Below are 57,671 nucleotides of genomic sequence, written 5' to 3' on the forward strand. Positions count from 1 at the left end.
CCCACAGTGATCGCCATCAACTACCACCGCATCGGCGCGACCGACCCGCGCAACCCGTTCCATCGGCTGCACACCGTGCCCGCCGCCGTCTTCGCCCAGCAGGTGGACTGGATGCAGCAGCACGGGGCGATCGTCTCCCCTGACCAGGTCCGCGACGGCCACGGCCTGGCCGAGACCAACTTCGTCATCTGCTTCGATGACGTACCCGTCTCCGCGGAAGCCGGCATCGACCTGGTGCGCGGCCGCGGGCTGCCCGTCACCCTCTCCCCGTGCGGGCGGCTCGCCGAGGACGGCATCGGCGGCCGCGACAAGGTCTACGCCATCGAAACGTTCGCCGCACCCGAGACCGTCACCGCCCACGTGGCCGCCCACGCCCCTGCCCACCTGGCCGACGTGCCGTTCTACCACCTGACCAAACGGGCCGACCTGGACCCGGCTTGGGTGCGCCAGCACATCATCGACCCGCTCTACGAAACCGTCGAAGCCCGTGCCCGCCCCTACCTTGGCCAGCGCGGCTACCTCCCCTGGGAGCAGCTACGCCACCTGGACGGCGATCGCCTCGTCACCATCGCCAATCACAGCCTCACCCACGACAACCTCGCCGCCCTTACCCGGCCGGCCCTGCAGCAGGAAATCGACCGTTCGCACGAGCTGTTCACCTCCCGCATGGGCCGACCGGCACGCTACTTCACCGTCCCGTTCGGCCGCTTCACCCAGCACCTGGCCGTGGACCTCCTCCACGTCCTGGCCGACATCGGTTACGCGGGCATCCTCTGGGTGGGGACCGGCGGCCTGCACCTGACCGGCCGCTACCGCCACCAGCTGCTGCACCTGCCCCGCCTGCACGCCGCCACCACCATCGACGCCTTCGCCGATCAGGTCCGGCACGCGATCGGCACCAGCACCCAGGCACTGATCTGGCAGACACCGGCCACCACCCACCGCCGGGCCGTCCAGCTGACCTCCAGCAGCGACCCGCGCCCCACCCTCGTGGCCGAAATGGTGCTGCGGCAAGGCAAGGACTACGCCAGCGACCCAGCCTTCTACCGCCACCAGTTCACCGACAACCCCTACCGGCATCAGCGGCCCGACTTCTCCACGATCGAATGCGACGGCCGCATCGAGGCGATCGCCTACCACTTCCACACCCTCTTCGCCTTCGGTTCCGCCCTCGTGCCCGGCGTCTACCTGTCCGGCTGGCGCAAACTCCCGCACGCCCACCCAGCCGCCGCCGGCCATCTGCTGAACACCCTGCTCGCCCGCGAAGCCATCGTCGGCGTCTACCGGCCCAACCCGGACATCCACGCCGCCTTCACCGGCTGGCAGCGCGCCCGCGTGCACCAGCTCACCCTGCTCGTCCCCGAAAGCCCCGCCCGGCTCCAGGCGCCGTTCCGCGCCCGCACCAGCGCGGCCTTCCCCACCGGACTGCAGCCGTTGTGCGCCGCCTCCGTCCGCCGCGCCGGCTTCACCGTCGCGCGCGACAGCGCCGCCTACCACCTGTGGCGCCACAGCTCCTACCCGCTGGCCCAGGCCACCTACCTCGCGGTGTACCGAGCTGGCGAGCCGATGGCGCTGGCCGTCATCCTGCATCGCCCCGACCATTCCGACCAACCCGACCATCCAGGGCATCCCGGCGACGCGGTCCCGGCTGAGGCGCACATGGCCGCCGGCTGCGGTGAGCTCGTCGATGTCGCGGACTTCCACATCGCCGACGAGCACGCCATGCGCCCGCTCATCACCGCGGTGCTGGCCTGCGCCGCCCGCCTCAAGGCCCGGACGGTGACCTGGCAGACCAGCGACCCCGCCGTGATCGCGCTCGCCGAAGGCGACTTCGGTGCCGCGAGCGTGCCGTTCGACAACTTCTACCACTTCAACGCCGCCCTGCTGACGTCACATGCCGGTGCCGGACAGGCAGGCAGCCGCTGGTCCTCGCTGCCGCTGCACGAAACCGGCACCACCAGCGACGTGCTGCTGCGGTAACCGGGAGGACGCCATGCCCTACACCGTCCCTGATCTACTGATCGAGGCCGCCAACCGCCACGGCACCGCACCTGCGGTGATCGACGGCGGCAACGTGCACACCTATCAGGAGCTCACCGAGCAGGCCCACCAGCACGCCGGCTCCCTGGCCGCGCGGGCCGCCGCGGGTGAGCGCGTCGCACTGCTGCTTCCCCGCGACGCCACCACGCTGGCCCTCTACTTCGGCGCCCACCTGGCCGGCCTCGTGCCCGTCATCGTGCACGACCAACTCCGTCCCCGTCAGGTCGCGCACATCATTGGCCACGCCCAGGCCGCGCTGACCCTCACCACCGCCCGTCTGAAGCCGCTGCTGCGCGACTGCGCGACGGACACGCCTGTCCTTCTTCCCGATCAGCTCACCGGCCCGCCGCTGCAGCAGCCCGTACGGGTCATCGACCGGGATCTAGCCGCACTCGCCTACACCTCGGGCTCCACCGGCGCTCCGAAAGGCGTCATGCTCAGCCACCACAACCTCGTCTCCGGGGCCGTCATCGTCGCCGACTACCTGGACCTGACCGCCGACGACCGCACCCTGGCGCTGCTGCCCTGGTCGTTCGACTACGGCCTGAACCAGGTCCTGGCCACCTTCGCCGTCGGCGGCACCGCCGTCATCCAGCGCTCGGCCTTTCCCCCGGACATCTGCCGCACCCTGCTGGCCGCCGACGTCACCGGGCTGGCCGGGGTGCCCACCCTCTGGGCCGCGCTGACCGGCCACGGCTCACCGTTCCTGCGCGAGCACTACCCGCACCTGCGCTACCTGACCAACTCCGGCGGACCACTGCCGCCCCCGGCCATCTCCGCCATCCGCGCCGCACACCCCCACGTCGACATCTACGCCATGTACGGGCTCACCGAAGCCTTCCGCTCCACCTTCCTCGACCCCGCACTGATCAACGACAAACCCGGCTCTGTCGGCAAGGCCATCCCTAACAGCGCCGTCGACGTTCTCGACGCACACGGCCGGCGATGCCCACCCCAGACGACCGGTGAAATCGTCCACCGCGGCCCCACCGTGGCGCTGGGCTACTGGCGCGACCCCGAAGCCAGCGCCCGCGTCTTCCGCCCGCACCCACGCCTGGCCGCCCCCCACCACGAAACTGTCGTCTACTCCGGCGACCTGGGCTACATCGACCCCGACGGCGACCTGTACATCACCGGCCGACACGACGACATGGTCAAGATCCGCGGCATCCGCACCAACCCGAACGAGATCGAGTCCGAGATCATGGCCTCCGGCCTGGCCGCGGCCGTCGCGGCCGTGATCGTCTCACCCACCGATACCGCCGCCGGCCCAGACCGTGGCATCGACGAGGGCACCGACGGGGACACCGTGCCGGAAGGCGAGCCGCTCACGCTCGTGGCCGTCCAGGCCCGCCATCCCGATCTCCGCCTAGCCGACCTGGAGGCGTTCTGCCGCTCCGAGCTTCCTCCGCACCTGCGGCCGCACCGCATCACCCTCATCGAGACGATGCCGACCACCCCGCACGGCAAGGTCGACAGGCAGCTCGTCCGTCGGCTCCTGACCGGTGCCGTCCCCGAACCAGAGCTTCAGCCGTGACCTGGCCTCAGCAGGTCGGCGACCTGCTTCACCCGCTGGAGGATTACACTCGCCTGCACGCCGCCACACTGCGCCGCCACGGCGGCCGCGTCCTGGACCTGTCCTTCCCCAACCCCCGGTTCCTGCACGACGCACGCCCGTACGAGGTACTCGCCGAGCTCGCCGCCCGCACCGACCCCCTCGACCTGCGCTACAGCCCCTTCGGCGGCTACACCTCCGTGCGCCTCCGCATCGCCGCGGCGCTGGCCCGCGCCCACGATCAGCCGTACACGTGGAAGTCCATCATCATGACCGCGGGCGCGACCGCCGCCCTGTCCGTCACCCTACGGACGCTGTTCACGCCGCCAGAGCGGGTCATGCTCATCACTCCCTGCTGGATGGACTACCCGCTGTACCTGGCCGAGCGCGGGCTGGGTTGCGACCTTGTCCCCGCCGCCGGGGATAAGCGTCTCGACCTGGCGGCGATCGAACACGCGTGGACGCCGCTCACCCGGGCCCTGATCATCAGCCAGCCTGTCAGCCCCACCGGCATCGTCTACCGCGACGAAGAGCTACGCGCCCTCGCTACCCTTCTCCAGCAGTTGTCTCCCGAGCACCCGGCGGTGCTCATCGCTGACGAAGCCCACCGCGACCAGGTATGGGCCACGACCTCCTGCCCCGCACCGGCCGCTCACTATCCGCACACGATCACCGTGTACTCCTTCGGCAAAGCCTGGCAGATGCCCGGCCAGCGCGCCGGCTACATCGCCACCTCGCCCCAGCTGGCACCCTGCCTCGACGCTCCCCGCCGCCTCGAGCAAGGCATGCGCCTGACCGGGCACGCGGCCCCGGCAGCCCTCCTGCAGCACCTAGCCGCCGCCCTGTGCGACGTCTCTTTCGACCTGACCGGCCTGGCGGACCTGCAACGGCACGCGCGCGGCGAACTGGCGAAGTACGGCGTCGATGTCCTGCCCGGCGACGCCACCCGCTTCGTCTACGCGCGCTGCCCCACCGGCGACCTCCCCACCTTCGTCTCCGCCCTGGCCCAACGAGGTGTTCTCGTCTTGCCGTCCACCGTCTTCCACGAACCCGGCTGGTTCCGCATCTCCCTCAACACGCCCGAACCCGAGATGAGCCAGGCCGCCCGCATCATCAGTGAGGTCGCTCATGCTTGAAAGCCACCTGAAGATCGGCAATGCGTGCTGGGCGCCCGAAGGCGACCCGCCGGCGTTGTCGGACGCCCTCACCACCGACGGCGCCCGCCGGCTGGCCGGTCGGTTCGCCACGGCGCACCACGACGGGCACCGTGTCACCTTGGCGCGCGACCCGCTCGGACTGAACAAGCTGTACGTCGGCCTCCACCCCAGCGGGCACGTCGCCGTCGCCAACTATCTGCTCGACCTGGTTGACGCCGGCGTCCCCTTCTCCCAGACCTATGCCGTCCCGGCCGGCGCCATCGTCACACTCGACCTGCGCCAGCGGACGACCAGCAGCAGCCGCTACCGTCGGCTGCCTCCCAGCGGCAGTTCCGTGCGGCCCACCACCGCCATCCTGACGGAGGTCGCCGCCACGCTGGCCGCCGGTCTGCGCCGCCTCGCGGCCGCCAATGGCGACACCCCCACGATCGTATGCCTGTCCGGAGGACCAGACAGCTCCCTGATCGCCGCCTACGCGGCACGGCACCTAGCCAACGTGACCGCCTACACCTACTACTACAGCCGCGACGGGGCAGCCCTCAGCCACGACGCCGTCGCCGCGCAACAGGTCGCCTCCCATCTCGGCATACCGATACGGCTCGTGCCCGCCACCGCCGACATGATCTTCGCGGCGTTACCGCGCGCTCTCGCCTTTGGCCAGGACTGGCGCGACTTCAACGTCCACGCCGCCATCGTCAACGACTTGCTCGCCGCCGCCATCGCAGCCGACCACCCCACCGGACCGCGCCCGCTGGTCCTTACCGGCGATTTGATGAACGAACTCCTCGCCGACTACAGCCCCATTCGCTACAGCGGCACCACCTACTACGCGCTGCCTGACCTGCCGATCGGCACACTGCGCCACTACCTGACCCGAGGCGTGCAAACCGGCGACCGTGAAGTTGGTATGTTCCACACCCACGGACTCGAGGTCATCCAGCCCTACGGCTGGGTCTTCGACCACTTGCTCAAGCTGCCCAACGAGCTGCCGAAACACCACGTCATCGGTGAGCTCGCCGGCGAGTATCTGCCGGCCGAGATCATCCGCCGGCCGAAGGTACGCGCGCAGATCGGCGACTACGAAAGCCGCAACGGCCACGACGGCATCCTGCCTCAACTGACTCGCGCCGGTATCGACCAGCCCAAGCTCACTGGCCTGTTCTGCCGCGCGTTCCACATCGACCAGCCCGCGGACCTGCACCGGGCCGTACGCGCCGGAATCCACCAGCCACCTCCCGAGCGCTGGTGAAAGGACCTGCCATGACCACCGCACCGACCACCTTCGAGGCAGTCGCTGACGCGATCGAGCACTTCGTTCGCCAGCACGCCATCGTCGCCGACGACGATCACGGCTTCAACCGGGAAGTCGACCTGTTCGACACCGGCTACATCGACTCGCTGGGCCTGGTCACGCTCACCAGTCACCTCGAGTGCACCTTCGAGGTGACCCTCAGCGAAGAGGATCTCTTCCATGAGGACTTCGCCACCATCGACGGCATGGCGCGCCTTATCGTTGCCCGCCGTCACCGTTCGGAGTAGCTGCGGTCGGCCGCGAGCACGCTTCGCACGTCGATCACCGCCATGCCCGCGCGACGAGCGGCCATGAACCCTTCCTCGGCGTCCTCCACCACGACACAACGCGCTGGATCGACGCACAGCCGCCGAGCGGCCTCCAGGAACAGATCCGGCGCGGGCTTACCCTCCTCCACCTCCTCACGAGTGACCACCACATCGAACATCGCCGCCGCCCCAACTGCGACGATCCCGGCCCTGACCACATCGGCCGCTCCACCAGATGCCACCGCTACGCCCAGGCGTGCGGCCTTGGCCCGCCGGGCAAGAGCCAGCACCGGCTGATGCGGCACTAACTCCCCCGCCCTGGCGATGATCGCTCGGCGGCACGCGGCGAGTACATCCTCAGCCGGCAGTTCCGAGCTCCCAGGAAGCTGAGTCAGCAGCTCAGCCGTGGAGATCCCCAGCCGCTGCCAGTACCAGGAACGGTCAACCGTAACGCCGTAGGGAAGCAACGCAGTACACAAGGCGGCATAGTTCAGGGGCTGGCTATCGACGACAGTGCCGTCCCAGTCGAAGATGATCCCCGCGTACTGCTCAACGATCTCAACGTTCATCACCGTGACCGTCCGGCCTGTCGCCTATGTGATCACGCCCAGTTTCCCCCATGTACTGCTTCGGTTCCACCGGCGCGACGGCTTTCCACGGCCGTACTCAGCCGGGCGCCGAAGTGGACGGCGATCTGTGCCTCGCTCAGTTGCACCGCAGCATGGAGATCGTCCACGAGCGGCTCGGGCATGGCGCCCTGCTTTCTGCGCGGTCATGGTGGGCCTTCCTGGTTGATGGGTGGGAAGGGCTTGGCCTGCTGGCCGGCCGAAGGGGACGGCGTGGCCATGAGGGGCGGCGTGCAGGGTGCGCGGAGCTGTTTCCGATACGGTGCCCGCTTCGGAGGCGTCGGGCGGGCCGGTTGGCGTGCGCCGGTTCGGGGCATTGATCTGCCCACTGGTGCACTTCCCGTCACGCTGGACGGTGATCTGGTCCAGAGGCGGCCAGGTCATGTCGCCCCAGCGACGTTCCCCAACGCTCTTGTCAGTGTGTGAGCCTGCCGTCACTTGCGGCAGGTGGCGCGTCGGGTCGGCGGACATGAACACCTCTCTCGTTTGTAGGACTACGTCGGATCCTTCGCGCGTTCGACGAAGCGTGATGGCGGGATGGGTTGCCCGACGTCGTCAAGCGGGATCAACGTCGCGGGGTTCCGTCGATCTCGGGCCAGAAGACGGCGACGCTTCCGTGCCACCTGCGCAGCAGCCCGCCCTGCTGCGGCGCCCGCTCAGGCGATGTGACGGCCGGGACGGGCAGGTAGCGGATGGAGGCGGCACCGCGGCGCCGGTAATGCTCCGCCCAGCGACGAAGCAGCTGGCCGTACTGTGCCGCGGCGTACTCAGCAGAAGGGCCGTGCGCGATGACCCCGCTTTCGAAGACATCGCCGTCTTGGACGCGTTCGATGCGGTAGGCGAAGCTGCCGTCGTCACCGATGAGGACAGGCACGCCCAGGCGGGCGGAGACGTTCACCAGTCCTTCGTCAACGCGTTCCGGGCTGGCGCGCAGCAGAGCCATCCGCGGTGAGTTGGTCAGCAGGAAGAGATCCAGTTCGTCGGGCAGATCGAAGACGGCGCCGGGCCAGCTTTCCATGGGTGGCGAGTGCAGCGCCTGACGTAGCGCGTTCACGTCGATGCTGTGCTCGGTGTCCTCGATGTTCAGACAGACGCCTGTGTCGATCGTGAGGCGCTGTTCCTTGCAGGCGCCGTCGCCCTGCATGGGGACGAAGCGGCAGGGGTGGTAGCTACGGCTAACCAGACCGACGCCGCCGCGGTCGAACGCGATCGACCTGGTGACACCCTTCAGCTGCAGGGGCACCACGATCCGGCCCTTGATGGCGAGCTGCGCCAGCCACGCTGGCGGGATGTCCGGGCTTGCCACGGTGACGATGACCCGGTCGTAGGGGGCGCTGGAGGGCACGCCGTATTCGGCGTCGGCATGCACGACCTCGACGCGGTCGTAGCCGACGGCGGCAAGGTGGGCGCGGGCTCGCTCGACAATGTCGCCGTCGATATCGACGGAGGTGACGTGCCCGGCCGGGCCGACGAGCTCGGCGAGCAGAGCCGCGTTGTAGCCCATGGAGCCGACTTCGAGCACCCGCATGCCGGGCTTGACCTCGGCCTGCTCCAGCATGGCGGCCTGGAGACGCGGAGCCGACAGGGAGCTGAGGGTCATGCCGTCACCGTCGCGCTTGACCGGCACCGCGGTGTTCGGCTCGTATGCCTGCGCCAGATGTACCTCGGGCACGAAGACGTGCCGGGGCACGATGGCCATGGCCTTGGCCACCGCGTCGGAGGTGATCGCGTTGTCGCGGAGCGCCTCGACCATGGAGGCGCGCAGCCAGTCGGCGTTCTCCACGTCGGAATCTCGGACTGTAGTCATACGGTTACCTGTTGGTCGGTGGTGGGTGGTTCGACTGTCGGGCCGCGTGCCGGCCGTCGCAAGAGCGTGGAGAGCGTGCTCGGATGCTTCTCACTGGGTGCGGCACGCGCGGGATCATTCCCAGTCGATCACCAGTCGGGTGTTCGGCCGGTCGAAGACGAACTGGCCGTCGACCTGCTTGCAGGCGTCGGAGCGCTGGAGATCGATCCGCACGGAGTTCTCGCGGTACTCCCGCGCCCACAGGCAGATCGCGTCGGCCACGCAGCCGGCCAGGCCGAAGCCGCCCTGGCCGTGCCCGATGACGCCGATGTCGTACATCAGGTCGCTCGCAGCGGTGGTGGTGTGGGCAGGCCGCAGGGTGATGTAGGCGAGGTCGCCGGCGCCGGGGACGGCCATGGCGCCCCACTCGAACGGTGGCGTGATCGTCGCGGTGGTGATCGCGTCCGTGGTCGCCGTCATTCGTGACAGGCCCGCCTCCATGGCGCACGCGAGGTACAGGTGGAGGAGTTCGATGCTGTCGGCGTCCCTGGTGATGCGCACGCCCGTCCACACTTCGCTGCGCTTGCGACCCAGCACACCGAGAAGGTCGGCCGCGTCGACCTTCTGGTCTTGGTGGAGGTGGAGGGTGACCGTGCAGGTCGCGTTCAGCGCTGCCAGGCGCAGGGGGTCGTCGGCGATTCGATCCTGTGGCGGCATGAACGCGGCCGTGTCGTGATGGCGCGCGGTCCAGTGGTCGTTGGTGCGATCGAATCCGATGAGGCGGTACATGCTGCCGCGCAGGCGCAGCGGTACGACCAGGCGGCCGTTCGGTGAGATCTGCTGCAGCCAGGCCGATGGCACGTCCCAGGTGGCGTCGGAGGTGATCAGCCGGTCGTACGGAGCGCCGTCAGCGTAGCCGGGGGCCGCCTGGCCGCTGACGACGCGGATGGTGCTGGAGCCGGTCTCGGCCAGGCCGGCGATGGCGGTGCGGACGAGGTCGGCGTCGGTGTTCACGGTCGTCACGTGGCCGTGCGCGCCGACCAGGTGGCCGAGCAGAGCGGCGGGGTAGCCGGTGGTGGCGCCGATCTCCAGCACGCGCATGCCAGGCTGTACCTGCCCCTGTTCGAGCAGCAGCGCGGCGACAGCCGGTTCAGCCGTGGTGAAGCTGGTTGCGGTGTGAGTGGGCGTGATCGCGTAAACCTGCTCCAAGGACGCGCCGGGCACGAACGGGTGGCGGGGCACGGTACGCAGCGCGTCCTTCACGGCCGGGGTCCGGACTATGCCCTGCTCGCAGAGCCGGTCGGTGAAGGCGCTGCGCATCTGCTGGATCGTCAGGCCGGTGTCGTGGCTGGTCTCGGTCGTCTCACCGGAGGCAGCGCCGCCCGGAGCGAGTGTCTGGATGCCGGGCGTGGTGTTCCGTGCGGTCATGATGACCTCCGTCGGTGGTGGGCCACTTCTGGCGCTTGGCGGGTCGAGGAAGAGGACTGCAGGGATGGCTGGGCCCAGTTGGGGTCCAGCGCATCGAGCACGGCACGCTGCTGGGCCGTGAGGGGACGGGAGAAGAAGGGCGAGCGCCAGCGGCTCAGCCGCCTGCCGAGCGGGTAGCCGTCGCTGGTGACGTAGCGGGTGAGCGGGCGGAGATGGCCGTGCTCGTTGACGTAGGCGGTGGCGGCGGCCACGGCTGCTTCCCAGTCGGCCTGGTGCGCTTTCGCGGCCTCCTGGCGTGGCTTCCAGATCATGTTCAGCGCGTCCAGGCGCTGCCGCTCCCACCTGGGGAGACGGTCTCCTTTGGCGCGCATTTGCCTGATCCACGGGCCCAGCCGGATGCCATCCGGGGTGACGTAGGCGACGGGGACCCTGAGATGGCCGTGCTCGCGGTGGAAGGCCGCCGCGGCGGCATGGTGGCGCTCCCATGCGCCGGGGCCATCGTTGATCTTCACGCCCAGCATGTCGAGCTGGGCGCGCTGCTTGGCCGTCAGTGCCTTGCGTCCGCCGCGCAGGCGGCTGGCCCACACGCCCAGACGGAACCCGTCTGCGGTGACGTACGCGTAGGGCACGTCGGCGTGGCCGTGCTCGCAGTGGTAGGCGGTAAGCGCGGCATACTGGCGTTTCCAGTCGGCCTCGCGCACGCTCCAGGCCATGCCGATCGCGTCCAGAAGCGTGATCCGTTCGGGCCGGAGCTGGCCGCGCGTGCGCTGAGCGCGCTGGGCGATCAGCCACTTGCCCACCCTCAGCCCGGCTGGGCTTACCCACTCCTCGGGAATCAGCAGGTCACCGTGGGCTACGGCGTAGGCGCATGCGGCGCCGTAGTACTCCTCCCACGAGGCGGTCGCGGCCTCGACGATGCCGACCATGATCTGTTCGGCGAACGCTCGCGGGGCGTCGGCGTCACCGTCGATGGTCAGCCAGCGGATCGGCCGCGGCCGGTTGTCGCCGCGGCCGCGTTCACGGCGCCGCTGATCGACGTCGGCGGCCACCTCGTCGTCATGGCTGCGCAGAGCGCGGACCACCTCCCACACGGAGGCGTAGTCGGAACTGTCCAGGGCCGCTGCCAGATCGGCGCCCGGATCGGCCAGGAGCGGCACGATGATGGTGGCCACCTTGTCCGGGCGGCCGCCGGGACGCAGGGCTCGTCCGATGGCCTGGACGATGTCCACGGTGGAGCGGCGTGGGTCGGCGAACAGCACCGCGTCCACGGCCGGCATGTCGACGCCCTCGGACAGCATCCGCGCCGACGACAGCACCGCCAGCCCGCCGGCGGCTCCTTCGGCGAGCCGTTGCAGCCGCTGGCGGCGCACCGCGGTGCTGTGTTCGTAGCGGATGTGGTCGGCCCACAGTGTGGTGGGCCGCGCGTCGGCGGCCACCAGGCCGGCGACTTCGGGAAGCGTCGTGGCGAAGTGCTGGGCGTCGTTGTTGGTGGTGTGGAAGGTGATGGCACGCCCGACGCCGTACGTGGCGGCGGCGCGCAGTATCGCGATCTGGGCGGCGAGCATCCGCACGGCGATCTTCTTCCCGCGTACGTGCATGGCGGCGCGACCGTGGGTCTGGTCGGTGATCGCGCGGATCTGCGCGTCGCTCACCAGCGACACCACCAGGCGGTACGGGACGGCCAGGCCGAGATCGCGGGCGGTCCCGTATCCCAGCCGGTAGACCGTCGGCCCGTACATCGTTTCGTCGTCCATGCCCACCACGTCGGCGTCCCGGCGTGCGCCGACGAGCTTGCGCGGGGTGGCGGTCATGTACAGGCGTTTCCTGGCCGGCAGATGGGTGTCGTCGTGGACCCGCCGCCATTGCGTCCCGGACACCGTCCGGTGGGCTTCGTCGGCGATCAGGATGTCCACTGGCGGCATGGCGTGCTCATGGTGGGCTCGGCTCAGCGTCGCCACGCTGGCGTAGGTGGACAGCATCGTCACTGGCCCGGGCCGGGACGCCGTTGCCGCGATCACGATCGGATCGGTGGTGACGCGGACGTGCAGGGCCTGTAGTTCCTCGACGCCGGCTCGTTCGGCGGCGTCGTGGGCGGAGCAGATCACCAGGATGGTGCCCAAGGCGGCGTCGCCGAGGGTGAGGCGGTACTCGCGCAGCAGCTGGGCGAGCAGCATCACGGTCGGGGCCAGCACCAGGCGCAGCCCGGTCGGGGCGAGTGTGGCCGCGACGACGGCGCCGATGCGGGTCTTGCCGGTGCCGCATGACAGCACCTGGGTCGCGCGGTCGCCGTCGGCGAAGGCCTTGAGGGCTTGCTCGACCGCTTCGAGTTGGTGTGGCCGCAGCCGGTCGGCCCACGGTGTCAACGGCGGCAGGCAGCCTGCGAGGATCGCATTGTTACCGAAATCGGGTGGCATGGAGTGCCTTCTGCACATCTGGTGTCACTGTCTGGCGGACCTCGTTTGCCACGTGTGTGATGTGCCACGCCACGTTGCCGAGGTCGCATTCGGGGTCGGCTAGGACGGCTAGGCCCAAGTGGTCGTTGATCGTCTGGGTGATTAGGACTCCCCCGCCCATTTCGATCATGACCTGGTGTGCTGAACCGGCGTTGAATCCTGTGGCCGCGCCCCAGGCGAGTTTCAAGAGTTCACAGGCGTACGACGCCAGTAGCTCGGCCCGCCCAGGGGCAAGGTGCAAGGTGGTCGCGAGTGGCCGCCCGTCGGTGGAGATGACGGCCGCGTGAGTGATCCCTGGATCAGCGTCGACGAGCTCAGAGATCATCAAGTCGATTCCGAGTGCCCCCTGTTTCAGGTTGTCCATGTGCCCTTGTGTCCGTCCTCGGAATCAGCGGCGTTCATCTTGCCTGTGCTGATGTCGTTGCGTGCCGCTCGGCAGCCCTGCTGGAAAGTGGACAGGCGGTTGCGCACTGCCTCGGGCGAGACCGGCGGCGGGGATTCGACTTCTGGAGTAGCCGCGGACTTGGCCGCGCCTGGCACGAGGTTGGCCTTCGGCACCCGCTTGGGCAGGCCGGACGTTGTTGATCCGGCTCCCACGGATCTGGCTACGGCCTCGGCTGCGCTCCACCCCGCATCGGTTTGGGGAGAACCCCAACGGCTGTTGTCGCTGTTGCCGCGCTGAAACCAGGCCGATTCGACGGAGGCAAAGATCGGCAGGTAGTCGTCCCCGATGGAGGCGGGTGTGACCGTCGGAATCGGGGCGGTGGCCGCCGCCTCAACGTCGCGGCCGCTGTGTCCCGGCGTAGGGGGTGAGGCGAGGTCGGGTCCCCGCTCAGCCCACTCCTCTTGTGGCCGATACGGTAGGGCTCTTGTGGGGCGTTGCTGCTCGTCGGTGACCGGTTCCAGCGAGGACTGCCACATGCTGACCGGATGGGCGGGCTGCCCGCCAGGGATTGAGGGCTGCCGGCTACCCGGTTGCGGGGCCAAGGGACGTGGGGTGCCGGCGTACTGGTAGTCGACGGGCGCGGGATGTGCTGCCGGGGACGTCCCGGTGAAGAACGGGGTGCCGATGGGCTTCGGGTAGGTGCCAGTCGGTTGGGCGAGCAAGGTGAGGGGGAGCAGCACGGTGGCGGTGAGCCCGGCGGGAGCGTGTGGGCGCAGCTGTACGCGGATGCCGTGGCGGTGTGCCAGTCGGGCGACCACGAACAACCCCATGCGGCGCGAGACTTCCACATTCACGGTGGGTGCGCTGGTCAGCCGCTCGTTGGCCTGACCGAGTTCCTCGTATGTCATGCCGATCCCGGCGTCGCTGATCGACAGCAGAACGCCGCCGCTGTCGATCGTGTTGCAGGAGACGATGACGTGAGTCTCCTGGGGGGAGAACGACAGAGCGTTTTCGAGCAGTTCGGCCAGCAGATGGACGACATCGTTGACGGCTTGGCCGGCGACCGGGTTGTCGCCGGGGATGAGAATCTGGATCCTCTGGTAGTTCTCAACCTCAGACAACGCGGCCCGGACGACATCGACGAGGGGGACCGGCCGGCTCCACAGGCGTGGCGGGTCCTGCCCGGCCAAGACGAGCAGGTTTTCGCTGTTGCGCCGCATGCGGGTGGCCAGGTGGTCAAGCTTGAACAAGTTCCCCAGTCGCTGCTCGTCCTGCTCGCCCTGCTCCAGCCCGTCAATGAGGGTGATCTGCCGCTCCACAAGGGTCTGGCTGCGGCGCGAGAGGTTGACGAACATCGCGTTGACGTTGGAGCGCAGCCGGGCCTCTTCGCCAGCCAGGCGTACGGCCTCGCGGTGGACCTCGTCGAAGGCGCGGGCCACCTCGCCGATCTCGTCGCGGGAATCGACACCTATGGGGGTCACGTCGGCGTACGCGTCGGCGCCCTTGTCGCGCAGCAGGCGGACGGTTTCCGGCAGGTGGCGGCCAGCGATTTGCAGGGCCTCGACCCGGAGCTTGCGCAACGGCTTGACCAGCGACTGGGCCATGAGGAAGGTAATGACGAGTACCGCGAGCAGGAGCAGGATCATGAGGGCCGCGGCCAGCTGCGCCCGATGGCGGGCGTCCTCTTCCAGGGTGCGGCTCTGCACGATGATCGATTCGGTCATGCGTTTCTCGACTGTGCGCATGGCGTCGATGGTGTCGGTCATGGCCTCAAACCAGCGGTCGGCGTCGTCGCTGCCGGGGGTGAGGTCGAGCCTCGCGTTATCGTTCGCTTGGGCGAGCGCGCGTAGCCGGAGGAGCTCGGCGAGGTCGATATTGGGGCCGGCGACGGTGTCGTCGTAGAACTGTTGCTGAGAGAGGGTGGCGACCGACCGGAACACGGCGACTTCGCTGTCTTGCTGGGCGCGGGCGTCGGTGAGGGTGTTGAGTTCGCCGCCTTGGAACCGTCCTGCCGTGGCGACGCCGGCCAGCAGGCCGCGCTGTAGTGAAGCGGCGTCCTTGGCCTTGGTGAGGGCGGACAGGGCCCGGACGCTGTTGCTGAGCGGCTCGTCTTGGAGTCCCTGGTTGATTTGGGCGTGGATGCGTAGGAAGAGGTCGCTGATCTGCGAGTACTTGGTCAGCGTCGGTAGCGCGGGCAGCCGCGAGGTGATGGCGGTGTCGCGGGTGGTGGCGATCTCGGGTAGGCGGGTGAGGATCTGCTGGGTCAGGGACCATGCGCCGTCGCCGTGCTCGCGGGTGATGGCTGCGGCCTTGTCCTTGACCATGGCGATCGCCGCATCCACTGGTGCGAATTGCTCGCGCAGCGCCTTTTCGCGGGTCCTGCTCCGGCCGGCGGCGACAAAGTACACGGCGTGGTCTCGCTCCAGTGCGAGGTGGTGGGTCAGCGTGGTGATCGCGGCGCTGAGCTCGGCCTTTTCCCGAATGCGCTGGTATTGGGCGGCGCTGCTGATGGAGGAGGCGATCTGCAGGGCACCGACCACGACGCCCACGGTGGTGGGGATGACGATGAGGGCGATGAGGCGCCATCGCACCCGCAGGTCACGCAGCCGGAATCGGCCGCGGAGAGCTTTCGTTGTCCGCGGTGCCGCTTGTCCGGGGGGCGGCAGGTGCGGCTGCGGATCGCCAACGGTCGTCGATTGAGTCCTCACAGGGGTTCCACCTTCACGTGGTGATGCACCAGGGATGCGGGCCGCGCGCGGACATGTGCGGCACAGAGTGAGCACCCGGGTTCCGACAGGGCTGAAATGGGCCGTGAGACTGCGCTGGTGCGCAGCCTCACGGCCGCCGCCCCGTCCAGGCCAGCTCGGGGCGGGAAGGCTGTGGGCCCCGCCGAAGGCGGCGGCTGGTGGGTCCACAGCAAGGATGGCGGCAGCCCACACCGGACTGACCGTCGAGCACGTGAGTCAGGCCTACAGCCCGGGCGGGCGCTGGAGTGCCCGTCCGCACGAGTTCGCCGGCGGGCCGAGCAACCCATGCGCCGATGTCGTCGCCGGTCCTCGCCGTCGAAGGCAGGGGGATCGACGCTGCAGTCTCGGCTGGTTACGGCGGCGCTATGCATGCGTTCTCCAGGCGAGGTGGCGCCGTTCCAGGGCAACGAAGGCTGCGTTCAGCACGATGCCGAGCACGCCAAGAAGCGTGATCACCGACCACATGGCGGCGACGTCGATACTGCCTTCCGCCTCGCGCAACCGATAGCCCATCCCATCGGTGCTGCCGGCCATCTCCGAAACCACCATCATGATCAGTGCGAGGGAGATGCTGAGCCGCAGCCCCGCCAAGATCTTCGGCAGCGCGGCGGGAAGCACGATGCGGAACAGCCGGTGACCGAGCCCCAGCCGCAGAACGGCGGCGGTGTCGAGATAGCCCGGGTCGATCGAGCGAACGCCCTCCATGGTGTTGATCAGGATGGGCCAGATCACTCCGAACACGATCAGCGCTACCTGCAGGGGCGTGCCGATTCCGAACAAGAGCATGAACATCGGAAATAGCGCCGAGGGAGGCATGGATCGGGCGAAATGCAACGCCGGCTCCAGCAGCGCGGACACCACCCGCAGGCTGCCGATCACTACCCCGAGGGCTATCCCCACCACGGCGGCCATACCCCACCCGGTCCCTAGCCGGGCCAAGCTGGGCAGCAGGTCACTGGCAGCCTCCGGGGTGAGAAACCCGCGGGAGGGCGGACCGCTGAACCACATCTCGTACATGCGGGCGAGAATCACGCTCGGCGGCGGGAAGTAGAACATGCCGGCCGCGCGTGCCACTATCTCCCAGCCCGCGGCGACGGCGGCAGGCAGCCCGAATCGGCGTATCGAGGCGATCACGATAGTTCCGTTCTCGCGCGGCGCCAAGGGAACAGGCGTCGCTCCGCCACGCCGCACAGCGCGTTGGCTGCCATGCCGAGCACACCCGTCCATAGCGTGCCCGCCAGCATGCGTTCGACGTCGTTGGCGCTGCCCGCCTGAGCGATGAAGGTACCGATGCCGCTCATACCTCCGGCGACGATCTCCACGCTGACCGCGACGATGAGCGTGATCGAGACCGCGATACGCAGCCCGGTGGCGATGAAGGGCGCGGTGCTCGGCAGGGAGACGCGCAGCAGCACGGCCAGGGGGCCGAACCCGAAGCTGCGCAGAGTCTGCTTAGCCAGCGGGTCGACCTCCGCCAGGCCGTACATGGTGTTGATCAGCAGCGGCCACCAGCTGGCGTAGACGATCAGCGCGATCTTGGCATCCTGGTTTTCCGTCCACAGGAAGATCGCCAGAGGAGTCAACACCAGGGCGGGAATGGGGCGCAGGAACTCCAGAAGCGGCCGCACTGCCCGTTCCACCGCCGGCACAGATCCGAGGAGGAGCCCTGCGGGCACTGCCGTGAAGACGGCGATGAGCAGGCCGATGCCGCAGGCGGCCAGCGTGGCACCGATGTGCGTCCAGAACTCCTGGTCCAGGGGCAGCGTGACTCCGGTTGCGGTCACGGTGGACAAGCGCGGCAGCAGGCGGGGGTCGATCAGCCCACTCCAGCCGGCTACCTCGGTCACAGCGGCGCCGCCGGCGATTCCGGCCGTGCCGAGCAGGATGCGTTTCCGCGGCGATAAGAAGGCTGGTGCCCTCATCGCGGACTCCTTGGAGGGTGACGTCGGCCGGAGGGCAGCTTCGGGCGGAGCCCATAGGATGCGGCCGTTCCGACCGCCCGGAAGATTCGGGAGGCGGCCAGGACGACGTTGATCAAGATCAGGCAGCGGACCAGCCCTGGGATGACCAGAGTTCGGTCGGTGAGCGCGCCCGCCCTAATCGGGGTCGGGCCGGAACCGATACGCATGGTGAACCACTTCCGGGCGGTATTGAGAATGGCGCTGGTCCGTTGCGAAAACCGAGCGAGCTGTCATGACAACGGGGGGTGAGCGCAGACGAGGTGACAGGGTTGAGCGGAGGCAGACCGTGTGGCTCTCTGGCCTGCCGACCGCCTTCGGCGGCTGCCGCTAGTTGCCTGCCTCCGCCGGAACGGCGATCAGCAGCGTCTGACCGTGGGCAAGCGACAAGGTCGTGCGGCACCGCAGCCCCGCCTGTTCCATCAACGCGAGCAGTTCCTTCAGGGTGCGTTCCTTGCCGCCGGGGAACATCGCCATCATCCGCAGCCCGAGATCGATGGTCGGGCTGTACTCTCCGGGCTGCGCCGGCTTAACGGCCTCGATGCACCACAGCTCCGCATCGGGGCCGCTGTCGCGCATGGCGGTGCGGATGAGCGTCAACAGCGTCACGCAATCCAGATCGGACCAGTTGTGCAGAATCGACGACAGCAGGTAGCGCTGAGCGCCCGGGTAGACGACGGAGAAGATGTCGCCCACCACGACCGTGGTCTGCTCGGCCAGGCCCTGACCGGCCAGGTAAGCGCTGGCTCGCGCAGCGACGTCCGCTCGCTCCACCAGCACCCCCCGCAGGGTGGGGTGGGCGTGCAAGATGGCGGCCAGCACGCCGCCCTGCCCGCCGCCGAGGTCGGTCACGGTCTGCACCCCGACGAAGCGGTCCGCCAAACTGGCGAGCTCATGACCGATGGCGGCGCTGCGGGAGACCATGAACTGGTCGAACAGTGCGGCCAGGTCGGGCTCATCGGCCAGGCGCTCGTACGGGTCGCGGGCACCATCCAGCACCGCGGGGTAACCGGTGCGTACCGTCTCGTCCAACATGGCGGCCGCCCGCCACCAGAGCCATGATCCAGTGACCTTCACCGCCGCATACATCGAGTTGTCCGCATCCGGCAGCAGCACCATCCCCGTTGGGGACAGGTGATAGCAGCCGTTACGGACCGAGACGATGCCGTAGCAGTGCAGAGCCGACAGTAGTTGCCCCATCATGGCTGCGTCGGCGTCGCAGCGTGCGGCCAACTCCTCACCAGATAGCTCCCCTGCGGCGGCTAGATGCTCCGGGCCGCCCACCGACACGAACGCGTGCAATGCGGCGGCCCGTAACGGGCCGTTGATCATGTCCTGGACGATTCCGCGTGGTGATGTGTCAAGCGGCGTCATCGACGGCGGTCGCGGACTGTCCGGGGCACGTTGAGGTAGTAAGGAGGGCGTGTCGTCGCCATGTGGTTGGCGTGTCGGGAGCGGCTCGTCCTCGCCGGAGGTAGACATGGGCGGCGACGTAGCCTGCGCTCCGCTGCTGCTGCGTTCGGAAGCCGTCACGGGGTCGCTCCTGTGGATGAAGAGACGCTGGGGGAAGAGCTGGCCAGAGGGCTGCGCCAGATCACGTTCTCGGCGTTGATCGGTTTGCCGCTGGTGAGGTAGCCGAACTGGAGCATGGCGTCTGCGACCCGCTGAAGGCGGCGACCCTCCAGCGTGGTCGGGAAGGAACCGAGCGCGATCACGGACGCCTTGGCGGGCTCGATGTGCGCGTAGGTGGGGAGGATCGCGGTGACCGCGCTGCGGTCAGTGGCCGCGATCTGCTGCCCGCGGCTGAGGGCCCGCTGAAAGCGGGCCACTACGTCCGCACGCTGCCGCACTTGTCCCGGGTCGGCGCTGACCCAGGTTGTCGACACCGCCCAGCCGGCGATCGGGAACTGGTCGGTGGGCCCCGACGCCGCATCAGCCAGCTGCCGGGCGCTGTACTGCGAGGCGCTGTCGGTGATGTACGGTTCGACCTCCCAACCCACGTCCACGCCGCCGTGCTTGCTGCCGCGCTCGACCGCCTGCGGCATGTCAGGCAATTTGATGAAGACGAACTCGATGTCGTCCTTGTTGAGGTCTTTCTCCGTCGCGAGCGTTATCTCGGTGGTGAGCGTCGCGACCGACTGGGGTGTCGCCACACCGATGCGCTTCTTGGGGCCGCTGCCGCTCCACTTCAAGTCCTTGAGACTCTTCAGGGGCGAGTCCTTCTTCACCATCAGGGAGAAGGTGTTCTTCTTGGCCTGATAGGCGTCTGCCACCAACCGAAGCTTGCCGGGCTGCTTTTCTTCAACCTGAAAGAATGTCACATAGTTGGCCAGCGAGAACTGCCAGGCCCCGCTGAGAAGCTTGGGGACCGCCTCGGCGAGACCTCTGATCTCCTTGGGCTCGATCTCCAGGCCTTCTTGGGCGAAGAAGCCGCGCTCCCTGGCGATGAACAACGCGGCATTGTCCGGGATGGGCATGTAGGCAACGGTGATCTTCTCCAGCTTGTTCGGCTGCGGGGCTGCGGCGTTCGTACAGCCGCCAAGCGCTAAAGACAGCGATGCGAGTACTGAAAGCGTTCGTCTCAAGAACATCTCCAGAAAGGGAGGGGGTGGCATGGGAAATGGGCATCCCACGGTGGAGTTCGCACCCACGACGATTAGTAGTTCGTCGCGGACTGCGGAGAGAAGCGCGGACGGCAGAGAGTCTTCCGGCCGCGTTGTTGTTCAGGTGGGCGCCGATGGCGCGCGAGGGGCGGTGATCCGTGCCCTCTCGCGGCTCAGGAGGCGGACGGCGTTCGGCAGGACCTGTGTGGCACGCAGCTTCGCGGGCTCGTCCGGGCGGATGGGTGGGAGCCACACGAAACGGGTGGAATCGGTCAGCGCGATCAAGTTGCAGCACACCCCGATGGCCGTCACCCAGCGATTGATCGGGATGGCGGTGGCGCTGTCGTCAAACGGGGAATTCAGTGCCTCGGCCAGTGCCTCGCCGGCGGCCTGGGCCGGTGAGGCGCGTTCGGCGTCGGTGGCCATGTCGATGGACAGCTCGTGGATTTGCAGGGTGCCGTATAGCAGCGCTTCGCAGGCGTGCTCGAATTCGGCGCTCGCGTCGTGAGCTGGTGAGGTGGGTGAGTCAGCTGGTGCGGTGACGGCATCCCGGCCGGCGATGGGGAACGTCTGGTCGTCCGGTGCGCCAGTGTCGGGCTCTTCCCGCCTGGCCTGGGTGGTCAGGCGGCGGACGAGAGCTTCGTTGATGGCGGTGGACAGCGCGGCGGCCGCGGTGTCGATGTCGTTGGCCGCGTGCTGCCCGGCCCAGTCCGCTGGCGTAGAGGGGCTGGCTGGTCGCCAGGCGAAGTGGTTGCTGTCCAGCTGTACGAGCATCGATGCCTTGTCGATGAGCAAGTGGGGCTGGCCGTTGCGGAACACGATCGAGGCTTCCAGGTGGTGGTCGGCCAGAGCGGTTCGCAGGTCGTACAGGGCGGGCATGGGTGGTTCGTGGCCCAGTCCGTGTGAGGCGATGTCTTCCATGGTGGCGCTCACGCGGCTTCCCGCTGCTGGTATCGGCGTGGGATGGCGACGCCGCCGAGGAAGTGGGCGGCCATTTTGGGCAGCAGCGCCTTGTCGTCCGGATCGAGCCGCCAGTCATGGACCGGCACGAGGCCGGGCTCGTGCCACGTCCACTTGTCGCCGAACAGCGCATGGATGTCGGCGCTCGAACGGGCTGTCATTGTCGCGGTCGCGCCGGAGTAGACCGCGGTCGCCTCCTTGACGGTTCCTTCTTCGAGGCCGTCGGTGCAGGCGTGGCTGAAGATCAGCACGCTCCTCGGGGGGAGCGCTTCCTCCAGTGTGTCCACGATGGCCGCCGGGTCGTCGGCGTCGGCCAGGAAGTGCAGCAAAGCGACCATGACGACCGCGATGGGCTCCCCGAAATCGATCAGCCTGCGAACATCGGGGTGGTCCAGGATGGCGTCGATGTTGCGTACATCCGCTTGGACGACCTCGGTATGGGCGTTATCGGCGAGGATCGCGCGGGCATGCACGAGCACCACCGGGTCGATGTCCACGTACACGACGGGAGCGTCCGGCTGTACGCGCTGGGCGACCTCGTGCACGTTGTTCTGCGTGGGAAGGCCCGAGCCGATGTCGATGAACTGGCGTACGCCGCTGGCGGCGACGGCCTCCACTGCGCGGCCGAGGAAGGCGCGGTTGGAGAGGGCGGCATCGCGCACCCACGGTGCCACCTTGAGGAGCTGTTCGGCGGCATCCCGGTCGGCGGGCCAGTGGTTCTTCCCGCCGAGGAAGTAGTCGTACATGCGGGCGACGTTGGGAACGGTCGGGTCCAGCGCCCGTTCCTCGTACGACAACTGCCTGTCCAGCGATGGCGTGTCCCATGCTGTCGGGTCCTGCTTCGCCGCGGTGGTTGCGGCCGGTGGCGTGGTCATCGGCGCTCCCTGCGGGGACCGATGTGGAAACAGCGGTGGGCGGCAGTGGCATCCGCGGCTACCGTATTCATTCAGATCGGACCTCCATCCGATCAAGGGCTCGCCACGCTCAACGCGACTATGGAGTGTGGCGGGCCCGTTCTCTTTTGTTCGGGGCAATATCCGCTGGCCCATCACAGCGCGGTGCATGGTGCTGGCGGAAGGAGACCGGGCAGGAGCAATGAGGAGTAATGAAGGGCAATTCCTCCTGTCAGACGGTGATGAAAGGCGTACATGCGGAATCTGCCGACATTTCACGCGCGGCGTCGACGGCGGCGTGATCGTTGATGGACGGCAGTTCATGCCCTCTACCTAAGCTTGGCCAGCACCGTCGCAACAGTGTTCAAAAGGGGTTCACTTTTCGGCGGGGGGTTCAGAAGGGGTTCATTCCGCCACACCGGCCGAGCAGTGACCAAAGGCACGCCTGAGCTGGATGGATGGGGAATTGGTGCGGCATGTCAGCCGTGAGCGGTGGTGGCCGCCCGTATGCTCACGATGCCTGGCATGGCGGGAGGCGGCCGCCTCCATCGAAGCGGCTGGCAGCGCGCGGGCATGTGCAGGAGGAGACACTGGTGTGGGGCGATCAGGAGGAGAATCCTCCTGTGGCAGTTCCGCAAGGCGAGGTGACCGATGGATGAGACGCTCGCGTGGTGGCAGCGGCTGAGCGCGGCTCGGGCGGACAAGCAGCTGACGCAGGAACAGCTTGCCACCAGGCTTCACGCTCTGGCGGGGCATGCGGCTCCGTTGCCGAAGCCTCCCGACCTGGCACGCATGATCCGCTACTGGGAGTCTGGACGGAACGTGCCTCGTCCTATGTACCGGACGCTGCTCAGCGGTGCGCTGGACGTGTCAGTTGGCGCCCTGTTCGGCATGAATCCTCGTCGCAGGTCCGCGCAGGCCAGCCAGCCGGCCAGCGCGCCGCGGCTGCCCGCCGATGAACACCTGGGTGACGTCTTGGACCATCTGACCAGTCAGTGGCATTTGCTGGTGCAGCGCGACAACCTGCTCGGCCCCCGCCACACCATCCCGGGCGTACGAGAGCAGCTTGGTTTGGTGACCGAGCTGCTGGCGCCCGCGCGTGGCGAAGATCGGCTGAAGGTGTTACAGCTGGCCGCCCGCTACGCCGAGTCCGCCGCCTGGCTGCACGAGGATGCAGGCCAGCCGGTTGAGGCCCTGCGCTGGACCGACCAAGCCGCCTCGTTCGCCTACGAGGCTGACGATGAACTCATGCTCGCCTGGACCATGTTCCGCCGCAGCCAGCAGGCCATGACCGGCGCGCGGGCAGGCGAAGTGATCGGCCTGACCGAGGCGGCCCTGCGCCGGATCGAGCGGCCGCCGACGGCGATGCGAGCCGCCCTGCTCCAGCAGCAGGCTCAAGGCCATGCGTTGGACGGGCAGGAGATGCTGTGCCTGAACCTGCTGGATGAGGCACAGCGGCTGGCGGACAGGGTGAGCGATGACGGCGATGCCCGGGCGGGGCACGGCTCATTCTGCACGCCGGCGTATGTGGATGTGGTGCGTGCGAGCTGCTGGACTCATCTGGGCAAGCATGCCCGCGCGGTGGCCGCGTACGAGGAGGGGCTGCCGAAGCTGCCGCTCGTCTACCGGCGCGACCGCGGCATGGCGCTCGCCGGGCTGGCCGCGGCCCACGCCGGCGGCGGCCATCCCGAGCAGGCTGCCAAGCGGGCGCTGCAGGCGTTGGAGATCGCCACTGCGGCGGGATCGGCACGCATCGTGCGCGTGGTGGCCGGCGTCAATGCCGCGCTTGTCCCCCATCGCAAGAAGCCAGCGGTCGCGGCTCTTCGTGTCGCCCTCGCCAACGCCTCGGGCTTGTGATGGCGTCCCCCATCGAGATGGCCGCGATGCGGCGGGCGATCGTGCTGTCGGCGTTCGGGCTGGGCGCCACCAGCCCCAATCCGCCCGTCGGCTGCGTCATCCTGGACGCGAGCGGACGCGTGGCCGGTGAGGGCTATCACGAGCGCAAAGGGAGCGCCCACGCCGAAGGCAACGCGCTCGCGGCCGCCGGGGCCGCGGCGCGCGGGGGCACCGCGATCGTGACGTTGGAGCCGTGCAACCACGCCGGCCACACTCCGGCGTGCCGGGCGCTGCTGCTGGACGCCCAGGTGGCCCGTGTCGTCGTCGCCATCACCGACCCCACGTCCCGAGGCCGCGGCGGGGTCGCCGAGCTGAGGGCTGCTGGGCTCTCAGTGGAAACCGGAGTTCTGGCGGAGGAGGCGCTGAAGGTCCTGGGATCGTGGCGGCGTTCCCTGCTGAGGGGTAGGCCGACGCTCACGTGGGCGTATGAGGTGGCGGGCGGGAGGGTGCGCGGCGCCGTCGGCCCGGTCGCGGCCGCCGACGAGCTGCTGTGGGAGGCGGATGCGGTTGTCGAAGCCGGAGGCCGGCTGTGGGAGGCGGTGTCGGACCGGCACGGCAGCGGCATGATGCGCGTGCCGCCGCGGTGGGACGGCGGCGACGTGGCGGCGCTGGTGGCGGCGCTGGCGGCGGGTGGAGTGCGGCAGCTGCTCGTGAGCGGCGGCGCCGACGTGGCCGAGCCGTTCCTGCGGGAGGGGCTCATCGACGAGGTGGTTGTCTTCGTGGCCGACACCGGCAGGCCGGCCGACCGGCTCGTGTCGGAGCTGGGGTTGCTCGCGGGTTTCCGCATCGAGCACGTCGGCCGATCGGCCGATCATGTGCGTGTGCTCGCGCGCCGTGACGATCTGCGCGAGGACGTCGCGCAGCTGGCGTGATGGCGCCTGACCCACCGGCAGTTCACCGGCGCGGGCTTGCCCCGCCGGAATCGTTCGACGGGCCGGGCGCGAGCCTGCGGCATGTTGAGGCCGGGGGCTGCGCTCAGCATCGCAGCCCCCGGCCGCCGCCCCTCGGCCGGACCCGATCCTCGGGGGCGGGGAAGCTGCGGCACCCTTGGCCTCTCCCATGACCAGGGCGCCGCGGCGACGATCACAACATCGGCTGGCGCGCCCGAGCTCTCCCGCGGCGCACGGCAGCCTTCCGGAGTCAGTAGGCGGGCAGCGTCGCGTTCTCGGCGAGGCCGACGAGCGCGCGCTGTTCGGGAATCGTCGGGGGCTGGTCGCGCGCTGTATGCGCGGCGATGATCGCATGCTGGCCTGCGGCGATGTCGCCGGAGACGCGCAGCCCGGCTTTGCGTAGCAGCGTCGCGTACTCGGCCCTCGTACGTGCCCGGCCGCCGTGGGTGCGCGTCATCTGCAGAAGATCGAGCGCGATACTCGGATGTGGGTCAACGTCGTCCGGCATGACGGTCTCGACCAGCCAGAGGATGCTGCCGGGGCCCGAGGCGTCCATCGCTGCGGCAACACGAGCGAGCAGGTCGCGGGCGTCACGATCGTCAGCGTTGTGGATCAGGCCGGGCATCACGTACAGCGGGCGGAAGCCGATGGGGATCTTGACGCGCTGGGCGTGGCCGCAGGTCACGGCCCAGCGGCCCGGGTCGGCTCTGCGGGCGAGCTCGTCGGCTGCGGTGTCGGCGTCGCGGCCTCGTCCGACGTGCACGCCTTTGGTGTGTGGGTGGCGGTGGAGAATCTCGGCCAGCAGGATGTGGCTGCCGCCGATGGTGATCACCGTGCGGATGGTGTCGGCGTGGGCGGCGATCGCATCAGCGACGGACGGCGCCATGGCGGCGCTCTGCCAGGCGTGGAAGGCGGCGATGGCGCGGGCGGCGCTCGCTGGCTGGCCGGCCATGAGGTCATCCAGGGTGCGGTGGCCGTTCAGCGCGGCAGGGGTGCCGGTGCGTACGGTTTCCTGCATGGTGGCCAGCGGCTGCCACCACGGGGGCAGCGCGTACGTCATCACTGCGGGCCACATGGACGGTCCGCCGGAGGCGGCGGACTGGGTGAGCATGTGTCCGGCGTCGGTCTGCCGGTAGGTGCCGCTGGGCGTTCGGTAGATCCACTGCTGGGCGTCCGCGATCCGCAGCAGCCTCACAAGGTCCTCGAGGGTTGGGCTGGGGCCGCTGCCTTCCTCGGCGCCGGCCCGCTGGCACCAGGCATGCACGTCGTCGAGGGCCGCGGGCGCGTGGTCCAGGCGGTCGGGGATGCGTAAGGCGCAGAACAGGTGAAGGGCCTCGTACAGGTCGAGCCTGTGAAGGATCACGTTGATCGGGTTGCTGAGGTCGCGGCTGGGCAACGGGCGGACGGCGGCCGCGTCGTGAACGCTCCGCGCTTGCAGTGCCGCTCGCATCAGCGCGGTTCGTGCAGTGTCGGGGATGCCGCTTCGGAGCGTGAGGCCGACGTCGGTCACCTGGTAGGTGCCGCCGGGATCGCGGCGCAGGAACCCGTAGGCGTGGGCGGCGCGTAACACCCGCTGCAGGTAGTCGCGGCTGAGGTTGGGCGCGCACATGGTAGAGGCCGCCCATTCCGCAAGATCGTCAACGGTGGCGGCCGAGCGTGCGAGCCGGTCGGGGATGCGCAGGTCACACAGGGTGTACATGGCGGCGTAAAGGGGCAGATTGTCGAGAATCACCTGAAGGGCCTGGCGGTGCCTGGTGATGGGGACGGGCTCGGCGATGTCGGCGGTCTGAGGCGCAGCGGTCATGAACGTGCCCTTACGACGGCGGGGGGTGGATGGCGATGACGAGCGGGCAACATGGCGTGCGGCACGCCAGGGTCACGTGTCGTCCCCTGAGATGGGGGTGGAGGGACATCGGCGGTGAAGGGGATGGGCCCCGCCTCCTCCTGCCAGCGGCGTTGTCTCTGGCGAGAGGAGGCGGGTGGTCGGCTCAGGTGAAAGGCGGTGCAGGCCAGGGTGCGGTGGGATTAACCTGGCCTGCACCGCAGGTGGCCCCGGGCGGGGTAACACGGGCCACCAGGAGGGCGTGGCGCGGCCGTTGCCAGCGTGTTGCCGCGTGGTCCACGCCTGAGGTCGCACGGGCGTTGCGGGGCCAAGCTGCGGATTCCCGCGCGGAGGGGGCGAGAATGGCGTCGGATCAAGGTCGCCGCCCGGTCAGGGCGAGAACGTGTGCCGTCCCGGCCCCAGGGCAGGCACCGTGCCTTGGGGCGCGCGGCGGCGGCCGGGACGGGAGCCGATGTGCACCCGGCGCGTACGCCTGTGGGAGCGTCGCGCGGTGCCCCGGCACGCTGGACACGATCAGAGCGCGATGCTTCGTCGCGTTCATGGAGAAGCCTTCGCTACGTGCCGCGGGCCGGCAGGGTGGAGGTCGGCGACCGCGCCCAGGATGCTTGCTGTGCCCTCCGGCTTGGGGGTGCGGCCAAGCGGGGGCCGCCACGCCGACACTTCGACGAGTTCACCGACCTCGGCGCGTGCATGATGGGGGTGCAGGGCGAGTCCGCTCAGCAGAGCGGCGATCTGTTCGCGGCTGCGCAAGGCGAGAGGGGTGCGCGAGTTCGCGAACGTCGCAGTCAGGGTTTCGGTGGCGGCAGCGTCCAGAGCGTCTGAGCAGGCGTGCGACGTGATGAGCATGCTGCCGGGCGCCAGGTGCCGTTGAAGGCTGGCGATGATGCCGGCCGGGTCGTCCTCGTCGGCGACCCAGTGCAAGATCCCGACGAGGCTCACGACGACGGGCGTTCTGAAGTCGAGCCATTGGGCCGCGTCCGCGAGGACGGGTTGAAGATCTCTCACATCGCCCTGGACGACGCCGACGTTGGCCTGGACGCGGGCGAGCAGGGCGCGCGCGTGGACGAGGACCACGTCGTCGTGATCGACGTACACCACCCGTGCGCCGGGATGTACCGCTTGAGCGACTTGGTGCACGTTCGTCTGGGTGGGGATGCCGGTGCCGAGTTCGAGGAACTGGGTGTGGCCGCGTCCGGCTGCCCACGTGAGTGCCCGGATGAGGAACTTCCGGCTGGCGACGGCGGCCGCGCGCGTTCCGGGCGCTGCCTTCTCCATCACCGCTGCGGCTTCGGCGTCGACGGCGAAGTGATCCTTTCCTCCGAGGAGGCAGTCGTAGACGCGGGCGGAGTTCGGCCTGGTGGGGTCCACGTCTGGGAGAGCGGGCGGACAGGCCCACATGGTGCTTGCCGTCATCAGGACCCCAGCGCCGTGGGAGATGGGCGACCGGAGTTGTTGCCGGTGAAGCCGCAGGCGGATGGCTGGGCGGGCGCGACGAGGCGAGGCGCCGGTGTGCACAGGAGCGTGACGGTGAACTGAAGGAGGCGAACGGCCCACAGCATCCGAGGCAGCAGCCGGCACACGATCGGAGGAGGTGATCGGAAGAGGACCCGTTCGCAGGTGGCGGATGCGAAGCCGCCGTAGCCGGCGGGTGCGATCACCGTCGTCCCGGCCATGTGCAGGCTGGCGCCGCCGCATACCACCAGGTCGGCCGCGGAGCCGTGCGAGAAGAGGAGGCCGTTGACGGCCGGCCCTGCGGCGACGGCCGCGCTGGTGGCCAGGTCACCGTTCAGCCTGGCGTGCGCCCGTTGGACGTGCGGAGGGCCATGCGGGGCCCGGTGTGCGCGGCTCAGCAGGCGGGCCACGGTGCGGAGTGTGCGGTTGTTCATCGAATCTCCCGATTCGATCCGGGCGTGCCTAAGCCGCTGCCGGCGGCGTGGCATGCTGTCGGGCGTGTGCGGAGGGGCGGCCGTACGGGCGCAAGCTGGCCCTGCTGTTCCCCAGGGGACGGCATGCTGCTGGCGAGGAGGCGGCGCACTTCTTGCGCCGAGGGCAGGGTTGCCACGTTGACCGGGGTGGCGGGCACGACCCAGCTGGTGTTCGGCGGCCCCGATGATGGGACGGAGGGTGTCGGCAGCGGGAGCCATGTGTCGGCCTGGCTGTCCGGCTGCTCCGGTCGTGTAAGGACGAGCAGGTCGTTGCCGACGAGCAGCATCGGTGCTCCGGGCGGCAGCTCTGCCTGATCCCATGCGCGCAGGAGGCGCCGGCCGTCGGACTCGGACAGGTGCATGGTGTCGAAGGCGACGCCGATCTGCGCGAGCACACTGGCGTGAGGCTGAAGGACCCATCTGGTGCGCAGCACCAACGGGTCGGTGCTGGGCCTCTGCTGCCGCTGCGGGTGGCGGCCCGGTGCGCCGCACAGTGCGTCTCCGCATGAGCATCCGCTCGCGGTGACGTGGGTGCCGGCCGCGATCGGCCATCCCCATGAGGCGTAAAGGAGCGCGGTCATTAGCGGTGTTCGCGCTATTGGCCGCGCTGTGCCTTTCGGCAACCGGCTGTCCATGCCCTCTACCTAAGCTCGGAGATCACCGCCACGACAGTGTTCAAAACGGGTTCACTTCGCTCTGGGGGGTTCAAAAGGGGTTCACTTCGTTCAAATTTGTTTTCGGTGCGTCCTTTTAAAGCCCCACTTCGCGCCCTTACGCTCTGTAAAGGAATGCAGCCGGGGGTACGTCGCGGAGGGACGGCATGAGCGCGATCGCGAACAGGGCATTGGCCGACCTTATGGCCGAAGCGGGCATGTCCAATAAAAAGCTCGCGGGAAAGTTGCGTGAGCTTGCGTTGTCCCACGGCCTGCCCGGCTCGTACACGCACGTGTATGTCGCCCGGTGGCTGGAGGGCATGCATCCCCGGGGGCAGACACCGCACCTCATCGCGTCCGTGCTGGGCCGCGAACTTGGGCGGGTTGTCACGCTGGACGACATCGGCATGACCGCCACTGCGGCGGATCTTGCTCCCGGGTTCGGGCTGGACTTCGCCCCGGCCCCGCAGACGATCTTGCGCACGACCCGGAGGCTGTGGGAAGCGGATCTGGGACGAGAGCCTCTGCTGCGTCTGGACGACGTGCCGGCGAAAACGCTCCTGTCTCCGATGGGCCTGTGGCTGATCGCGGTACCTCCCCAGCCGCCGCGGCGCAGCGGACGTGCCCGGAAGGTCACCGAGGCGGACGTGGAACGGGTGCGGCTGACCACGCACCTGTTCGAGGATCTCGACCATCGCTTCGGAGGCGAGTACCGCCGCCAGACGGCCGTGCAGTACCTCCATGGCGAAGTCAGCGAGCTGCTGCACAGCCAGTACGTCGCCGCGGTGGGCCGGGAGCTGTTCGCTGCCGCCGCCGTGATGACGTACAAGGTCGGCGCCATGGCCTACGACTCGGGCCTGCACGGCTTGGCGCGCCGCTACTTCATGCAGGCGCTGAACCTGGCGCACGTCGCCGGAGACCGCCCTCTGGCCGGCAAAGTGTGGGCGTTGCTGAGCCACCAGGCCAACTTCCTGGGCGAGTACGGGGACGCCGTCGCGTTCGCCCGTGCGGCCAAGCTCGGCGCACAGAGCGCGGCGACGCCGACCGTGCACGCCATGTACTGCGCGATGGAAGCGCGCGCGCTGGCCAGCCTCGGCGACCGGCGCAACGCCATCGCCGCGTTACGCGAAGCCGAACGCTCCCACGGCAAGGGCAGGCCCGAGACCGAGCCTGACTGGATCGCCTACTTCGACAGGGCCGAACTGTGCGACGAGTTCGGGCACTCCTTCGCGGCCCTTGGCGACAAGGGCGACGCCATCGAGTTCGCCCAGCTGACGTTGCGCGAATCCAGCGACCGCTTCCCCCGCTCCCGGGTGTTCGCGCAACTGACGCTCGCCGGCGCTCACCTGGACGGCAAGCCGCTTGAACGAGACGTGGAACAGGCATGCCTGGTCGCCGGTGCCGCGCTCGAACGCGCCGGCCACATCAGGTCAGCGCGAGTCCGCCAGTACGTCACCCGGTTCAACCGCCGCCTGACGCCGTACGAGAAGAAGGCGGCGGCCGTGGGCGAGTTTCGCGAACAGTGGCACGACCTTCTGCGACGGTGCGCCAGTTGACATGCGCGGGTCATGTTCCCGGCGTCCACGCCCTGGCGGCGCTCCCGTCGCGCAAGGTGGAGATGCGGAGGTGAGCCTCAGGTATCAGGCGGGGCTCACGGCTGGTGCGGCTCGCCAGCCATGTCGTCATCCTGAGCTGCCGCACTTTCGCCAGCGCGTCGAAGCCTGCCCACCGTGTGATGTCGGCGCCGTACGCCTCGACGAAGGCGGCGTACTCGGCGGCGGTGTACCAGCCGACGACGTGGTAGTTCGCCACGACGACCAGGTCCCATTCGATGGGGCCGATGGCGAACCGTTCGAGGTCGAGCATGACGGTACGGCTGTCGGCGGTGCGGACGAGGTTCTTCCTGTGCGGGTCGCCGTGGATGGCGCGCGGCTCGTGGGCGAACGGCAGGGCGTTGTAGGCGGCCTGCAGCTCCTCCAGGAGGTCCAGCAGGAAGCGCCGGTCGCGTTCGTGAAGGCCGGCGGCGTCGTGAATGTGGGCGGCCTGGCGGTAGAACGGGTCGAACATGGGCAGCATGCCGTCAGGCGGGGCAGGAAGGGCGTGCAGGTGCCGCAGCAGCGCGCCGATGTCGGCCGGTCGTCCCTGCTGCGGGTCGGGGATCTCCTCCCAGAACGTGACCGGCCGGTCGTCCGCCAGCACCGGCTGGTCCGCGACCGCGGCCGCCGGCCGGACCGCCGGCAGGTTCTGCTCGGCGAGCCACCCGGCAACGCGAAGCTCTCGTTCGACCGTGGCCAGCGCTGGCATTCCCCACGCCACCCTGGCGACGACATGTTCGAGCGGCAGCCTGAAGACGCCGTTGTCGCCAACGGGACCGAGGAGCGTCGCGCCCGACCAGGCCAGCCCTGTCTGCTCGCATGCGAGCTGGAGAGCGTGAAAAGCAGCCGCCGCGGTGAAGGACGCGGCCTGGCCATCGGGCGTCACGACCGGGGCCGAGAGGTGCTGGAGGTGGTCATCGCGTCCAGGATACGAGCGGGCCCGTCGTCGGCAGAGGAGAGGTCCCCACTAGGTATGGGTTGCCTGCCGAAGCCGACTCACAGCGGGCGCGGTTCAGCGGAGAAGGAGGTCCGCGGCCATATGATCATGCCCTGTTGCTGGCGTGACCTGGACCTTTCCCAGCGGTGGAAGCGGGAGGCGCCCCGGTAGAAACGGATGTGACGCAGGAGGATTCGGTAACGCTTCGAGAATGTTCCGCGGCGCGCCGCCGGAATGCTGGATTAGTGATTCAGGGATTCGATATAACTGGCGACCATGAGCGGAAGCAGACGTGGACCCGAGCCCAAGCTGGGTGTGCCCCTGGGGAAGAGGTCTTTTCCCCTGCGCCTGCCGGACGACCTGCGCGATCTCGTCGAAGACCGCGCCAAGGCGCATGGAATGTCGATGAACGAGTACCTGGTGCGCATGGCCGCCCGGTTCGAGGGTTACGACCTGACGGCGCCGCCGCCTGCCTCAACGCAGGAGACGCTTCCGCTGGCCGAGGACAGCCCGCGGCAGAGCCTGGCCGAGAACGCGGTCGCCGCGTGAGCCATCTGCTGGCGAAGATCGGAAGGAGCGCCCTCATGTAAGGGCAGCGGTGGAAACCCGCAGAAAATGATGCGGGCCCTAGAGCAACTACTTGGCGGTTGCGGCTCTAGGACCCGAAAGGAACTCCGGCCCGGCTGAGCGTTTCCGGTCCCGGAAACCCGTTTCACGAGCGCTTTGCTCGTTCACAGGCCCGTGACCCTGGCGCCTTCGTCGTGCCGGTGTCCCGAAGCTAGGAGCCACGATAGACGATGGCCCCCTGGCGCCGCCACCTGTGCCCGCGATCGGCGTGTCGCATTTGGGCAATTCCGGCTGCGCCAGTTCGGACAACTTCATACCCGGCCAGGCGGCCCGTACTCCTCAGAACGGGCACGATGCCCTGGTCGGAGCTGCGACGGACCGCGATCTCGCGGTCGAAACGTACGCGCGAATCGTGCCCTTGGTCGCTCAGCGGCTGCGGATTCGGTTGTCGCCTGACGGAGGTAAATCCTTCCCTGACGGTAAGCATTCGCGTCCGCTGTCCGCGCACCGGCCGCGGCAGCCGTCCGCGCCGTCCACGATCGCGCTGTACACCGATGAGAGCGAGGGCCGCGTGCTTGCGGCCGACTTCGACGTCTCCGCAGCGCTTGGTCAAGGCCTTTCCCACGAGGACGCGGTCGCGCTGGTGGCATGGGAAGCGGCCCAGCTCGTCGAGCTCGTAGAGCGGTGTGGCGGCCGAGCCGTCACCGTCCGCTCTCCCAGCGGCGGCCGCCACGTGTGGGTGCGCTGGCAGCGGCTGATGCCGCGGCGCGAGCTGGCCCGCCTGACGCGGGCGCTCGCGGTTCGCTTCACCACTCTGGACATCAAGCCGATGTGCCGGTCCGGGCAGATCCGGCCGCCCGGCGCGCTGCATAAGACGGTCGCCGGCGAAATCACCGGCTACATGCTGCTGACTGTTCCGGTCGAGGAGGCAGAGCAGATCCTGCGCCGACCTTGTGGGCACAGCGTGTGGGCACGGCTGCATCAGGAGCTCACCGCGGAGCTGGCCGCGCTCGACGGCTCCCCCGCCAGTCAGTCCGCCGGGAACGACGCCGCAGTGACGGCGAGCATGCCCGGCGCTTCGGGGCGCACCTGTCCGCGATGCGACCAGGACGTCGACGTGCCGCTCGACGACGACGGTCACCCGTGGCTGCCCCGCCACGGCGGCCCCCGCCCTCTCTCCCCTGGCATGGAGGCGCTGGCCCGCCACGGCGACTGGGAACGTCTCGGTGTCCGCTCGGCGTCCGAGGCGCGTCTGGGGCTGCTGAACTCGATGGCCGCTGCCGGGCTCCGCCACGGCGACGTCGTCGCTCGCATGCGCTCCGGCGAGTGGGCCGGTGTCGAGCGGCTGCTGGAGTCTCGGCTCGTGTCTCACCGCGCGCGCCGGCTGCGCTGGGACTGGTGGAAAGCCGTCGTCGACACGGCCATGCATCGACATGCCCGCAGCTGCAACACAAGCCCGATCAACCCTTCCACAACCCCCCTCCCCAAAACCCTCGCCTCCGCGTCGCTGCCGGAGAACGTCGGATGTTCAACTGGGGCGGACCGAAGCGGGCTCCTGTACAAAGTAGATTCGTTCATCACTGTCGCCGGGCAGCACAACGTGAACGTGTGGGGGCTGGCAACCCCCACCCCTGAAGAGGCTGACGAGCGGGTGCTCGACTGCTGGCAGGAGATCCTGCGGTGGCGGACCTGCGTGTGGGTTGCCGAGCGGGACCCCGAGCGCGTCGCCCGGTGGGGACGGGCCGCGCCGGCGATCCGGCTGCTGCTGCGCGGAATGATCGTCGCGGCCCGCATGAGCGGCTCGGCGACGCCGGCCTTCGGCGTCCGGTCGCTGTCGGAACTCGTCGGCCTGGACTACACGACGATCGCCCGGCATCTGAGGTTCCTTCGCCAGGAGGACGATCCGCTGATTGTCCTGGAGGAGGCGGGGCGGGGCAAGGAAGCCGACCGGTATCGGCTCGTCGTGCCGGCTGTGTACCGGTCGCAGGCCCGCTGGATCCGCTGGCGAGGCGGCCACATTGACATCCTTCACCCGGCCTTTCACGAGCTCGGCGCGGTGGCCGCTCTGGTGTTCGAAACGCTGTCGTCGTGGGAGACGGGCTCGAGCGAGGTGGCCCGGGCCGCGCTGCTGTCGCGGTCGGCCACGGTCGAGGCGCTGCGGCTGCTGGCCAGTTACGGGCTGGCCGTACGGGAGAGCGGGGGCTGGGTCCGTGGCGGCCGCCCCCTGAAGGACGTGGCGGTCGAGCTCGGCGCGGACGCCGAACTGGCCGACCGACGACGGCTGTACCGGGAGCATCGCCGCATCTGGCATGAACTGATCGACTCGTGGGAGCAGCCGTCGTCGCGGACCGCGCGGCCGGTGGACGCGACGTACGGGCAGGACGCGCCGTGGCCGTCGGCGCCAGCGGATTACGGCCAGGAGGGGGCGTACGACGACGTGGGAGCAACTGAAAGGCCGGAGCGGGTGATGCCGCGGCCGCTGCGAGACGGCCGAGCGTGGCCCGAGACGATCCCCGGTCGGCGGGCGGCACCGATGGAGCAGCTGGAGTTGTTTCCGGCGCTGGCCAGCTGACGGCGCCACGCGGTCGGCCCCGTGGTGTGCATTGTGTACACATTGCGCGCAACGCGCACCACTCGGCCGCGCGGACCACGCAGACGGCGGTCGCTATGACGGGGCGAGGGAACGAGCGTTGATCGTTCTCCCGCTATCTCGTAAGGTTCAGTGCAGCACAGTTAATTATGACCGGTTTGCGTCATCTGGGCCGCTTTGCCATGGGCGACGAAAGAAGAAGAAAGAAAGGGGGCGCCTTACGACAACGGCATGAACGTGGCCGCTGACGCGCGAGCGGCGGCCACAAATGCAGAAGGCCCCCGCGCAAACGTGGCCTGACAACCCAGCGCGGAGACCTTCCCTCTCAACCCGGCCCGGCGGTTGCCCCCGCTGGGGGCTCTGCCGTGCCCGATCGACGATCGAAGGCCAGGATAATGCACGAGTCCTCGGGTCGGCTACCCATGCCCGAACCCGCTTCCACCACTGCCGCGGGCCACGTCCGTCATGCCCGCATGCCGTCGGCCGCTGCGGCGGCCGACGTGCCCCTTCCCGAGGGGTTGGCTCGGGCGGCGTCGCGCGCCCTGTGGCTGCGCGTCGTCGCCGCACACCCGGACGCCGGCGTTCGCCGCGGCGACTGGCGGCGAGGCCTTGACGCTGTCGTGTGGCAGCTCGCCACCCGCACCACCCGCACCATGCTGACCGTGCCCGCCAAGGGTGCTACGTGGGCGATCATGGCCGCGGATGGGTGCGTGTCCCGGGCTGTGCTTGCCGACCGCATCTCCTGGCTGATCGCCCGCGGCCTGCTCGTGCGGGCCGTCGCCGGGTCGACGCCCCGCTACCGACGTGGCACCCGCCAGGGCCTCGACGACGACGGCCTCGGCAACCTGGCTGCCCAGTACATCCTCACCGTGCCTGAGGACCTCCTGCAGGAGATGGCCGACGACCTCGACCACTCCCCCGCTCTCGTCCCCGCCGACGCCGACGACATCGATGCGGAGGTGCCGTGGCCTGTTGAAGTGCTGCCTGTGGATCAAACTTGGACCCCCTCACCCACACCTGCTGATGTAGGAGATGAGACTCCCCGTAGCGCGGGCGCGCGCGAGCGGCCTGTTGCCGCGTCACCGGTGTCGGCGTGGCCGGCCGTCGTTACGCCGCACACCAAGGCCGACATGCTCGCCGCGTGCGAGCGGCTGCGGGCCGACGATCCGTTGCTCGCCCAGCTGACCGCCCGACACCTGCGCAGCCTGCTGCGGGCCGCGTTCATCTCCGGTGCCACCGTCAGCGACGTTCGGTACGCCATCAATCACCGCGTCGACGGGACGCAGCACCCGTACACCGACAGGCCGCGATGGCTGCCGGCCTGGCTGCGGTCCCGGCTGGCCCACTGGGTTAACGCGGATGGGGAGCCGGTCGCGCCCTGGCCGTCGCAAGCGCGTGCCCAGGCGGTGGCGCGTGACCGGGCAGAGCAGCAACGTCGGCGCGCTGACCGTGCCCACGCTGTAGCCGCGTGCGGCGACCCTGTACGGGGCGCTGCACGCGCCCGCCAATTGCTCGCCGAAGCAACTGGCCGGACAGGCCCGCAGCCTGGCGTCATCAAGCCTGTCGAGGAGGTAGCCGGACGCCGGCGGCGCGTAACGCCTTGGCGCGGTGGGCCAGCATCTCGCCTCGCCGATAGCGAACCTTCTCCTGCGACAGCCATCTGCCGAGGGTGAGCTCATCGGGAGGCGGAGTGACGTACTTCTGCGGCACGTCGACGTTGCCGTTGTGCGCGCGCTTGTAGACGTACAGCGCGGCCAGATAGCGGTTGAAGCGGTACTCCAGAGCGTCCCAGATGAAGCCGCGTTTCTCGAGTTCCTTGATCTCTTCCTCGGTCAGGGTGCCTGCCCGCCAGCGCCGTCGCACGCCGGCGACCTTCCGGCCCAGCTTGCGAGGGTCAGGTCCGGGGGTGACATAGTCCTGAGGGATGTCGAGGTCGCCATGCGTCTTGCGGTAGGCGTCGAGGTCGGCGAGGAATTGCGTACGCTCCGCGTCCAGGACGTGCCAGACCATGCCCATGGCGGTGAGCTGGCTGGCGAAGTCGGAATCGAGAGTTCCTGCTTGGTAACGAGTTCGGATGCCGCTGATGACAGAGCCGAGCGGGTACGGAGGATCGTCGCCGGTGACGTAGCTCCTGGCGACGAGCAGGTCGCCGTGCGCTTTCCTGTAGATGCGGCACTCGGAGATGATGCGCTGCCGGTTATGGTCGCGAAGGTCCCACACCATGTCGAGGGCGTCCATGCGGGCGACCCACTGAGCTGAAAGGCTGCCGTCCTTCTTGTAGGTGCGCAGGTGATGCAGCCAGCCGCCCAGCAGCAGACCCGAGGGCGCCGTCCAGTCCTCCGGCACGAGCAGATCGCCGAACTGGGCGCGGTACGCTTCGGCGGCGCCGTAGAGCTCCTCCCACGAGTGAGTGCTGGCGCGGACCGTCTGAACGGCGATCGCGCTGGCGAAACCAGACGGGACGGGCACGCCGGCGATGCGAATCCAATCGGGTAGTTCCGCGATGTCGGCGAAACCCGGATCGGTGCCGAGCTGCCGACGCAGCGCGCCGAGGTGGGCGGCGAGGCTGTCGTCGTGCGCGGCCAGCGCGCGGACGACCTGCCACACCGGCGCGTACGCCGAGCTACTGAGGGCGGTTTCCGGGTCTTCGCCCGGGCCGAGGATGACCGGAACGATGACGGAGGCCGTCTTGGGGCCGGGCTGGTCACCGCGGCGCAGGGCCCGGCCGATGGCCTGGATGGTGTCGATGGGTGAGGTGCGGCTGTCGATGAACGCCACCGCGTCGACGGCGGGCACGTCGATGCCTTCGCCGAGCACGCGAGCGTTGCCGATGACGACCAGGCCGTCGTCATCGGAGCGCAGACGGTCGAGGATCGCGCGGCGCTGAGCGAGCGGCTGGCCGCCGTGGACGTGCCCCGTCCACAGGCTCGTCGGCCGTTCGCCAGGTTCGAGCAGGGTGGCGGCGTGACGCAGGGTCGCAGCGAACCATTCGGCGTTGCGTACGCGGTTGTGGAAGGTGATCATGCGGTGGATGCCGTACTGCTGGGCGGCGCGAAGCACGGCAATCTGGGTGGCGAGCATGGCGGCTGAAAGCGCCGAGCGGCCGCTTTGGTAGAACTCCGCAGGCTGTGGGGAACGGGCTGCGGCGCGGAGGTGTTCGTTGGTCACCATGGGCACCACGGTTTGGTACCGGGCCAGCAGGCCCTGGTCCCGGGCTGCGGAGAAGCTGAGCCGATGCGCGATCTCGCCGAAGACCTTCGTATCGTCCATGCTGGCGACGTCATCGCCGCCGCTCAGGATCACCTTCGGGGTGGCGGTCAGGTACAGACGCCGATCGGCCGGCAGATGCGCGTTGCTGTGAACGGTCGTCCACGCCTTGCTGACGTGGCCGACACTGCGGTGCGCCTCGTCGATGATGATCAGGTCCCACATCGGCAGGCCGTGCTCGTGCGCGGCGGCGATCACTGGCAGGCTGTGGTAGGTGCTGGCCACGGTCACCCTGCCCGGCCCGGCGGCGATGCTGGCGAGTTGACCGGCGTCGGACGTGACCGCGGCCTGGTGCTCGTGGAGTTCGCCCTCGTACTCATCCAGGACCTTCTGATCCGAGCAGACGGCGATCACCCTGCCCAGCGCCTGGTCGCCGAGCAGCGCCCGCCACTCGCGAATGGTCTGGGTGAGCAACTCCAGGAATGGCGCCACGATCAAGACCCGGCCACTGCCGGCGCGATGCAGAAGCCTGCTGCTGGTGGCCGCGCCTATGCGGGTTTTTCCAGTTCCGCAGGCCATGACCGTGGTTGCGCGCTCGGCGTTGCCGAGCGCGGCGATTGTCGCCTCGACCGCCTGGTGCTGATGCGGCCATAGTTCGTAACTCCGCTGGTCGCTCATGTACGGGGTTTCATGCTTTCTGCGTCGAAGGGATGCAGCACGTGAAGGTCGTCCGGCAAGTGCCCAGACGTGATCGCGCAGCAGTGGAGGGCGGCCGGGCATGAAACGTGGCAGCGGGTGGAATGGAGACGCCGTTCGCGATGACGGGGCGGTGGCGCCCATCAAGACAATCGCTGCCCGCGATTGCTGAACTGTCCAGTGCACCAGCGGGCGCGCTGGACAGTTGAGGGGTCATGCCGCAGGCTGGGCGATCATGAGCGTTTGATCGGCAGGCAGAGCCTCGGTGGCGATGATGTCGAGCCCCGCCAACCGCATCAGCTCCTGGTACTGCTCCAGGGTTCTTTCTTGTCCATCGGCGAACAAGGTCATCATGCGGACGTCGAGGTCGATGGCGCTGGTGCAGACGCCAGGCTTGGGCAGCAGCGTCTCGATGCACCACAAGCGAGCCAGCGGCCCTGCTTTCCTCAGAGCGTCCCCAACGTGAGCCAGGAGCAGACGGCTGTCGGTGTCGTCATGGTTATGTAAGACCAACGGGAGGATGATCACATCAGCGGGCGGGCAGAGGTCGCTGAACATGTCGGCGTAGGCGACCTGTACGGGGTCGGCCACCTCTTGTTCAGCGTGATGGTGTTCGGCTTGCTCGGCGACGCGGGACCGTTCGACCAGGATCCCCTTGAGGTGCGGATGAGCGCGCAGAATCGTATCGAGTACGTTCCTGGCCCCGCCGCCGGCCACGGCCAGAGTGCGCACGCTGCTGTAGTCGCGGTCGGCCAAGGCGTCAGCAACGGCGCGGCTCTGGCCGTTCATGAACATGTCGAACAGCGTCGCCAACTGCCGATCGCGGGTCAGGAGCGCGTGCGGGGCGACGTGGTCCCTCAAGATCGCAGGGTGTCCGATGCAGATTGTCTCGGGCAGCCGCTCGCCAGCCTCCTGCCACAGCGGCGCCATCGTCACACCGACTTCCGCCCACATCGAGCCTTCCCCAGGCAGCAGCACCTGGCCCATCGCGGTCAATCCGTAGCGTCCTGCGGCGTCCCTGTCCACGAGGCCGTAGGCATGCATCGCGTACAGGAACCTGCGCATCTTCGACCGGTCGGCTTCGCAAACGGCTGCTACGTCGTCGCTGGCCCGGGGGCCGTCCTTGAGAATCAGAGGGATGCCCAGGGTGACGAACGCCCACAGTGCTTTCAACCGGACGTCGCCACCGACGGTCATCGCTCGGAGCGCCTGATACGGACTCGCCACAGGCCGATCGGCGCACGAGCCGGCAGCGAAAAGCTTGGTCAGATCATGATGGTCGGTGGTCACGCAGTGGCTCCAGGAGACGAGGAGGAAGTGGACGGATGTGAGCTGGGCCTACCAGGTCAGATCGGTGGCGCCGACCTGCTCCGCCGGGTTCCCGTCAGGCACGCGTTGGGACAACTCAGAAGGTGGCCGCCCCCCGCTTACGCCCACGCCGCCCCACGCCTGGACGGGTGGAGCCCAGCGTCCGCTTGCCGAACGGTGCTGCCGCTCCACGGGCGGTGGCCGGCGGCGTGGCCATCTGGTACAGCTTCTGGCCCATCCCAGCGCACCACACGCTGACCGCGGGAGGAGATCGAGCAGGAGTAATCCGGAGAAATGAGTGGCAATATCTCCTGCCTCGCGGTGTCGCCTCTCACGGCCGCCAGCGTTTCACGCGCCGTCGACGGCGCTCCGTTCCTCGGCGAGCGGCGGTTCATGACCTCCTACCTAAGCCCGGTCAGCACCGCCGCAACAGTGTTCAAAAGGGGTTCACTTCCTCGGACCAGCGACAGGAACCCACCCATCACGCCTGACCCGTCGCGAATCCACTGAAGTGCACCAGGCTCCGAGTGCCACCCTTATCCGGGCCAGTGGGTGCCTGCGAACCAAGGCATCGAGCGCTCCCTCGGCACGGTCACAGCCCCTCCCAGCGTCTGGCAGCCCAGCCTGGCACGAAGGAGGGCAAAGCCGCAGCTAAGAGTCGGCGCGCGACCCCACGGGCGTGGCCAACGGGAGTAGCCAGAGGAGGAGTTTCTGCGGCGCATCCGGACGAGCCAAACACGCCAGAGCGGGGAAGACCTACCTGTGAGCGAGGACCAAGAGCAGGCGAGCCCACGCCCCGCGCGGGCACGCTGACGATCGGAGTGCACATGAGCACGACATCGCGCACCACGCTGCTGATCTTGGACTGCTACACCGTCGAGCCCTCCGGACTGGGGGTTCCGCCGTACCTGTCCACCTACGCCCGAGCCGCGTACGGCGCGCTACGCACCGCGCAACCGCGTGCCCGGGTCGCCTACCTGACCATCGACGACGTCCGCTGGTGCCTCAACGGCGGCCGGCCCTACGAGCAGCCCCCGTTGTCCGACCGGCTCACCTACTCGGCCACCACCAACCGCGAGGACGCCCTGCGCTTACTCGGCGACGCCGCCCTCACCGTGGTGATCGCCGGGGACGCCGTCCCGTCGGTGCACCTTCAGGCCCAGAACGGCTCGGTCGAGGAGATCGCACGGGCCCTCGCCTGTACCCGCGGCCGTCGCGTCCTGCTCGGCCCGCTGGCCTCCTACGCGCTGGCCGACCCCGCGGGCTACGGCGGACTGTTCGACGCCGTCCACACCCACACGCTCACCTCAGCCGACCTCACCTCGGGGACCCGGCAAGCCGCGCCGTACGAGCGGCTGGCCGCCGACCGGGTTGATTACCGCGACCTGATCGACCAGTTGCGGTGGACGCCGGTCGCCGAGATCGAGCTGTATCGGGGCTGCACCCGCCGCCGGTTCTGCGACTTCTGCAACGAGCCGGTCAAAGCCCCCACGGTGGACTTCCGGCCGGTCGAGGACGTTCTGGCGGAAGTCGCCATCCTGCACGCCGCCGGAGTCCGGCACTTCAGACTCGGGCAGCAGACCTGCTTCTTCTCCTACATGAACCGCGACGCCGGGGCGATCGAGAAGCTGCTCGCCGGCATCCGGGAGGCGGCCGCCCCCGACCTGGTGACGCTGCACATCGACAACGCCGACCCGCTCGCGGTGGCCTCGCCGTCAGGGGCGAAAATCGCCCGGCTGGTCGCGTCGTACTGCACCGAGGGCAACTGCGCGCCGATGGGCATCGAGTCCTTCGACGTGGAGGTCATCAAGCGCAACACCCTCACCTGCACCCCGGACATCCTCTTCCGCGCGGTCGAGCACGTGAACCAGGCAGGCGCCCACGTCGGCCCCGGCGGGCTGAGCGTCCTGCTGCCCGGCCTGAACCTGATCTACGGCCTGCCCGGCGAGACCCACCGCACCCACTACGAGAACCTCGCCGGGCTGGCCCGCATCCTCGACGCCGGGCTGCTGTGCCACCGCATCAACGTCCGGCAGGTCCGCGCCTACCCCGGCACGCCGCTCGCCGCGATCCAGGCACAGGAGCCGCTGCCCTCGGCCGAGCACTTCACAAGCTGGAAGGCGGACATCGACCACATCTTCGACCAGCCGATGAAGCAGCGCGTCTACCCCACCGGACGAAAGATCACCGACCTGCACTCCTTCTTCGTCACCAACCGCGGCACCTGGCACCGGCGGCTCGGCTCCTACCCCATCCAGGTTGTGGAACGCGACACCGCCCGCCCGCTCTACGACAGCGCCGACATGACGATCACCGGCCACGCCCCCCGCTACGTCTACGGAGAACGAAATGGCTCTCCAGCAGGCGCCTGACCACCACCGCCCCTCGCCGCACGTCGGCGTGCTGGTGCCGTGGGCCAACACCGTGGTGGAGGCCGAACTGCCGCAGTGGAGCCGTGGCCTGACGGTATGGCACTACGCCCGGCTGGTCCCCGCCTGCGGCGGCACGGCCCTCGATGACGACTTCCTATCCGGGCTGATCGAGGCGGTACCGCAGGCGCTCCACCAGCTCTCCCGGCTCCCGCTGCACCGGGTGTACCTGGCCTGCACATCGGCGACCTTCACCCGCCCAGGCCACTTCGCCGACGTCACGGCCGCATCGCCGGTGCTCGTGGTGAGCGCGTTCGAGGCGATCGTCGCGCAGCTTCGCGGGTACGGCGCCCGGAAGGTCGCTTTGGTCACGCCGTACCCGGACGAGGTCACCAAGGCCGAGGCCGTCCGGTTCGCCGAGCGAGGCATCGCCGTCACCGGCTCGGCGAGCCTCGGCCTCGCCGACGGCTACGCGGACGTCACCCTCACGCAGCAGGTGGCGCTGTCGGACCAGCTGGGTAAGGAAGCGATGCGGCAGGCGGACGCCATCGTCTTGTCGTGTACCGGCTGGCCCACCCGAGCCGCCATCAAGGTCCTGCGGCGCCGGCTGGGACGGATGGTGATCTCCTCCAACGCCGCCATCGCCCTCCACGCCCAGGAGCACCCGTGAACCTCAACGACGAGGCCGCCGAACTCGCCCCCCGCCTGTACGGCCTGGTCTCGGTCGTCAGCGCCCAGGACGCGGTGCGGCTGGCGGTCGAGGCCAACCACGACCACAACCAGTGGTGGCCGCCCCATGTGGACGACTGGCGGATCCGGATGCTGGTGGCCGGGTGGAGCACCCGCGTGTCTTATGCGATGGTGGACGTCTACGCCGAGGTCGTGAAGAAGGCCGACGCCTACGGCTGGCACGACCTCACCGGCATGCACGACCAGGAGGTCGCCGAACTCGTCCGGCCGCTCGGCCTGGTGGACGCACGCGTCCGCTACCTGCGCTCCCTGGAAACCTTCCTGGCCGCCTCCGAAGTGCTCGGCCGGCGCCCGCTCACCATGCCGGCCGACGCCTTCGTCGAGGCGTTCGCGGCCGAGGTGAACGGCGCCTCCTACAAGGTCGCCCAGTGCGCCGCCCTCTACGCCCGCGGCTACCACTGCGGCATCATCCCCGTGGACTCCGGCATGGTGAGCAAACTCGCTCCCCTGCTCGGCGTGAACGTGGGCAGCGGCACCTACGCCCACGAACGGATGCGCCTGCTTCTGGAAGCGTGCGCCGCAGCCGATTCCTCCCGTTATCGGGACCTCATCACGGCTCGCGGGCACCGCGTCACCGTTCCCGAGGAGGCGACGCCGGCATGGTGGCTGCACCTGGTCCTGATCTACTTCAAGCGCCTGTTCCTCAACCGGCCGGTCAGCCCGAGGGTGTGCGCCCTGAGGCCCGTCTGCCCGGCCGTCCTCGACTGCGTCCACGCGCCCCGGCGACGACGGAGGTAGCCCCGTGCCCTGCCTCGGCGTGATCGGCAACATCTCCATCGACACCACCCGCTACCCCGATGGCCGCAGTCACGTCCTGATCGGCGGAGCCGCGTTATACGTCGCGTCGGCCGCCGCCCGAGCGGGAGCGACCGCCCGTCCAGTCGCAGTCGCCGGGAGCGACCTCGCCGGCCTGCACGCTCATGCCTGGCCGGCAACGCTCGACCTGTCGGGTGTGGCCATGATGCCCGGCCCGTCGTGCCGATTCGACATCACCTACGGCAGCGACGGCCAGATCATCGCATTGACCGCCGAATATGGGACCGCTACCACTCTGACAGCGCACGCCCTGACCCTGCTGGCCCGCGCCGACTGCGACCACTGGCATGTCTGCTGCCGCCGCCCCTTGGACATCGGCCAGGTCCTGGACCGCCTCATGATGACGGGGCAGCGCTTCAGCCTGGACTTCCACCTCCCCTCCGCCGCCGAGCAGATCACCGCGGCCAAGGCGGCGCTCCCGCACGCCGAGGCAGTGTTCGTCAACGCCGCCGAGTACCAGCTCCTGGACGACCGCGTCGCCGTCAACGACCTGCCCACCGTGGTGGTCTCCGACGGGCCCGGCGCGGTCATCCTGCTCCGCCACGGCCAGCCGGTCGGCGCCGAGTTACCCAAACGCCACCCCGTCGTGGAAGTGACCGGCGCCGGCGACACCCTGGCCGGCACCTTCCTCGCCGAAGTCCTTCACGGCACCCCCGAGCGAGACGCCCTGGCGGCAGCCGTCACCGCAGCCAGCCGCCACACGGGTACTCCGGGCGTGCCCTACAACCCCCCATAACCCGCAGGGAAGGCCCCCAGCCTTGGCGCTCTACTACGTGGCCCACCGCCTGTTCGCCGCCCATGACCGCGCCCTGGGCGCGCACATCGCCCACCACCTCGCCCGCCGCTTCGGGCAGGACGCCGTCTTCCTCCCCTTCTGCGACACCGACGAGGAAAACCTCACCCACCCCCGCAAGGGCCAGCGCCTGTTCGAGCTGGACCGCGAACGCCTGACCCGAATCGACGCGATGATCGCTCTCCTGCACGGCCCCAGCCTCGACGACGGGGTCTGCATGGAGATCGGCTACGCCGCCGCCCGAGGCGTCCCCGTCCTGGCCGTCACCACCGACTTCCAGGTCTACGGCCCCGCCCCCGACTCCGCAGTGCGCTCGCCGTTCCCCGACCCGCTGCTCCAGCACGTCGTCAGCCGCGTCATCTCCGTACCCCAGCTCGGCCCGCCGGGCAACGACAAGAACCGCTTCGCGCGCTTCCTCGACCAGAACCTGCACGCCATTGACCGGGCCGCCGCAGAGATCACCGAGCCCCTAGCGGGCTCGCTCCCATCCACTTCCTCCCTGCCGCCCGCCGACATGAACGGCCAGCGGCGGGCGTACCTGGAGCCCTCCCCGTACGGCGGCGATACCTGGACCGCCGAAGTCTCCGACACCCTGCACACCCACGGCTACACCACCCACCGAGCCGGACGATTCAACGCCACCGACCCCGTCCAAGCGGCCGGCGACGACTGGACAGCGCTGGCTCGGTCCAACCTGGCCGTCGCGGACATCCGCGGCCCCGAGACACCTCCCGGCGCGGCCCTGATCATCGGTGCCTGCGCGGCGACCGGCCGTCCCGTCTACGCCCCCGACCCCGGCTGCTGGTGGACCTTCGCCCACGGCCGCGAACCCAACTACCGCAACCTCATGATCCAGTACGGCCTGACCGGCACCTTTAGCGACCTCCCCGAACTCGTCAAGTACCTGGAGGCGTGATGGCTGCCGACCTCACCCTGTGGGCCCAGCGTTACGAGGTGATCATCCTGGAGGGCTGCGACGGCGTAGGCAAGACCACCCACGCCACGGCGCTCGCCACCCACTACGGCTACCAGCGCGTCCACGCTGACCGCACCCCTGACGGTGCGGACCTCTTCCAGCGTCACCGCGCCATCCTGACCCTGCCCGGCCGCCTCGTCCTGGACCGCAGCTTCATCAGCGAATTGGTCTACGGCCCCCTCCTACACGACCGCTGCAGATTGACCGCGCCACAGACCGTCGAACTGCTCGGCCTGGTGGCCGCCCGCCGAGGTGTCCTCATCCATCTCACCGCCACGCCCAAACAGATCCAGGGCCGCCTTCTCGCCCGTGATGGAACCGCACCCGCTCATGATGAGATTCGCAGGCTCATGGCCCGCTACGTCGCAGTCTTCGCGGACCTGGCCCAGTACGCGACGGTTCTTACCGTGGACAACGCGGAGGCCGCCTGACACGTCTTATGAGAGGAGGTGTTTCCCCTACCCGCTGGAGCGATGGCCGCTAGGCTCACAGCCGTCCGCCAACCTCACGGAGCCCAAGCGGCTCCACGGCACCAGGAGAATCGGATGCACCTCCGAGACATCCAGAAGCGGGCGTGGGAGAACAAGCTGGCCAAGGGGTTCAACACCACTGATCTGCCGCTGGAGTTCGCCCTCGCCCACGGGGAGCTATCGGAGGCGTTCGAGGCGGCCCGCAAGCACCCCGAGACCCTTGGCGAGGAACTCGCCGACGTGCTGATCTTCCTGACCAGCATCGCGGAGATGAACGGCATCGACCTCGCCTCGGCCGTCGAAGCCAAGATGGCCAAGAACCAGGCCCGCCGCTACGAGCGAGGCCCGCACGGGACATTGATCAAGACGGACGAGGAAGTGGGCTCCGGACTCGTCTGACGGTGGCGATCAGTCACGACATCGTCGCTGGGCTTTCTTTCACCTACTGCGTAGGCGGCGACGGGGGCCGCATCGGAGTCGAACCGCCACAGCTCAACGAATTCGGAAGAAGCCACACGGAGGGCGCATACGGCCCCTCGATCGGCACCGGAGGCCGACCTTTCGGAGTCAGCCCTTCGAAGTCGATGACAAGGTGTGACGGGTGAAATCCGCGTCGACGTTCAGAGAAGGTCCGGCATTAAGCATCAGCGGGCACCAGGACAGGCACGAGCGTCTTCGGCACGAACGGCTCGCAGCCAGCGGTTGAACGCCTCCTGGTAAGCGCCGCCACCAGCATCGTCGGCTTCGTCGACGTCAGCGTTCGGCCGCGGCTCAGGACCGTCGCCAGGCCTCCACAACGGGCCCTGCGGCTCATAGGCCGGGACCGTGTCGGTGAGGCCGTCCCACTCCGCTACAACCAGGCCCGCCGCGGCCAGAGCCGGATCATGCGTGGCATCGACCAGTCTCCACTTGCCCTCGATGAGCACTTCGGATGCGGTGTGCACGTCTTCGCGGGAGACCAGCGTCCACACCTCTGCCGGCTGGTCGGGCAGATAATACAGCCACCGGACCCGCCGGGCCTGGTAGCCAAGCGCGCGAAAGCCGCCGATTAGGTAAGCCGCTTTCGCCAGGCAATCGCCGCGGCCCACGCCCATCAGCGCTTCGGCGTCGTGGGCGCCGTCGGTGGCATACGGCACATTCCGTACGGCAAGGAACAAGGCGATCCGCTCGGCGCGCGCATCCACGCGACGACCGTACCCGCACGACGTCGTTCCCGCACGGAAGTTCACTAGGTGATGGCGACAACTCGCCACAGCCGCCTAGCTCATTCGACTCCCCTCCGTGATCATCTTGCCGTCGAGGACGTAGAGGCGGTTGGCGCCGCCGACGGGGGCGTTTGTTGATCAGGGGTCGAATACCGCGCCTCGGACTTATGTCAACGATTGAGGCTCTTGGGGCGTCTGTACAACAAGGAGGTTCTTGTGGAAGTTCTGAACGACCTTGAGAAGGACCTGTGGCTGGAGTTCCTTCTCATCGAGGCTCTGCACGAGGAAGCAGAGCGGCGGACGGCGCCTTAACGATCTGAGCAGTCAGCGAACAGGCTGGTCAGCCGCACGATCACAGAGCGGCTCGCGATCGGGCCTGAGGCTAACGGACGCAGCACTGCCAAGGGCCGCGCGACAACTGGATGGCCCCGCTGGCGTTGATCACAGCCTGAGCCCCGTAAGCCGGCGTGCTTCCCCGGATGAGCCAGTCGTGCCGTACCTCGTCAAGGAGGTCCCACAGGCGTCGCGGACCGCCCTGAACGACCACCGGCAGATCATCGCCAAAGGCGGTGGCGCGAGCCCACGAACCATCGGCATGTGACAGGTGCGCGGTGCACCGCCCGTCGTCACCCTCTTCGTACCGGTGCCGGATGCCTGGCGCAGCGAGTTCCAGCATGGCGGCGACATCGCTGAACGGTCGGATGCGCGCCACCGGATAGCGGCCCAGTCTCTCCTCACCGGTATCCCGGGCGACACTCGGCGTGGGCTCGTGCCGGGTATCGCGGGGCACCTCGGCCGCGGTGAACATGCCACGGTCCCATCCGATGTGGCCATCCGCTCCCCCGCCGGCGTTCTTGACCGCGGAGAGAATGAGCGGCGTTGCGGCGATCGTGGTCACCAGCCGGCCACCAGGCCGCAGCGCCGCCAGCCACGACGGGGGAATCGGACGGACGCCCGTCATGGACACGATCCGATCGTAGGAGCCCGGCAGCGGCCCCGTCCCATCCCCGGTGAGTAGCGTCGGCCGCAGCCCCATCGCATCCAGGCGGCCCAGTGCAGCGTCGGTCAGATACGAACTGACGTCGAGCGAGGTGACCGACTCGGCGCCGAACCGGGAGGCGACAAGGCCGACCGGATAACCCGACCCCGTGCCCACGATCAGGACGCGGGCCCCCTGATGGATCTGGGCGTGACGCAGGAGTCGCAAAACGAGGCTGGGCATCGCGGAGGACGACGTGGGCAAACCGGTCAGCACCGTGCCATCGTCGGCGAGGTCAGCGTGCGTGCGCTCCACCTCGGTCACCAAGGACACGTTCCGGTAAGCGGCCCGCGCCCATTCGTCCGGGTCCGCCACGCCGTCGCGCACCTGCCAAACTCCCCACGGCTCGCCCTCCGGAGTGCTCCACCATCGGGGTACAAGCAGATGCCTCGGAACCGCCGCGACGACCGGCCGCCACCGAGATTCCTCAGCGGTGACTTCTGCAGCAAGTCGCTCACTGTGCCTCCGCCACCACATGACGCCTCCCATCAGAGCCCACCCTGTCGTGACCGTATGTAGCGGCTTGCTCAGTATCGCAACCCCGCTCTCGATGCGGTCGAAGATGAGGAACTGAAGCGCTGGCGGCCCGGCCCGTAGATGGTGTGCAGGCCGCGCCCGAAACACACCTGGACGCCGTTGCCGTACGGCAGCGGTTGGCTCGCTCGCCCCAGGAAGGCATAGCAGCGACTGTGGCCGAAGGCGGGCTCAGTAGACGAAGTGGCTGTCCTCGGCGAACAGGGCGGCCATCTCGGGACGGGGCGGGACAGGCAGAACAGACAGGCCCTGCGCGCCAGAGACAGCGGCCATCGCGTTGCGGGCTCGCACAAGTGCGCGATCGGTTGTCAGTGCCGACGGGCGTCCGGCTTGCATCAGCAGCCCCATGTAGTAGGTCAGCAGGCGGGGCGGCAGGCCCTGACCCATGTGCGCGCTGAGGACCACGACCTCAGCCTCGACGGTCGGCTGCATCGGCTGGCGTAGGAGCGCGGCGCGTAGCGGCCACGGCGGGCAATAGCCGTCGCTCGCCAGGCGGCCGTCATTGGGCGTAACGGAGGCGACATCGCGGACGGCGACAGACAGAGCCTCGCCGAGCTGCGCCACGTCCTGATCGGCTGCGACGCCAAGAGCCACCATCGCGTCCACACGTTCCCAGTCACGCGGGTCGAACTCCTCGGCCCCCTCTGTGAAGGTCATGGCGTCGAGCCTAGAGCCGCGTGTGGTGAATGGTGTCGAAAGCCACGGTGCGCCCCATCCTCGTCAGGACCACCGCCGACGACCTCAGCTCCAGCCGGTCTACTCCGGCACGACGCCCTCTGGCAGGGCCGCCATGTGGTGCCGCCAGGTCACTCGGCGGGGATTCGGGTCTTGAACATGGCGACCCAATCTTCCATGAAGGTCTCGGCGGTGTGCGCGTCGTCCGGCCCGCCGAGCAGCGGCGGTCCGTCCCTCATCTGCTTCATCAACTCATCGCTCAGCCGGACGGCCCACGGCTGCATGCAGCCGTCCAGGCCGGCGGCGAAGTCTCGCGTTCTCCTCGTCATGCTCCAGCCGCTCACCATCATCAGCAGGTGCCCGGCGCCGAGCTCGTCGACGCGTGCGCGCAGCGCGGCGAGCCCAGCCGTGTCCGGCATCAGCAGCGCGTACCCCCGGTAGAACGCGGCGACGCCGCTCAGCTGGTACAGCACCGTGCGCGCCTGCCTCAGCTCGTCGATGCCGGCCGATTGGATCGCTGGAGGCCCGTCGAACCTCGCGAACTGCTTCAACAGCGCGTCCATCTCTCCGGAGAAGGCCTCGTCGCTCAGCACGCCCTGCAGATCCTTCAGGGGAAGGGCAGGGTACAAGGTGGCCAGCGCCTCGATGAAGGCGTCGACGCCGATCTCCTCTATCCCCAGCCCCGCAGCGGCGATCAGCTGAACCACCGCTTGCCGGCCGGACGACCTCGACGGCGCGTCCTCCTCCAACTCCCGTCGAGCCAGAATCGCAGCACGCATATCCGCGACGTCGAAGGCGATCGGAGCGATGGGCTCGTTGTCGAAGGCGTTGCTGGCCATGCGGTAGAAGGCGTCGATGTCCGGCTCAGTACGTGCCTGCCGCGCCTGCCCGATCAGCCGCCGAATCGGACACGTAGCGCTCATCCACTCCAGCGCGGCGTGCACAGCGGCCGGTGGAGGCTCAGGCACCGGGGGACGGCCGGGCTGTGGCAAGCCAGCCTCGGCGAACCAGTCCAGCACGGCCAGTCGGAGGTCGCGGCCCTGGCGGGCGTGCCGGGCCAGCGCGGCGGCTATCTCGACCGTCTCGGGTTCCAGCGTCGAGGCGGATCCTCGACCAGCGCCGCGCCGTGTATTGGTGGGCAGCAGGCCGACGTGCCGCCATCGCTCCAGCTGGGCGGGCGAGCATCGCAGATCTCGCTCAGCCAGGGCGGCGGTCACCTCGCGGTCGGCCCTGCTGGGCCCGCGTCTGGGCATGGGCCCATCCTGGCCTTCACAGCCCCGCGAGGTTGCCGCGAATCACAAAATTCGTCTCTGGCTAACTGACTCTCGACAGCTCCCAGCGTGGGCTGGCGATACGAGACAGGTCCGAAGAAGGGGAAGCGGCTGGGATGAGTGGCGGACGCGGGAAGAGGCCGGGGGAAGATCCCCGAAGGAACAGGCAATGGACCTGGTGGGCGCTGCCGCCGGCGGCGATCGCCTGCCTACCCTCAAGCCGGCTTGCCTTACTGCTGGCCGGCGCCGGGGTGGCGCTGTTGTTCGCGGTGTTCGCCGCTGTCGCGCTGGGATCGGCCTTCGCTTCCCGCGACGGTGTCCGGCGGGCCGCCGCCCGAACCCTTGACCTCCTGCTGAGGTTGGCCCCCTGGTATACCCCGCGGCGTTAGTCCTGGCCTGCTTGGAGCAAGGTTCTGGATCGGCAATTGACGCATCGCAGCCAATGACGTGGTCGTGATCGGCCAGGGCGTGTGCTGTCGGGCAGGCGTCGCCGAAAGCGGTCGCTTGAAATATGAAAGCCCCGCTCCCTCCGGGGAGCGGGGCTCGTTGTTGCTGCATTACTTGCTGGCTGCCTCGAACTGTTCCACAACAGTGGCAGCGATCCTGCCGCGCTCGCTAACGGGGATGTTGTGCTCCTTGGCCCAATCCCGGATTTCCCTGGACCGCTGCCTGCTCACGGCGGTCGTGCCGGTGCGGCGACGGCGAATCTGCACACCAGAGGAACGACGGGCGTGCTTCACGAATGGGGTAAGAACTTCCCGCAGCTTCTTCGCCTTGTCGCTGGCCAGGTCGATCTCGTAAGTGGCTCCGTCGATCGCGAAGGACACAGTCTCGTCGGCCTCGCCGCCGTCAATGTCGTCGATCAGGATCTCTCGAATCTGCTTAGCCATTGGTGTTCTCCGCTTAACCATGTGCATCTCGGACTTTCTAAGCCCAAACCTAGTGGTCAGCATTCATATAGGCAAAACGCTTGTCGAATTTATGACATCACAACTTGGTTAAGTCGTCTCAATTGCGCGCGATGTACCCTGCCACGCATGCGATCCATCGCTCTGACTGCTCTCGTGGCCGCGCTCGCCTGGACCGTTGCAGGATGCAGCTCGTCGGCCACCCCACCGCCGGCCCAGGCTGACGCAGCCGCACAACAATCGACCGCCGCCTATGACTTAGCACGTCAGCTCGTCGCGGCCGGATTCCGGTGCGACCGATCCGAACCGGACGGAGACGGCGTGCTCGACGCGGCCCAGTGCGAACTCCTCGGCGCGCATTTCTACATCACGGCCTACGCCGACCACGCGGCAGCCCGAGCGGCGGCCGAGCGCCTATACGACAAGCGCCGCAGGGACAGCAAGACTCCTTACCTGCTCACGCAGGACACCTGGGTCGTAGACGCTTCGCAGGACCGCAACAACGGCGTCGGCATCCTGCGCATGTTCCCCGGCGCAACGGAGATCGCACCCTGATATGGATCCCAGATTGCACCGTCAACGGCTGGGAGGGGGAACGACGGCGATGACGACTTCTACCGGTAGGCGGCGGCCTGGAGGGTGTACAAATCGGCGTACAGGCCGCCCAGCGCCATCAGCGCAGCGTGACTGCCCTGTTCCGTGAACTTGCTGTGGTCGAGGACGTAAATGCGGTCGGCGTAACGGACGCTCGCCAGCCGGTGCGTGATCAGCAGCACGGTGCGGTCGTCGGCGTGGTGCCGGATGCCCTCGAACGTGGCGTGCTCGGCGCGGGCATCCAGCTCCGCGGTCGAGGAGTTCGCCGGGCTGCTCGTCCAGGCTGCGTTGCCGCCCGGCCAGTAGGGTCGGGGCCATGTACCCGGTGATGCTGTCCTCTTCCCGGCTCGCCCTGCGGGAGTTCACCTCGGCCGACGTGGAGCCGTTGCTGGCCATCTACGGCGACCCGAAGGTGACCGAGCACATGAGTTTCGAGCCGCGCTCGCGCGAGCAAGTCGAGACCACCATCACCGGCGTGACCACTGCGGTCCGCGCTGAGCCCCGGACCGAATACTCCCTCGCCGCGGTGTTGCCGGACGACGAGCTGGTGGCGTACGCCAGGCTAGCGATCGACGTCGGTCACCCGCTGCAGAACAGCGCACAGCTCGGCTTCGCGTTGCGCGCCGACCGATGGCGGCAAGGGCTCGGCACTGAGGGGGTACGGCTGCTGCTGCGACTCGGGTTCGAGCATCTCGGCGTCTACCGCATCTGGGGGGCACGGAGCCCCGTGAACGAGGCGTCGGCCGCGGTGATGACCAAGGTGGGCATGGTGGAGGAAGGCATGATCAGGGGGCATCTGAAGCTTTCCGCGGGGTGGAGGGATTCCGTCGTTCACTCGATCTTGGCTCCGGAGTGGGATGCCCGTCAGGGTTGATCGGGCAAGCTGCGACAGAGGCCGCCGCGCGTCGTGCGCGGCTGTGTTGCCAGGGTTCCTAAGCAGGCTGCTGGGCCGTGTTCAGGACGTTGTCGAGCGGCACGGTGGAAGTCGTCCATGCGGGTCGTCACTGGTTCACCGTGGCGCGCTGGCGCAGCCGCGAGCTCGGCGCCATCCGCACCGGCCCAGTCCACCACGCCTTCGCCACCGTGCCCCGCCATCTGTTCATCACCGGCTTCTACACCGGCGGCGACGCCTACACCCGCCTCGGCGACGACCTGCTCGACCAGATCTACTCCGATGTCGCGCTCATGACGCACTGGCCAGCGACGCGGCCGGACGCCCTCCTCGGCCTCGATGCCGCGCGTGGTGGCTCGCATGCTGGAGGCCCTCGACCTGCGGCCGGGCCTGCGCGTTTTGGAGATCGGCGCCGGGACCGGCTACAACGCGGCGCCGCAGAGATCAAGGCCCATCTGAACGCGAGCGGCGGCGCCCGCCGGACGCGCGAGCCGCCGCGGACCTTTCACGTAGTTGCGTGACCCCGGGCGGTCACTATCGTGAAGGGCCATGCCCATGAAGCGAATCGCCGTCATCGGATGCGTCGGCAGCGGCAAGTCTCACCTCGCCCGCGAACTGGGCAAGGTGCTCCACGCGCCGGTGACCCACCTCGACGCCCTCTACTACGACGAGGAGTGGAACCCGCAGCCGCAGCCGGCGTTCGAGGCGCTTCAGGAAGAACTGGTATCAGGCGACCGCTGGATTCTGGATGGCAACTACAACGCCACCCTGTCGATTCGGTTGAAGGCCTGTGACACGGTGATCCTCATGGACGTGCCCACGTGGGCAGCGCTGTGGGGCCTGGTGTCCCGCCAGGTCAAGCACGGCAGCGGGCAGGACCAGACCAGCGGCATCTACAACCGCATCCATTGGGGTGTTCTCCGGTACGCGGCCACCTACCGGCGCAAGATGCGTCCCGAAGTGCTCGCCAAGATCGAACAGCACGCCGGCCATGCCGAGATCATCCTCCTGCGCGGACGGCGCCGTACCCGCCGCTGGCTGGAGCAGGTGGCCGGCCGCCAGCGATAGAGAGGGCTCAGAACAGCCTGGTCTGCGCTTCCCCGGGCGCGGCGACTCCCCTGGCAGCCAGCCCGCCGGAGCGGTCAAGATCATGTAGTGCCTTCCAGTGGCCGGCGAGTGCCCCCTCAGCAAGCAGCCGCTGGAACACTTGGACCGTGACCAGCACGTCCGACATGGCCCGATGGCGGCGAACAGGCGGAGTCAGCCGCAGATGCCGCACCAGATGATCCAGCCGATGAGAGGACAGCTCCGGATACACCACCCGGGCCAGCCGCACCGTGTCCAGGAGCGGGACAGCGGCCAAGGCGGGACAGTGCCGCCGCTGGCCGGCGATGAGCCCCGCCTCGGTCGGAGCGTGATGGGCGACCAGCCGGTACGGCGGAGCCGTCAGCCGGGCATCCAGGGCGGCCATGACTTGTTCGGGCGCCGCCGCATTGGCGAGCATCGCCGTGGTGATGCCCGTCTGGGCGGAGAAGCGGCTCGTGACGGGGACGTCCTCGGGCGGCGCCATCAGCGAGTCGAACCGCCACAACTCAACCAGGCCAGAGGAAGCCACCCGCACGGCGCATGCGGCCACCTCTACCGGTACCGGGGATCGCCCTTTCGGGGTCAGCCCTTCGAAGTCGATGACGAGGTAGGTGTGACGGGCGAAGTCCGCGTCGACTTCCAGGGACGGTCCGGCGTTGTACATCAGCGGCTACCAGGCCAGGCACGCTCGGTTTGGGCCCGAACGGCTCGCAGCCAGCGGTTGAACGCCTTCTGGTAACCATCGCCGCCTGCATCGTCGAGTTCGTCGACATCAGCGTTCGGTCGCGGTTCAGGCCCGTCGCCGGGTCTCCACAACGGACCCTTCGGCTCATACGCGGGCACCGTATCGGTGCGGCCGTCCCATTCCGCCACCACCAGGCCAGCTGAGGCCAGGCCCGGATCGTGCGTGGCATCGACCAGTCTCCACCGGCACTCGATGAGCACTTCGGCCGCGGTGTGCACGTCTTCGCGGGAGATCAGCGACCACACCTCCGCCGGCTGGTCGGGCAGGTGGTACAGCCACCGGACCCGCCGGGCCTGATAGCCGAGCGCGCGAAAGCCGCTGATCAGATAGGCCGATTTCGCCAGGCAGTCGCCGCGGCCAACCGACATCAACGCCTCCGCGTCGTGGGCGCCGTCGGTGGCATACGGCACATTCCGTACGGTCAGGAACAAGGCGATCCGCTCAGCGCGCGCATCCACGCGACGACCGTACCCGCATGACCGCGTTCACGTACGGGAGCTCACCAGATGGCGGCACTCGGTTGTGGCCGTCCAACGCGCGCGGCCGACCTGCCTCGCGCGAGCCTGGGAGCCGAGCACTTGGCACGGCTCCCAGGGCGCACCATCAGGGGCTGGAGAGGTGACCGCGGTGACGGCTCCTTACCGGTAGGCAGCAGCCTGAAGGGTGTACAGATCGGCGTACAGGCCGTCCAGAGCCATCAGGGCCGAATGGCTGCCCTGCTCGATGATCTTGCCGTGTTCGAGAACGTAGATCCGGTCGGCGTAGCGGACGCTCGCCAGCCGATGCGTGATCAGCAGCACGGTACGGTCACCGGCATGATGACGGATGCCCTCGAAGGCGGCGTGCTCGGCGCGGGCATCCAGCGCCGCGGTCGGTTCGTCGCAGATGAGCAGGTCGGCCTCGCGATGCACACCGCGAGCCACGGCGATGCGCTGCCACTGGCCACCGGACAACTCGTGGCCGTCCTTGAACCGGCGATCCAGCAGCGTACGGTACCCGTGCGGAAGATCGGCGATGACGTCGTCGGCGCCGGCCACGGCAGCGGCGGCATGCAGGACGGCCTCTCCCCTGTCGGCGCCCATGGTGATGTTGTAGCGGGCCGTCAGCGGCCAGCGGGTGTGGTCTTGGGCGATGACGGCGATGCGGCGTCGGGCGGCGTCGGGGTCCACGTCCGCGAGATCGACGTCATCCCATAGGACGGTGCCGCTGTCCGGCGCGTACAGGCCGGCGAGAATCTTGGCCAGGGTGCTCTTGCCGGAGCCGTTCTCGCCGACGAACGCGATGACCTCGCCACGCCCAATCTCCAGGGACACGTCGCACAGCGCTGGAGTGTCGGAGCCGGGATAGGTGAAGGTGACATTGCCGGCGGTGATCCGCCCGAAGCCGGCCAGAGCGGCGGCAGGGCGGGCACCAGGCAGGCGCCGTTCGTCGGAGCAGAAGGTGAGGAACCCGGTGAAATCGGTGAAGTACAAGCCTTCTTCGTAGAGTTGGTTGGTCGCGTACATGAGGTTCGCCAGCGACGTTTGGGCCGACTTGATCGCCAGCACGGCGGTGCCGGCGACGGCCAGCGGGATCGCCGCCACCGCGAGCAGGACACCAAGGGCGATGTAGACCAGCGCGGCACCGACCCCGCCCAGTGCCTCGCCGATCAGCCGGGTGATCGCCTGCCGTCGGGCGAGCCCCAGCCTGACGTCCTGCTCGGCCGTGGCCACCGCGTCATACATGCGCAGCAGGAAGCCCCGCATGGTGAACGCGCGGACCTCGGCGGCGGCCTCGCGTTCGGCGAGCAGCTTGCCGATGATCCACTTGCGGCGGCGAGCCGGAATGAGGGCGTACTCGGTGGTGTAGCGCATGCGGGCACTGCGGACGGCGGCCCACGCGTCCGGCACCACCGCGAGCACAAGAAGCGGCAGCAGAGCGGGATGAAGCACGCCGAGGACACCGGCCACGGCCGTCAGGCCGACGGCGGCGGTGAGCACGTCGATCGCGGAGGCGACCACGGTCGAGGCGACGTACATACCGCGTGAGGTGGCGCGCTCCAGGGCGTCGTGGAAGTCCGGGTCATCGAAGGAGACGAGCGTGACCCGGCTGGTGAGGCCGTAGAGATTCTCCTCGGTCAGGCGGGCGATCTGCGGGTTGAGCCGGGACTGCGCCCATCCGGCCCCCGCCTGTACCGTGGCGCGCAGGGCCGCCGCGGCAGCGACGAGAGCGAGGCTGGGCAGCGCGGCCACCACGCGATCGATGGTCGGCCCGGTGGTGAAGAGCGCGGTGAGCACGCCGGTGGTGGCCA

At 68.8% G+C, this 57,671-nt stretch carries 51 protein-coding genes (1 of these 51 running past the window's edge); 22 read left to right on the forward strand and 29 right to left on the reverse strand.

Annotated features, from left to right (window positions below):
* The 5 genes from ETD86_RS11340 to ETD86_RS11360 form a co-directional block, all read left to right on the forward strand.
* A partial coding sequence (locus ETD86_RS11340; RefSeq protein ID WP_138666092.1) for a polysaccharide deacetylase family protein occupies positions 1–1,980 on the forward strand: 1,980 nt, incomplete at its 5' end.
* 13 nt (positions 1,981–1,993) lie between these two features.
* Positions 1,994–3,577 (forward strand): AMP-binding protein, encoded by a 1,584-nt coding sequence (locus ETD86_RS11345; RefSeq protein ID WP_170223011.1) that lies wholly within the window; start codon positions 1,994–1,996, stop codon positions 3,575–3,577.
* Positions 3,574–4,731: an aminotransferase class I/II-fold pyridoxal phosphate-dependent enzyme gene (locus ETD86_RS11350; protein ID WP_170223012.1), complete on the forward strand. Its 1,158-nt coding sequence runs from the start codon at positions 3,574–3,576 to the stop codon at positions 4,729–4,731. Before ETD86_RS11345 ends, ETD86_RS11350 begins: the two co-directional genes overlap by 4 nt.
* Positions 4,724–6,001, forward strand: a complete 1,278-nt coding sequence (locus ETD86_RS11355; protein WP_138666095.1) for an asparagine synthase-related protein — start codon at positions 4,724–4,726, stop codon at positions 5,999–6,001. Before ETD86_RS11350 ends, ETD86_RS11355 begins: the two co-directional genes overlap by 8 nt.
* 11 nt (positions 6,002–6,012) lie before the next feature.
* Positions 6,013–6,291 carry an acyl carrier protein gene (locus ETD86_RS11360; protein ID WP_138666096.1) on the forward strand — a complete coding sequence of 93 codons (279 nt, stop codon included), beginning with the start codon at positions 6,013–6,015 and terminating at the stop codon, positions 6,289–6,291.
* On the opposite strand, the gene ETD86_RS11365 is transcribed toward ETD86_RS11360, so the two are convergent.
* From ETD86_RS11365 to ETD86_RS11420, 12 genes are all read right to left on the reverse strand, one after another.
* Positions 6,276–6,881: an HAD family hydrolase gene (locus tag ETD86_RS11365; protein WP_138666097.1), complete on the reverse strand. Its 606-nt coding sequence runs from the start codon at positions 6,879–6,881 to the stop codon at positions 6,276–6,278. The genes ETD86_RS11360 and ETD86_RS11365 overlap by 16 nt on opposite strands.
* A gap of 622 nt (positions 6,882–7,503) precedes the next feature.
* Positions 7,504–8,745, reverse strand: a complete 1,242-nt coding sequence (gene fxlM, locus ETD86_RS11370; protein WP_138666098.1) for a methyltransferase, FxLD system — start codon at positions 8,743–8,745, stop codon at positions 7,504–7,506.
* Positions 8,746–8,859: 114 nt separating this feature from the next.
* Positions 8,860–10,152, reverse strand: coding sequence for a methyltransferase, FxLD system (fxlM, locus tag ETD86_RS11375; protein ID WP_138666099.1), 1,293 nt, complete (start codon positions 10,150–10,152; stop codon positions 8,860–8,862).
* Positions 10,149–12,566, reverse strand: a complete 2,418-nt coding sequence (locus ETD86_RS11380) for a DEAD/DEAH box helicase (RefSeq protein ID WP_170223013.1) — start codon at positions 12,564–12,566, stop codon at positions 10,149–10,151. The genes fxlM (ETD86_RS11375) and ETD86_RS11380 overlap by 4 nt, the downstream gene beginning before the upstream one ends.
* Complete coding sequence (locus tag ETD86_RS11385; protein ID WP_138666101.1) at positions 12,547–12,969, reverse strand: roadblock/LC7 domain-containing protein; 423 nt, start codon at positions 12,967–12,969, stop codon at positions 12,547–12,549. The genes ETD86_RS11380 and ETD86_RS11385 overlap by 20 nt, the downstream gene beginning before the upstream one ends.
* A complete protein-coding gene (locus ETD86_RS11390) occupies positions 12,957–15,539 on the reverse strand; it encodes a sensor histidine kinase (protein WP_170223014.1) in 2,583 nt (860 codons plus the stop codon). Before ETD86_RS11390 ends, ETD86_RS11385 begins: the two co-directional genes overlap by 13 nt.
* A 561-nt stretch (positions 15,540–16,100) precedes the next feature.
* Positions 16,101–16,871 (reverse strand): ABC transporter permease, encoded by a 771-nt coding sequence (locus tag ETD86_RS11395; RefSeq protein WP_246147852.1) that lies wholly within the window; start codon positions 16,869–16,871, stop codon positions 16,101–16,103.
* The gene (locus ETD86_RS11400; RefSeq protein ID WP_138666104.1) at positions 16,868–17,659 is read right to left on the reverse strand and encodes an ABC transporter permease; all 792 of its coding nucleotides are present in this window, start codon (positions 17,657–17,659) and stop codon (positions 16,868–16,870) included. Before ETD86_RS11400 ends, ETD86_RS11395 begins: the two co-directional genes overlap by 4 nt.
* A 366-nt stretch (positions 17,660–18,025) precedes the next feature.
* The gene (locus ETD86_RS11405; protein WP_170223015.1) at positions 18,026–19,027 is read right to left on the reverse strand and encodes a methyltransferase; all 1,002 of its coding nucleotides are present in this window, start codon (positions 19,025–19,027) and stop codon (positions 18,026–18,028) included.
* 197 nt (positions 19,028–19,224) lie between these two features.
* A complete protein-coding gene (locus ETD86_RS11410; RefSeq protein WP_170223016.1) occupies positions 19,225–20,280 on the reverse strand; it encodes an ABC transporter substrate-binding protein in 1,056 nt (351 codons plus the stop codon).
* A 138-nt stretch (positions 20,281–20,418) separates the two neighbouring features.
* Positions 20,419–21,231, reverse strand: a complete 813-nt coding sequence (locus ETD86_RS11415) for a hypothetical protein (RefSeq protein ID WP_138666107.1) — start codon at positions 21,229–21,231, stop codon at positions 20,419–20,421.
* A complete protein-coding gene (locus ETD86_RS11420; protein WP_138666108.1) occupies positions 21,228–22,133 on the reverse strand; it encodes an SAM-dependent methyltransferase in 906 nt (301 codons plus the stop codon). The genes ETD86_RS11415 and ETD86_RS11420 overlap by 4 nt, the downstream gene beginning before the upstream one ends.
* A gap of 669 nt (positions 22,134–22,802) precedes the next feature.
* Here ETD86_RS11420 and ETD86_RS11425 point away from each other — a divergent pair.
* On the forward strand, positions 22,803–24,008 hold the full coding sequence (locus ETD86_RS11425) for an NsdA family TPR-like regulatory protein (RefSeq protein WP_138666109.1): 1,206 nt from the start codon (positions 22,803–22,805) through the stop codon (positions 24,006–24,008).
* Positions 24,008–24,919, forward strand: a complete 912-nt coding sequence (locus ETD86_RS11430) for a dihydrofolate reductase family protein (protein WP_138666110.1) — start codon at positions 24,008–24,010, stop codon at positions 24,917–24,919. The genes ETD86_RS11425 and ETD86_RS11430 overlap by 1 nt, the downstream gene beginning before the upstream one ends.
* Before the next feature lie 268 nt (positions 24,920–25,187).
* Here ETD86_RS11430 and ETD86_RS11435 read toward each other — a convergent pair whose 3' ends face one another.
* From ETD86_RS11435 to ETD86_RS11445, 4 genes are all read right to left on the reverse strand, one after another.
* Complete coding sequence (locus ETD86_RS11435) at positions 25,188–26,741, reverse strand: methyltransferase family protein (RefSeq protein ID WP_138666111.1); 1,554 nt, start codon at positions 26,739–26,741, stop codon at positions 25,188–25,190.
* Positions 26,742–27,317: 576 nt separating this feature from the next.
* A complete protein-coding gene (locus ETD86_RS11440; protein WP_170223017.1) occupies positions 27,318–28,148 on the reverse strand; it encodes an SAM-dependent methyltransferase in 831 nt (276 codons plus the stop codon).
* Positions 28,149–28,192: 44 nt separating this feature from the next.
* Positions 28,193–28,666 (reverse strand): hypothetical protein, encoded by a 474-nt coding sequence (locus tag ETD86_RS55005; protein ID WP_170223018.1) that lies wholly within the window; start codon positions 28,664–28,666, stop codon positions 28,193–28,195.
* Positions 28,663–29,100, reverse strand: coding sequence for a hypothetical protein (locus ETD86_RS11445; RefSeq protein ID WP_138666113.1), 438 nt, complete (start codon positions 29,098–29,100; stop codon positions 28,663–28,665). The genes ETD86_RS55005 and ETD86_RS11445 overlap by 4 nt, the downstream gene beginning before the upstream one ends.
* A gap of 425 nt (positions 29,101–29,525) precedes the next feature.
* Here ETD86_RS11445 and ETD86_RS11450 point away from each other — a divergent pair, with 425 nt between their 5' ends.
* Complete coding sequence (locus ETD86_RS11450) at positions 29,526–30,914, forward strand: NsdA family TPR-like regulatory protein (protein WP_138666114.1); 1,389 nt, start codon at positions 29,526–29,528, stop codon at positions 30,912–30,914.
* Positions 30,915–30,924: 10 nt separating this feature from the next.
* On the opposite strand, the gene ETD86_RS11455 is transcribed toward ETD86_RS11450, so the two are convergent.
* The gene (locus ETD86_RS11455) at positions 30,925–31,839 is read right to left on the reverse strand and encodes a phosphotransferase family protein (RefSeq protein WP_138666115.1); all 915 of its coding nucleotides are present in this window, start codon (positions 31,837–31,839) and stop codon (positions 30,925–30,927) included.
* Between the two features lie 327 nt (positions 31,840–32,166).
* Here ETD86_RS11455 and ETD86_RS11460 point away from each other — a divergent pair, with 327 nt between their 5' ends.
* The 3 genes from ETD86_RS11460 to ETD86_RS11470 all read left to right on the forward strand — a co-directional run bounded on the left by ETD86_RS11460 (position 32,167) and on the right by ETD86_RS11470 (position 36,720).
* Positions 32,167–32,439 carry an Arc family DNA-binding protein gene (locus tag ETD86_RS11460; RefSeq protein ID WP_138666116.1) on the forward strand — a complete coding sequence of 91 codons (273 nt, stop codon included), beginning with the start codon at positions 32,167–32,169 and terminating at the stop codon, positions 32,437–32,439.
* A gap of 430 nt (positions 32,440–32,869) precedes the next feature.
* The gene (locus ETD86_RS11465) at positions 32,870–35,029 is read left to right on the forward strand and encodes a hypothetical protein (protein WP_138666117.1); all 2,160 of its coding nucleotides are present in this window, start codon (positions 32,870–32,872) and stop codon (positions 35,027–35,029) included.
* Between the two features lie 491 nt (positions 35,030–35,520).
* Positions 35,521–36,720 (forward strand): hypothetical protein, encoded by a 1,200-nt coding sequence (locus ETD86_RS11470; RefSeq protein WP_138666118.1) that lies wholly within the window; start codon positions 35,521–35,523, stop codon positions 36,718–36,720.
* Here the strand turns inward: ETD86_RS11470 and ETD86_RS11475 are convergent.
* The 3 genes from ETD86_RS11475 to ETD86_RS55010 form a co-directional block, all read right to left on the reverse strand.
* Positions 36,602–38,932: a DEAD/DEAH box helicase gene (locus ETD86_RS11475; RefSeq protein ID WP_170223019.1), complete on the reverse strand. Its 2,331-nt coding sequence runs from the start codon at positions 38,930–38,932 to the stop codon at positions 36,602–36,604. The genes ETD86_RS11470 and ETD86_RS11475 overlap by 119 nt on opposite strands.
* A gap of 231 nt (positions 38,933–39,163) precedes the next feature.
* Positions 39,164–40,240, reverse strand: coding sequence for a methyltransferase (locus ETD86_RS11480; RefSeq protein ID WP_138666120.1), 1,077 nt, complete (start codon positions 40,238–40,240; stop codon positions 39,164–39,166).
* A gap of 115 nt (positions 40,241–40,355) precedes the next feature.
* On the reverse strand, positions 40,356–40,496 hold the full coding sequence (locus ETD86_RS55010) for a hypothetical protein (protein ID WP_170223020.1): 141 nt from the start codon (positions 40,494–40,496) through the stop codon (positions 40,356–40,358).
* Between the two features lie 589 nt (positions 40,497–41,085).
* Here ETD86_RS55010 and ETD86_RS11485 point away from each other — a divergent pair.
* The 7 genes from ETD86_RS11485 (at position 41,086) to ETD86_RS11515 (ending at position 46,831) form a co-directional block, all read left to right on the forward strand.
* Positions 41,086–42,630: a radical SAM protein gene (locus tag ETD86_RS11485; RefSeq protein WP_138666121.1), complete on the forward strand. Its 1,545-nt coding sequence runs from the start codon at positions 41,086–41,088 to the stop codon at positions 42,628–42,630.
* Positions 42,608–43,297 (forward strand): aspartate racemase/maleate isomerase family protein, encoded by a 690-nt coding sequence (locus ETD86_RS11490; protein WP_138666122.1) that lies wholly within the window; start codon positions 42,608–42,610, stop codon positions 43,295–43,297. Before ETD86_RS11485 ends, ETD86_RS11490 begins: the two co-directional genes overlap by 23 nt.
* Positions 43,294–44,115 carry a hypothetical protein gene (locus tag ETD86_RS11495; protein WP_138666123.1) on the forward strand — a complete coding sequence of 274 codons (822 nt, stop codon included), beginning with the start codon at positions 43,294–43,296 and terminating at the stop codon, positions 44,113–44,115. Before ETD86_RS11490 ends, ETD86_RS11495 begins: the two co-directional genes overlap by 4 nt.
* Before the next feature lie 4 nt (positions 44,116–44,119).
* Positions 44,120–44,929: a carbohydrate kinase family protein gene (locus ETD86_RS11500; protein ID WP_138666124.1), complete on the forward strand. Its 810-nt coding sequence runs from the start codon at positions 44,120–44,122 to the stop codon at positions 44,927–44,929.
* 22 nt (positions 44,930–44,951) lie between these two features.
* Complete coding sequence (locus ETD86_RS11505; protein ID WP_138666125.1) at positions 44,952–45,902, forward strand: nucleoside 2-deoxyribosyltransferase; 951 nt, start codon at positions 44,952–44,954, stop codon at positions 45,900–45,902.
* Positions 45,902–46,393 (forward strand): P-loop NTPase family protein, encoded by a 492-nt coding sequence (locus ETD86_RS11510; RefSeq protein WP_138666126.1) that lies wholly within the window; start codon positions 45,902–45,904, stop codon positions 46,391–46,393. The genes ETD86_RS11505 and ETD86_RS11510 overlap by 1 nt, the downstream gene beginning before the upstream one ends.
* Positions 46,394–46,507: 114 nt before the next feature.
* Positions 46,508–46,831: a MazG nucleotide pyrophosphohydrolase domain-containing protein gene (locus tag ETD86_RS11515; protein WP_138666127.1), complete on the forward strand. Its 324-nt coding sequence runs from the start codon at positions 46,508–46,510 to the stop codon at positions 46,829–46,831.
* 245 nt (positions 46,832–47,076) lie between these two features.
* Here the strand turns inward: ETD86_RS11515 and ETD86_RS11520 are convergent, their stop codons facing one another.
* From ETD86_RS11520 to ETD86_RS11540, 5 genes are all read right to left on the reverse strand, one after another.
* The gene (locus ETD86_RS11520) at positions 47,077–47,616 is read right to left on the reverse strand and encodes a transglutaminase-like domain-containing protein (RefSeq protein WP_170223021.1); all 540 of its coding nucleotides are present in this window, start codon (positions 47,614–47,616) and stop codon (positions 47,077–47,079) included.
* A gap of 403 nt (positions 47,617–48,019) precedes the next feature.
* Entirely contained in the window at positions 48,020–49,003 is a 984-nt protein-coding gene (locus tag ETD86_RS11525) for a methyltransferase domain-containing protein (RefSeq protein ID WP_246147853.1), read from the reverse strand.
* 378 nt (positions 49,004–49,381) lie between these two features.
* Positions 49,382–49,867, reverse strand: coding sequence for a hypothetical protein (locus ETD86_RS11530; protein WP_138666129.1), 486 nt, complete (start codon positions 49,865–49,867; stop codon positions 49,382–49,384).
* Positions 49,868–50,016: 149 nt separating this feature from the next.
* Entirely contained in the window at positions 50,017–51,138 is a 1,122-nt protein-coding gene (locus ETD86_RS11535) for a hypothetical protein (RefSeq protein WP_138666130.1), read from the reverse strand.
* 575 nt (positions 51,139–51,713) lie between these two features.
* Positions 51,714–52,046: a histone-like nucleoid-structuring protein Lsr2 gene (locus tag ETD86_RS11540; protein ID WP_138666131.1), complete on the reverse strand. Its 333-nt coding sequence runs from the start codon at positions 52,044–52,046 to the stop codon at positions 51,714–51,716.
* Between the two features lie 147 nt (positions 52,047–52,193).
* On the opposite strand from ETD86_RS11540, the gene ETD86_RS11545 reads away from it, so the two are divergent.
* Positions 52,194–52,619 (forward strand): hypothetical protein, encoded by a 426-nt coding sequence (locus ETD86_RS11545; protein WP_138666132.1) that lies wholly within the window; start codon positions 52,194–52,196, stop codon positions 52,617–52,619.
* A gap of 59 nt (positions 52,620–52,678) precedes the next feature.
* Here ETD86_RS11545 and ETD86_RS11550 read toward each other — a convergent pair whose 3' ends face one another.
* The gene (locus ETD86_RS11550) at positions 52,679–52,840 is read right to left on the reverse strand and encodes a hypothetical protein (RefSeq protein ID WP_246147854.1); all 162 of its coding nucleotides are present in this window, start codon (positions 52,838–52,840) and stop codon (positions 52,679–52,681) included.
* A gap of 134 nt (positions 52,841–52,974) precedes the next feature.
* On the opposite strand from ETD86_RS11550, the gene ETD86_RS11555 reads away from it, so the two are divergent.
* The 3 genes from ETD86_RS11555 (at position 52,975) to ETD86_RS11565 (ending at position 54,618) form a co-directional block, all read left to right on the forward strand.
* The gene (locus ETD86_RS11555; RefSeq protein WP_138666133.1) at positions 52,975–53,532 is read left to right on the forward strand and encodes a GNAT family N-acetyltransferase; all 558 of its coding nucleotides are present in this window, start codon (positions 52,975–52,977) and stop codon (positions 53,530–53,532) included.
* Between the two features lie 77 nt (positions 53,533–53,609).
* Positions 53,610–54,071, forward strand: coding sequence for a hypothetical protein (locus ETD86_RS60025; RefSeq protein WP_425465624.1), 462 nt, complete (start codon positions 53,610–53,612; stop codon positions 54,069–54,071).
* Between the two features lie 28 nt (positions 54,072–54,099).
* Positions 54,100–54,618: a P-loop NTPase family protein gene (locus ETD86_RS11565; protein ID WP_211369979.1), complete on the forward strand. Its 519-nt coding sequence runs from the start codon at positions 54,100–54,102 to the stop codon at positions 54,616–54,618.
* Between the two features lie 7 nt (positions 54,619–54,625).
* On the opposite strand, the gene ETD86_RS11570 is transcribed toward ETD86_RS11565, so the two are convergent.
* From ETD86_RS11570 to ETD86_RS11580, 3 genes are all read right to left on the reverse strand, one after another.
* The gene (locus tag ETD86_RS11570; RefSeq protein ID WP_138666135.1) at positions 54,626–55,300 is read right to left on the reverse strand and encodes a 3'-5' exonuclease; all 675 of its coding nucleotides are present in this window, start codon (positions 55,298–55,300) and stop codon (positions 54,626–54,628) included.
* Entirely contained in the window at positions 55,300–55,839 is a 540-nt protein-coding gene (locus ETD86_RS11575; RefSeq protein WP_138666136.1) for a transglutaminase-like domain-containing protein, read from the reverse strand. The genes ETD86_RS11570 and ETD86_RS11575 overlap by 1 nt, the downstream gene beginning before the upstream one ends.
* 180 nt (positions 55,840–56,019) lie before the next feature.
* Positions 56,020–57,671, reverse strand: the 3' portion of a protein-coding gene (locus tag ETD86_RS11580) for an ABC transporter ATP-binding protein (protein ID WP_138666137.1). The gene runs 217 nt beyond the window's last position; 1,652 of the gene's 1,869 nt are visible here — the last part of the coding sequence; its start codon lies beyond the right edge, outside the window — the gene reads right to left on this strand; its stop codon occupies positions 56,020–56,022.

The organism is Nonomuraea turkmeniaca, assembly GCF_005889735.1.
Lineage (GTDB): Bacteria > Actinomycetota > Actinomycetes > Streptosporangiales > Streptosporangiaceae > Nonomuraea > Nonomuraea turkmeniaca.

What these genes read in the sequence shown, in the direction of transcription:
- ETD86_RS11345 (WP_170223011.1), top strand. Translation starts at nt 1,994, where the DNA reads ATGCCCTACACCGTCCCTGATCTACTGATCGAGGCCGCCAACCGCCAC.
- ETD86_RS11355 (WP_138666095.1), top strand. Translation starts at nt 4,724, where the DNA reads ATGCTTGAAAGCCACCTGAAGATCGGCAATGCGTGCTGGGCGCCCGAA.
- ETD86_RS11360 (WP_138666096.1), top strand. Translation starts at nt 6,013, where the DNA reads ATGACCACCGCACCGACCACCTTCGAGGCAGTCGCTGACGCGATCGAG.
- ETD86_RS11365 (WP_138666097.1), bottom strand. Translation starts at nt 6,881, where the DNA reads ATGAACGTTGAGATCGTTGAGCAGTACGCGGGGATCATCTTCGACTGG.
- fxlM (WP_138666098.1), bottom strand. Translation starts at nt 8,745, where the DNA reads ATGACTACAGTCCGAGATTCCGACGTGGAGAACGCCGACTGGCTGCGC.
- fxlM (WP_138666099.1), bottom strand. Translation starts at nt 10,152, where the DNA reads ATGACCGCACGGAACACCACGCCCGGCATCCAGACACTCGCTCCGGGC.
- ETD86_RS11380 (WP_170223013.1), bottom strand. Translation starts at nt 12,566, where the DNA reads ATGCCACCCGATTTCGGTAACAATGCGATCCTCGCAGGCTGCCTGCCG.
- ETD86_RS11385 (WP_138666101.1), bottom strand. Translation starts at nt 12,969, where the DNA reads ATGGACAACCTGAAACAGGGGGCACTCGGAATCGACTTGATGATCTCT.
- ETD86_RS11400 (WP_138666104.1), bottom strand. Translation starts at nt 17,659, where the DNA reads ATGAGGGCACCAGCCTTCTTATCGCCGCGGAAACGCATCCTGCTCGGC.
- ETD86_RS11405 (WP_170223015.1), bottom strand. Translation starts at nt 19,027, where the DNA reads ATGATCAACGGCCCGTTACGGGCCGCCGCATTGCACGCGTTCGTGTCG.
- ETD86_RS11420 (WP_138666108.1), bottom strand. Translation starts at nt 22,133, where the DNA reads ATGACCACGCCACCGGCCGCAACCACCGCGGCGAAGCAGGACCCGACA.
- ETD86_RS11425 (WP_138666109.1), top strand. Translation starts at nt 22,803, where the DNA reads ATGGATGAGACGCTCGCGTGGTGGCAGCGGCTGAGCGCGGCTCGGGCG.
- ETD86_RS11430 (WP_138666110.1), top strand. Translation starts at nt 24,008, where the DNA reads ATGGCGTCCCCCATCGAGATGGCCGCGATGCGGCGGGCGATCGTGCTG.
- ETD86_RS11435 (WP_138666111.1), bottom strand. Translation starts at nt 26,741, where the DNA reads ATGACCGCTGCGCCTCAGACCGCCGACATCGCCGAGCCCGTCCCCATC.
- ETD86_RS55005 (WP_170223018.1), bottom strand. Translation starts at nt 28,666, where the DNA reads ATGAACAACCGCACACTCCGCACCGTGGCCCGCCTGCTGAGCCGCGCA.
- ETD86_RS11450 (WP_138666114.1), top strand. Translation starts at nt 29,526, where the DNA reads ATGAGCGCGATCGCGAACAGGGCATTGGCCGACCTTATGGCCGAAGCG.
- ETD86_RS11460 (WP_138666116.1), top strand. Translation starts at nt 32,167, where the DNA reads ATGAGCGGAAGCAGACGTGGACCCGAGCCCAAGCTGGGTGTGCCCCTG.
- ETD86_RS11470 (WP_138666118.1), top strand. Translation starts at nt 35,521, where the DNA reads ATGCCGTCGGCCGCTGCGGCGGCCGACGTGCCCCTTCCCGAGGGGTTG.
- ETD86_RS11475 (WP_170223019.1), bottom strand. Translation starts at nt 38,932, where the DNA reads ATGAGCGACCAGCGGAGTTACGAACTATGGCCGCATCAGCACCAGGCG.
- ETD86_RS55010 (WP_170223020.1), bottom strand. Translation starts at nt 40,496, where the DNA reads ATGGGCCAGAAGCTGTACCAGATGGCCACGCCGCCGGCCACCGCCCGT.
- ETD86_RS11485 (WP_138666121.1), top strand. Translation starts at nt 41,086, where the DNA reads ATGAGCACGACATCGCGCACCACGCTGCTGATCTTGGACTGCTACACC.
- ETD86_RS11490 (WP_138666122.1), top strand. Translation starts at nt 42,608, where the DNA reads ATGGCTCTCCAGCAGGCGCCTGACCACCACCGCCCCTCGCCGCACGTC.
- ETD86_RS11510 (WP_138666126.1), top strand. Translation starts at nt 45,902, where the DNA reads ATGGCTGCCGACCTCACCCTGTGGGCCCAGCGTTACGAGGTGATCATC.
- ETD86_RS11515 (WP_138666127.1), top strand. Translation starts at nt 46,508, where the DNA reads ATGCACCTCCGAGACATCCAGAAGCGGGCGTGGGAGAACAAGCTGGCC.
- ETD86_RS11530 (WP_138666129.1), bottom strand. Translation starts at nt 49,867, where the DNA reads ATGACCTTCACAGAGGGGGCCGAGGAGTTCGACCCGCGTGACTGGGAA.
- ETD86_RS11535 (WP_138666130.1), bottom strand. Translation starts at nt 51,138, where the DNA reads ATGCCCAGACGCGGGCCCAGCAGGGCCGACCGCGAGGTGACCGCCGCC.
- ETD86_RS11540 (WP_138666131.1), bottom strand. Translation starts at nt 52,046, where the DNA reads ATGGCTAAGCAGATTCGAGAGATCCTGATCGACGACATTGACGGCGGC.
- ETD86_RS11545 (WP_138666132.1), top strand. Translation starts at nt 52,194, where the DNA reads ATGCGATCCATCGCTCTGACTGCTCTCGTGGCCGCGCTCGCCTGGACC.
- ETD86_RS11555 (WP_138666133.1), top strand. Translation starts at nt 52,975, where the DNA reads ATGTACCCGGTGATGCTGTCCTCTTCCCGGCTCGCCCTGCGGGAGTTC.
- ETD86_RS11565 (WP_211369979.1), top strand. Translation starts at nt 54,100, where the DNA reads ATGCCCATGAAGCGAATCGCCGTCATCGGATGCGTCGGCAGCGGCAAG.
- ETD86_RS11570 (WP_138666135.1), bottom strand. Translation starts at nt 55,300, where the DNA reads ATGTACAACGCCGGACCGTCCCTGGAAGTCGACGCGGACTTCGCCCGT.